Below are 57,671 nucleotides of genomic sequence, written 5' to 3' on the forward strand. Positions count from 1 at the left end.
ATGTCATCACCTGCCCAGCCCGACGTCCCCATCTGGACCACGGTGCAGGAGCTTCTGGTCGACGACGATCGGGTCACACCTCAGCTGCAGGGCTTCCTCAGTCTCGCCGTCCCGGCAGGGGTGATGTCAGCGACGCTGTATCTGGAAGTGCCGAACGATCTCACCGCGGCGCAGATCAACAAGCGCCTGCGCCTGCCGATCATGGAGGCCCTCTCGCACATCGGCGAAGAGGTCACGTCCTACCGCGTCGTCGTCAACCACGAGCTGGCAGAGCAGCAGACGGCGCCGATCGCGGTCGGCGACTTCGGGCGCCACGAGCAGGTGCGTGTCGAATCCCCCATGGAACAGCCGACCCAGCTGCGCCACGAATCGCGGCTGAATCCGAAGTACACCTTCGACAACTTCGTGATCGGACAGTCCAACCGCTTCGCGCACGCCGCGGCCGTCGCGGTCGCCGAAGCGCCGGCCAAGGCCTACAACCCCCTCTTCATCTATGGAGACTCCGGTCTCGGGAAGACCCACCTCCTTCACGCCATCGGCGACTACGCGCAATCCCTCTACGCAGGGGTCAAGGTCCGCTACGTCTCGAGCGAGGAGTTCACGAACGACTTCATCAACTCGATCGCGAACAACCGCGGCGCCGCGTTCCAGGCGCGCTACCGCGACGTCGACATCCTCCTGATCGACGACATCCAGTTCCTGCAGGGACGCGCCGAGACGCAGGAAGCCTTCTTCCACACCTTCAACACGCTGCACGATCACAACAAGCAGGTCGTGATCACCAGCGACGTGGCCCCGAAGCACCTGACCGGGTTCGAGGACCGTATGCGCAGCCGCTTCGAGTGGGGTCTGATCACCGACGTGCAGGCGCCCGACCTCGAGACGCGTATCGCGATCCTCCGGAAGAAGGCGCAGAGCGAGGCCCTCCATATTCCCGACGAGGTACTCGAGTACATCGCGACCGTGGTGTCATCGAACATCCGGGAACTGGAGGGCGCACTCATCCGGGTGTCGGCCTTCGCGAGCCTGAACCGCTCCGCTCTCGACATCTCCCTGGCGCAGACCGTGCTCCGCGACATCATCGACACGGCCGAGGACAACATCATCTCGCCGACCGACATCATCACGGCGACTGCACAGTACTTCAAGCTCACGGTCGACGACCTCTACGGCTCCAGCCGGTCGCAGCAGATCGCGACCGCCCGCCAGATCGCGATGTACCTGTGTCGCGAGCGGACCAGTCTCTCCCTGCCGAAGATCGGACAGCTGTTCGGCAACCGCGACCACACCACGGTCATGTACGCGTACAAGAAGATCAGCGAGCTCATGAAGGAGCGCCGCTCCATCTACAACCAGGTCACCGAGATCACCACGCAGCTCGGACGACGCTGACACGCCGCGTCTCCGAGAAAAGGGGAGGACAGCACCTGAACCGGTGCCGTCCTCCCCTTTTTTGTGAGCCCGACAGGGATTCTGATCGTCCGATAGATGCCTCTATGCACATGTGGATAACTTGTGGATGACCGTGGATTCCATCGGGACGAATGTGGGCTGATCACCCAAACCTGTGGATAACTCGGGGAGGGCCATCACCGACCGGAAAGCCCGGAACCCGCGGATTCCTCAGGGTTTCCACAACTGACAACTGTGTAGTTCCCTACTCGCCACTGCTATCCACCGAGTTATCCACAGTATCCACAGCTGTTAACACCGTTAAGGAGTTAAGTCATTCAAGGCGCGATCCGATCACCAGACGGTGGGGACAACCGGTCGACCGAATGACAGGAACCTCGGCGTAGGGATACGCCGGACTGTGGGGCTAGCATGGGAAGCCCTGCACCGGCAGGGCCGACGACAACGCGTCACAGTTCGACGACAAGGGAGCACCCGTGAGGTTTCAGGTCAACCGCGATGTCTTCAGCGAGGCTGTCTCGTTCGTCGTCAAGCTTCTGCCGCAGCGCAATCCTCAGCCGATCCTCGCCGGCGTCCTGATCGAAGCCGATGGTTCCGATCTGACGCTCTCGGCATTCGACTACGAGGCTTCCGCCCGCACCACCATCGAGGCGACGGTCGAGACCCCGGGAACGATCCTGGTGCACGGCCGGCTCCTCTCGGACATCGCCAGCCGACTTCCGAACGCTCCGATCGAGATCGCCGTCGAGGAAGACGGGGGCATCGCGGTCACCTGCGGCTCCGCACGATTCACCCTCGCAGCCATGCCCGTCGAGGAATACCCCTCGATCCCCGAGGTGACCGGTTCGTCCGGTGTGGTCCCGGCCGACGACTTCGGCACGGCGATCGCCCAGGTCGGATTCGCCGCGTCGCGTGACGACGTGACTCCTGTGCTCACGGGTGTGCAGCTCGAGGTCTCGGGACACACGCTGAGCCTCGTCGCGACCGACCGTTACCGCGTCTCGCTGCGGGATGTGCCGTGGGACGGCGAGGCCGTCGAAGCCACCGCCCTGGTCCCTGCCCGCACTCTGCTCGAGGTCGGCAAGACCTTCGGACACGCCGGCACGATCCAGGTGGCGTTCTCCGGAGCGGGCGACCGAGAGATCATCGCCTTCACCGCGGGCAACAAGACCGTCACTTCTCTCCTGATCAAGGGCAACTTCCCGCCTGTACGCCGACTGTTCCCCGAGCAGACGGACCACTACGCGGTCGTGAACACCGCAGACCTCGTCGAGGCCGTTCGCCGAGTCTCGCTGGTGCTCGATCGTGCTGCTCCCCTGCGTTTCACGTTCTCGAACGACAGTGTGACGATGGACGCCTCCGGCGGAGACCATGCACGCGCATCCGAGTCGGTCGACGCGATCCTCTCCGGTGGCGATGAGGTCACGCTGGGCCTGAACCCGCAGTACCTGATCGAGGCTCTCGGCGCCGTCAAGAGCGAGTTCGTGCGCGTCACGTTCACGTCGAGCGACAACGCCAACAAGTTGAGCCCCGTGCTCATCACGAGCCAGACCTCGGTCGACCAGGCGGGTCTCGACTCGTTCAAGTACCTGCTCCAGCCGAACCTCCTCCTGCGCTGATCTTCTCCGCTTCCTCCATACCCGGAACGTTCCCCGGGAAGTACGGACTGTCAGACCCCGAAGGTAGGCTGACTCCGTGATTGTGGAGCACCTGAGTCTGGTCGATTTCCGCAATTACGCGACCGCTGAACTCACCCTCCACCGCGGACCCAACGTGCTCGTCGGGCGCAACGGTCAGGGAAAGACGAATCTGGCAGAAGCCGTGGTGTTCCTCGCCACGCTCGGGTCGCACCGGGTGTCATCTGATGCGCCGATGGTCCGCGATGGCCAGGAGTTCGCGGTGATCCGTGCCCGACTGTCGCACGGAGAGCGTCGCGTGCTCGCCGAGATCCAGGTGAACAGGCAGGGATCGAACAAGGCTCGCATCAACGGATCGCCGTCGAAGCCGAACGAACTCCCCCGCTACGCGCACGTCGTGCTGTTCGCTCCGGAAGACCTGCAGATCGTGAGGGGGGACCCCTCAGCTCGGCGCCGCTTCACTGATCAGCTCCTCATCCAGCGCACGCCGAGGCTCGCCGCAGTGCTCGCCGACTACGACCGCGTCCTGAAGCAGCGCAATGCGCTGCTGAAGTCGGCGCGCGCCCGCGGCGTTCGCGGCGAAGGTCTGAGCACTCTGGACGTCTGGGACGACAAGCTGGTCTCCCTCGGATCGGAGATCATCACCGCCCGTCAGCGCCTGGCGGCGGATCTGCAGCAGCCCGTGGCCGATGCCTACGAGGCGATCGCTGGTGCAGATCATCGTCCCCAGCTGGAATGGGCGCTCTCGGTGGGCGGCGGAGACCCCGAAGAGGGGGAAGAGGGAGCGGAAGGTGCCGAGACGGGGCCGTCCGCAGATAGACTCACCGATCCGATTCGTATCGCCGAGGTTTTCCGCGCATCCCTCGCGGCGAAGCGATCGAAAGAACTCGATCGAGGACTGACCCTCACCGGGCCGCACCGAGACGACCTGGTGCTGCGGGTCCGCGACCTCCCGGTCAAGGGATACGCCTCCCACGGGGAGTCGTGGTCGGTGGCTCTCGCCCTGCGGCTCGCGTCGGCCGAGCTGCTCCGCAGCGAATCTCCCGCCGGCGATCCGGTGCTCATCCTCGACGACGTCTTCGCAGAACTCGACGCCGATCGGCGTCAGCGGCTGGCGACCTTGACGGCGGGCTATGAGCAAGTGGTGGTCACGGCAGCGGTGGAGGAGGATATCCCCGAGGTGCTGCACGCCCACGTGGTGCGGATCAGCGCCGGAACCATCAGCGACGAGCGGGAGGCGGCAGATGACTGACGCGGCACGCCATCCGTCCGCTTCGAGCCTCTCGGCAGGGACTCCGGGCACTCCCCCTCCGGTGGCGGATGTTCCCGAGACGATCGGCACCTATCTGCGGCTGCGCGGGCTGCAGCCGAGTTCCAAGAGCTGGAAACGCAAGCGACGCATCGCGACCGACGACGACAACGCACCCTTCACGCCCGGGCGAGACCCCGGCGCGCTCGGTGCGGTGCTCGACAAGCTGAGTCGTGACTCGGGCTGGCAGATCACCCTCGCGCGAGAAGATCTCGTGCGCCAATGGGCTGATCTCGCCGGCGCAGACACCGCGAAGCACTCCGAACCCGTCTCCCTGGAGCGCGGCCTGCTCACCGTGAAGTGCGACTCGACCGCATGGGCGAAGAACCTGCAGTTCATGCGGGCGACGATTCTCACCGAGATCGGCCGACGGTATCCCGATGCGGGCGTCGAGAACCTCCGCTTCATCGGACCGGACGTTCCCTCGTGGAAATGGGGTCCCAGAGCCGTTCCAGGACGGGGCCCGCGCGATACCTACGGGTAGGGCACCACGCGAGGGGGTCGAAAGGCTCAGAGGCCCACACACGGCCGTTGAGCGGCATTTCCCGATGAAACTCCGCTAGAATGGGAGTTCGTGATATCGATGTGGAGAATGCCCTCTGATGACGCCTGAATCCCCTGCTGACGAGACGGAATCGAACACCGGGGGAACCCCCGCAACCGAGGGCACCATCGCACCCAAGGCGAAGCAGCCGGGTGAGTACGGTGCGGATTCGATCCAGATCCTCGAAGGCCTCGAAGCCGTGCGCAAGCGCCCCGGTATGTACATCGGGTCCACCGGGCCTCGAGGACTCCACCACCTGGTCTACGAGATCGTCGACAACTCCGTCGATGAGGCACTGGCCGGTTACGCCGACACGATCTTCGTGACGATGCTCGCCGACGGCGGTGTGCGAGTCGTCGACAACGGTCGCGGCATCCCGGTCGACCCGCACTCGTCCGACCCCAACAAGTCGACGGTCGAGGTCGTGCTCACCATCCTGCACGCCGGTGGAAAGTTCGGCGGTGGCGCCTACGCCGTCTCCGGTGGTCTGCACGGTGTCGGCTCCTCCGTCGTGAACGCGCTGTCGACGCGCTTCGACGTCGAGGTCAAGCAGAAGGGCTTCGTCTGGCGGCACAGCTTCGCCGACGGCGGTATCCCCCAGCAGAAGCTCGAGAAGGGCGAAGCGACCGAAGAGACCGGAACGAGCATCACGTTCTGGCCGGACGCCTCGATCTTCACCGAGACGATCGAGTTCGAGTACGACACCCTGCGCACGCGGTTCCAGCAGATGGCATTCCTCAACAAGGGCCTTCGCATCGAGCTGCGCGACGAGCGGGAGTCCTCCGCCTACGAAGTGGAGGAAGACGGGGCCACCGTCACCAAGCAGCCCGGCGACGTGTTCTTCTACGAACGGGGTCTCGTCGACTACGTCGAATACCTCAACAAGGTGCGTCACGCCGAAGTCGTCAACGACGAGATCATCGCGTTCGAATCGGAGGACACCGAGCGCAAGATCTCGCTCGAGGTCGCGATGCAGTGGACCACGTCGTACACCGAGAACGTCTTCACCTATGCGAACACGATCAACACCCACGAGGGTGGAACGCATGAGGAGGGCTTCCGCGCGGCGCTGACCACCCTGGTCAACAAGTACGCCCGCGCGAACAACCTGCTCAAGGAGAAGGACGACAACCTCTCCGGCGACGACGTGCGCGAGGGCCTGACGGCGGTCATCTCGATCAAGCTCGGCGAACCGCAGTTCGAGGGCCAGACGAAGACCAAGCTCGGCAACACCGAGGCGAAGGCGTTCGTGCAGAAGGTCGTCGGCGATCAGCTCGGGGACTGGTTCGAGCGCAACCCGAACCAGGCGAAGAACGTCATCCGCAAGGCGATCGACGCCGCGACCGCTCGCCTCGCCGCCCGCAAGGCGCGCGAGACCGCCCGCCGCAAGAGCGTCTTCGAGTCGGCCGCCATGCCGGACAAGCTCAAGGACTGCACGAGCAAGGACCCGTCCATCAGCGAGATCTTCCTGGTGGAGGGTGACTCGGCCGGTGGCTCCGCGGTGCAGGGTCGCGACCCGCACACGCAGGCGATCCTGGCGCTGCGAGGGAAGATCCTCAACGTCGAGCGTGCGCGTCTCGACAAGGCCCTGGGCAACAAGGAAGTCCAGGCGATGATCCAGGCCTTCGGCACGGGCATCGGCGAAGAGTTCGACATCGAGAAGGCGCGCTATCACAAGATCGTGCTGATGGCCGATGCCGACGTCGATGGCCAGCACATCACGACGCTGCTGCTGACGCTGCTCTTCCGCTACATGCGCGGTCTGATCGAGGCCGGCTTCGTGTACCTCGCGATGCCGCCGCTGTACCGCCTGAAGTGGTCCAACTCCGCGCACGAGTACGTGTTCAGCGACGCCGAGCGCGATGCCCTGCTCAAGCACGGCATCGACAACGGCAAGCGGATCCCGAAGGACGCCGGCATCCAGCGGTACAAGGGTCTCGGTGAGATGAACCCGAAGGAGCTGTGGGAGACGACGATGGATCACACCACGCGCACCCTGCAGCAGATCACCATCGAGGATGCCGCCGCGGCCGACGAGATCTTCAGCGTGCTGATGGGCGAGGACGTCGAGTCCCGACGCAGCTTCATCCAGCGCAACGCCAAGGACGTCCGCTTCCTCGACATCTGATGCCCGCGGGCTCAGACCAGATGTGTGACAGAGAGATTGATTCATGACTGACGAAGAACGCACCGAGCCGGAACACGATCACGGCAAGATCGATCAGGTCGACCTGCAGTCGGAGATGCAGCGCAGCTACCTCGACTACGCGATGGCCGTCATCGTGGGGCGCGCGCTCCCCGACGTGCGCGACGGGCTCAAGCCCGTGCACCGCCGTGTGATCTACGGCATGTACGACGGCGGCTTCCGCCCCGACAAGTCGTTCTCGAAGTGCGCCCGTGTGGTGGGCGAGGTCATGGGCCAGTACCACCCGCACGGCGACTCGGCGATCTACGACGCCCTCGTGCGACTGGTGCAGCCGTGGTCGCTGCGGTATCCGCTGGCTCTCGGCCAGGGCAACTTCGGGTCCCCGGGCAACATGGGCGCGGCAGCCCCGCGATACACCGAGACCAAGATGGCCCCGCTCGCGCTCGAGATGGTGCGCGACATCGAAGAAGACACCGTCGACTTCACCGACAACTACGACGGCCAGACGCAGGAGCCGACGGTCCTCCCGGCCCGCTTCCCGAACCTGCTCGTCAACGGCTCGGTCGGTATCGCGGTCGGCATGGCCACGAACATCCCCCCGCACAACCTGCGCGAGGTGTCCGATGCGGCGCTCTGGGCACTCGACAACCCCGGCATCTCCCGTGAGGAGCTGCTCGAAGGTCTCATCCAGCGCGTTCCCGGTCCCGACTTCCCGACCGGTGCGCAGATCCTCGGCACCAAGGGCATCCACGAGGCGTACCGCACGGGTCGCGGCTCGATCACGATGCGCGCGGTCGTCAACGTCGAGGAGATCCAGGGCCGCACCTGCCTCGTCATCACCGAGCTGCCGTACCAGGTGAACCCCGACAACGTGGCGGTGAAGATCGGCGACCTCGCCCGTGACGGCAAGATCACCGGTATCGCCGACATCCGCGATGAGTCCTCGGACCGCACGGGTCAGCGTCTGGTCGTCGTGCTCAAGCGCGACGCGGTCGCGAAGGTCGTGCTGAACAACCTCTACAAGCACACGCAGCTGCAGGAGAACTTCGGCGCGAACATGCTCGCGATCGTCGACGGCGTGCCGCGCACCCTCGCGATCGACGGTTTCATCACGCACTGGATCTCCCACCAGATCGACGTGATCGTCCGCCGCACCGAGTTCCGTCTGCGCGAGGCCGAGAAGCGCATGCACATCCTGCGCGGGTATCTGAAGGCGCTCGACGCCCTCGACGAGGTCATCGCGCTCATCCGCCGCTCGCAGACCACGGCGGATGCGAACGAGGGACTCCAGAAGCTCCTCGACATCGACGAGATCCAGGCCGACGCGATCCTGCAGATGCAGCTGCGTCGTCTTGCGGCTCTCGAGCGTCAGAAGATCATCGATCAGGCGAACGAGCTCGAAGCGCAGATCACCGATTACAAGGCGATCCTGGCCGACGAGGGTCGTCAGCGCACGATCATCCGCGAAGAACTGACGGGCATCGTCGACCGCTTCGGCGACGAGCGTCGCACGCACATCCTGCACGGCTTCGACGGCGATGTCTCGATGGAAGACCTCATCGCCGAAGAGGAGATGGTCGTCACCGTCACGCGCGAGGGGTACATCAAGCGCACGCGCAGCGACAACTACCGTTCTCAGCACCGTGGCGGCAAGGGCGTCAAGGGTGCGCAGCTGCGCGCGAACGACATCGTCGAGCACTTCTTCGTGACGACCACGCACCACTGGCTGCTGTTCTTCACCGACAAGGGGCGCGTCTACCGCGCGAAGACCTACGAGGTGCCCGAGGCCGGACGCGACGCGAAGGGCATGCACGTCGCGAACCTGCTCGCCCTGCAGCCGGACGAGAACATCGCCCAGGTGCTCGACATCCGCGACTACCAGGTGGCCGACTACCTGGTGCTGGCCACCCGTGAGGGCCTCGTCAAGAAGACGCGACTCGAGGCGTACGACACCAACCGTCAGGGCGGCGTCATCGCGATCCGTCTGAACGACGAGGACGAGCTCGTCAGCGCATTGCTCGTGAACGCCGAGGACGACATCCTCCTCATCAGCCGCCGCGGCATGTCGGTGCGCTTCGAGGCGACCGATGAGGCCCTGCGGCCGATGGGTCGGGCGACGGCCGGCGTCCGCGGCATGAAGTTCAAGATCGACGAGGACTGCCTGCTCTCGGCATCCGTCGCAGCGCCGGGCAAGTTCGTCTTCGTCGTGACCGACGGAGGCTACGCGAAGCGCACCGCGGTGGAGGAATATCGGGTGCAGGGACGCGGCGGAACAGGCATCAAGGTCGCCAAGCTCAACGACGATCGGGGCACTCTCGCGGGTGGTCTGATCGTCTCCGAGGACGACGAGGTCTTGGTGGTTCTCTCCAGCGGCAAGGTGGTACGCTCTGCCGTGGCCGAGGTCCCCGCCAAGGGTCGAGACACCATGGGAGTGGTGTTCGCCCGGACGACGGAGGCCGATCGCATCCTCGCCATCGCCCGTAACGGTGAGCGTGGCCTCGCCGAAGACGAGGCGGATGCGGAGGATGCCGAGACCCAGGCCCCCGAGACGACACCGACCCCCGAGGATACAGACGCATGAGCACAGTGGCCGACAAGCTGGCGAAGAAGTCGACCCGCAAGACCAGCGGCAAGCAGGTACGCCTCCGACTGGTCTACGTGGACTTCTGGTCGGCCGTGAAGCTCTCGTTCCTCGGAGCGGTGGCCCTCGCGGTCGTCACGATGGTCTCGTTCTTCCTCATCTTCCTGGTGTTCCAGGCGACGGGGATCATGACCACGGCGGAGAGCTTCCTGCTCGGCATCACCGACAACACGTTCGTGCTCTCCGAGGTCGTCGGACTTCCGCAGGTGATGGCGTTCGCGGCGGTTGTCGCGATCCTGAACCTCATCGTCTTCACGGTGCTCGGCGCCGTCGTCGCGGGAATCTACAACCTCGCAGTGAAGGTCACGGGCGGACTGCTCGTCGGCTTCATGTCGAACTGATCATCGGAACGTTTCACGAAGGGCGGGTGCTTCGGCATCCGCCCTTCGCTGTTTCTCTTCGCGCTTTCTCTAGACGACGCCCGTCGTGCCGAGAAGCGTGCCGATGAGCCAGGTCGCCGCCAGGGCGAGCCCACCACCGATCACCAGTCGGACCGATGCTCGCACGGGCGCCGAACCTCCGATCTTCGCGGACAGTGTTCCCGTGACGGCCAGGGCGAGGAGGACGGCGACGAAGGTCACCGGAACCCGCCACTCCGGCGGCGGAAGGAGGATGGCGAGCAAGGGCAATAGCGCGCCGAGGGTGAAAGCGATCGCCGACGACATGGCCGCATGCCAGGGATTGACGAGGTCGTCCTGGTCGATGCCGAGTTCGACCTCCAGGTGCGCGGCGAGGGCATCGTGCGCGGTGAGCTCTTCGGCCACCTGTCGCGCCGTCTCGTCCGAGAGCCCCCTCTCGCGATAGAGCTGCGTGAGTTCGTCGAGCTCCACAGCGGGCATCGTGCGCAGTTCCTCGCGCTCTTTCGCGATGAGGGCGCGTTCGCTGTCTCGCTGACTGCTCACCGAGACGTACTCCCCGAGGGCCATGGAGATCGCTCCGCCGACCAGGCCGGCGATACCCGCCGTGAGGAGCGCGGCGTTGTCGGTCGTGGCACCGGCGACCCCGACCACGAGGGAGGCGACCGAGACGACGCCGTCGTTCGCTCCGAGAACTCCCGCACGCAGCCAGTTCAGTCGCTGACCGAGACCGGCACCGTGCGGTTCACCTTCATGCGCTGTCATGCCCCCAGTGAAGCAGACAGGAGGCGGCGGCGTGACGAGGATGCCAGTTCATCGCGGGAAGCGTCAAGAAGACCAAAGATCTGCATAGATTTGGCTTCATTAGCTCTCCTGGTCTCCCAACTGAGCAAGGCGGGACGGTAGATCGCTGGCCGGATGCCATACGATCGGGTGTTTGGCTACTCCGCGGGTGAGCAGCCCGAACGACTCGATATATGAGAGATCGTTTCTGGCTGTTTGGCTGGAAACTCGATAGCGGTTGGCGATCTCGACAGCAGTGATTCCTGAGGGAGATTCTCGCGTGAGCCATTCGAGGATCTGAGTCTGACGCATGTTGAAGTCCCGGACTGCGCCGCGAAGCGCCGACTGCACCCGCTGTGACTCCCGCTGGCGGCCTTCGATGTAGAGGTCGAGTTCGTCGAGAGCCCGTGCGATCACATGGAGCTGGTGGAGGATGAAGTACGTGAGGTCATTGCCATCGTCCTCGGTGTACTGGTAGCTGTCGCCATACTTCCCCGGAGCGGCGCGAAGGATCTTTGATATCGCGAGGTACTCGGCCAGCCAGTAGCCGTTGTGGAGCATGGACCAGTAGAAGGAGGTTCGCGCGATCCTGCCATTTCCATCAGCAAAGTAGTGGTCATAGCCGAACATGAAATGGGTGATGATCGCGCGGACGATGGGTGGGATGTAGGGCGAATCGGACGAGGAGCCGTTCGCGAAGGCGCTGAGTTCTCCCAGACGATCGGGAAGCTCCTCTGCTGGCGGTGGTATGTGAACTTGGACTTCCCCTGCCCAAACGCTTACTCGCTCGTGCTCCGGGGTTTCGATGCGTCCGGCATCCGCTGGGTCGTTCAGGGTACCTTCGGTGAGGACGCGGTGCAGTTCAAGAACCCACCCGGGCGTGAGCGGGTCATTCGAGAGTTCGGTGACCTGGCGCATAGCGCGGTAGTTGTTGAGGATCATTCGTTCGGACTTGGTTCGTGGGTCCCGTCCGGTACTCAGGAGCTCCACGGCAACCCGCCGGGTGGTAGAAGCGCCCTCGAGCTGACTCGATGTGATCGCTTCTTCAACAAGGGATCGAACAATGAACTGATCGCGACCGCCCGGGGTCATCGCCGTGCCGCCTCCGGCTACGCTGCCCCCAGCTCGCCGTCCGATCTCCTCGGTTAGCTGCAGAACTTCGTCCGTCATCGCAAAGGTGAAGGACGATCCATCTTTCGCTCGCAACGGCACCGTTCGCATCTGGGCACTGCGTTGGAGTTTGAGCCGAAACCACCACTCATCATGAGTAAGGCCGTCGGGCGGAGTCCGGCGGATCAACTGCTCCCAATGGAGGTAGCGCGAGTCATCGAGTGGCGGGGCGAACAGAAGGCCACTCACGTTGTCGGCGTCCTTGCTGAGCACACGCGACTGAAGCTCAACCAGATCTGGAGACGGATGACGTAGCGGCATGAGTCGATGTCCTCCTGTTCGAGAAACGAGACAAAACAAAATACAAGGCTTTCTTTTGCTATCTCACTGTACTGCCGAAAGACGTCAACGAAGCAGCAAGACGCGGTCAGGCATATTACGGAAAACCCGAAGTCGAGTGTCCGGTTGACTCGGTATCGAGCCCATCCGGCCCGCCGTACCTTGGAACCATGACCACTCAGACTGCGACTCCGACTCCCGCAACGGCGGTGAAGCCGCCGTTGCGCATCTTCCTCACGATCCTGCATCTGGCAGGTGTCGGCATCCTCGGTGGTGCCATCTTCGGCATGCTCGGCGGGCTCCTCGGCACGGGCCTCGGACTTCTCTTCGCCGCCGGTATCGGGCTCATCATGCTGGTGGGACTGGTCTACGCGCTCTACGGTGTGGGCTGGTTCGAGGTCGCTCGTGTCGGTGCGCTGTACCGCACGCCGATCGCACCGCTGCGTCTGCAGCCGCGCGACCGTCCCGGCTTCGTCGGTTGGTTGCGAGCTCTCGGCCGCCAGGCCATCGACGGGCGCATGTGGCGCGCGGTCGCGAACTTCGCCATCTCGGCGCTTCTCGGCTGGGTGGTGCTCCGCCTGTTCTGGGGTCTGGTGTGGTCGATCATCATCTCGTTCGCTCCCCTCACCGCGGCGGATTCGGTCATGGGACCGTTCGGTGGGGGAGGCATCCCCGTCGCATGGGCGCCGCTGATCGGCATCTTGGGAATCGCGGCCTGCGTCGTCGGGACGATCGGCTTGGCGCTGCTGCACCGCACGCTCTCGCTCGCGATCGTGATCCGCAGCAAGGAGACCGAGCTCACCGAGCGCGTGCGCACCTCGACCGCGCAGCGGGAGGGCGCCGTGCGCGCAGCCGACGTGGAGCGCACCCGCATCGAGCGCGACCTGCACGACGGTGTCCAGCCCCGACTCGTGTCGGTCGGCATGACGCTCGGCCTCGCGCAGCAGAAGATCGACAACGATCCCGAGGCCGCGAAGGAGCTCATCAACGAGGCGCACACCTCGACCAAGGCGGCCATCACCGAGCTGCGTCAGCTGGCTCGGGGCATCCACGCCTCGGTGCTCGATGACAGAGGCCTCGACGCTGCACTGTCGGCACTCGCCGGACGCTCGCACATTCCCGTGCACCTGGATGTGCGCATGGACGGGCGATGCAGTCGCGAGGCCGAGGCTGCCGTGTACTTCTCGATCGCCGAGTCGCTGACCAACGCGGCGAAGCACTCGAGAGCCAGCGAAGCCCGCGTGATCGTGCGGATTCGAGAGGGCAACACGCTCTGGGCACGCGTCGAGGACAACGGCATCGGCGGCGCTCAGGTGCAGCCCGGCGGCGGGCTCGACGGCATCGCGAATCGCATCCTGGCCGCAGGGGGAACCTTCCGCCTCGACAGTCCGCAGGGCGGACCGACCAGCCTGGAGGTGAACGTACCGTGCGCATCCTGATCTGCGAGGACTCGGTCCTCCTGCGCGAGGGCCTGGTCCGTCTGCTCGAAGACGCCGGCCATGAGGTGGTCGCCGCCCTCCCCGACATCGAGGGTCTCGACCAGGCCGTCGCCACCACGACCCCCGACCTGTGCATCCTGGACGTGCGTCTCCCCCCGACGTTCACCGATGAAGGCATCCGGGCCGCTCTCGGTCTGCGCTCGACGCATCCGTCTCTCGCGATCCTGGTGCTCTCGCAGTACGTCGAAGAGCGGTATGCGTCGGATCTGATCGCGGCGCAGGGTGGGCCCCTCGGCTACCTGCTCAAGGATCGGGTCGCCGACGTCTCCGAGTTCCTCGCCTCGGTGCAGCGGATCTCCGAGGGCGCCACCGTGCTCGACCCCGAGGTCGTCGCCCAGCTGCTGACCCGCCGCAACCGCGACGATCGAATGCTGCGGCTCACGGAACGCGAGCGCACCGTGCTCGCACTGATCGCCGAGGGCAAGTCGAACCAGGCGATCGCGGGGCTGCTGTTCCTCTCCGAGGCGAGTGTCGAGAAGCACATCACCTCCATCTTCCAGAAGTTGGGCTTCGAGCAGGACGAGGCGGGAAACCGTCGCGTGCTCGCCGCCCTCGCACACATCGAGAACACCGGCGGCCCGACGCCGCCGACAGGCCAGACAGGAGTGGCACGATGACCACCGACAACAACGGCACCCCGGGCGAGCACGCCCCACTCACCCCGCCGCCGCCCTCCCCGCCCCAAGGAACGGCCCCGCAGGCGGGTCCGTCCTCTCCTGCCGCGCCTTCTACAGGCGCGTCCACTCCTTCCGCGCCGACCAACGGGCGCACCCCAGGGGCGACCGCGGTCATGGTGGTGACCGCGGTGGTCGGGGGATCGCGCTTCTCGGGGCCGGCGGCACGGCTGCTGCCGCGGCGGCCGGGACCATCGTGTCGTCGAGTCGTCCGGACTCCGTGCAGAGCGTGGACGTCGACGGGCTGGACAGCATCGACCTCGCCGCCGATGCCAGCAGCATGCGGGTCGAGTTCGGCGACGTCGACGAGGCCACACTCGCCATCACGAACGGGCGCGGTACACCGTGGACGTTCGAGCGCGATGGCGACGAGCTGGTCGTCCGGAGTCCACAAGGAGTCTTCGGGTGGTGGCTCGGCGGCTGGTTCGGTGATGAGGAGATCGCCGTGCTCACGCTCCCGGAAAGTCTTCGCGACGCAGGACTCGACGCCGACCTGAACCTCGATGCGGGCAGCCTCGACGTGAACGGCGACTTCGGTGTGCTCGACGTCAGCGTCAACGCCGGAGCGCTCGACGTCGAAGGGGCCGCGAAGGAACTCGATGTGCAGATGAGCGCCGGCCGCGCCGACATCCTCCTCGACGGCGTCTCCCAGGCGGACCTCGGCGTCTCCGCCGGCGATCTCACGGTCGAGCTCACGGGTACTCCCCCGACCCGGACGGCGATCGACGTGAGCGCCGGCACCCTCGATCTGACCGTTCCCGACGTGGAGTACGCGATCTCTCAGGAGATCAGCGCGGGCACGCTGAATGCCGAGGTCGACGAGGCTTCGAGCGCGCGGAGGACGATCGAGGTCTCGCTGTCGGCCGGCACCGCGACCATCCGACCGGGCCGCTGAACACGCTCGAGGGGGAGGACACTCCCGGGTGCTCCCCCTCGATTCGGATTTTCCGTATTTCTCCGGTAAAGTCTTGGAGGTTGACGGGGCTATAGCTCAGGCGGTTAGAGCGCTTCACTGATAATGAAGAGGTCCCAGGTTCAAGTCCTGGTAGCCCCACTCCTTAACTCAAGAAAATCCCTCACGGGGCCTTAGCTCAGTTGGTAGAGCGCCTGCTTTGCAAGCAGGATGTCAGGAGTTCGAATCTCCTAGGCTCCACAGGATCGAGAAGCCCCCGGCCCCCGGCCGGGGGCTTCTTCTGTTGAGGCGGGTGTCGACCCATCGCGTCTGCCTGGTTGTGCATCTCCGCCCACGGGGGGACGCGAATCGTCCCGGTGGACGACGCGAGGGAGTGAATACTTCACGTAGCGTGTTACCCATGTAGAGCTTGCCTCGTGCTGAGCTGCTTCAGATCAATGTCGCCCCCGCACATGGCAGGGCCGGCTCCAGCTCGCAAGACTCAGGAGACACATGGACATCCTCGAATGGGTGAGGACGACCGCATCAGCCCTTCCCGACCCTCTGGTCTGGGCCCTCGGCGGATTGTTCGCCTTCCTCGAGAACGGCTTGGGCCTCGGCTTCTTCCTGCCCGGTGAGACGATCGTCGTCTTCCTCTCCGCTTCGCTCTCCGACGTCTGGGCGGTGGTGGTGATGTTCCTCGTGGTCGTCGTCGCGGGAAGCGCGGGAGACCACGTCGGCTATCTCCTCGGGCGACACTTCGGCGTCGGCATGCGTGACCTCAAACTGGTCAAGCGACTCGGGATCGATCGATGGGATCGGGCCGTCGAGATCCTCCACCGGCGCGGTGCGATCGCCGTCTTCCTCACACGACTCGTCCCTGTCGTTCGCACGTTGACCCCGGCTGCTGCGGGCGTTGCGAAGGTGAGGTACCCGTCGTTCCTGCTCGCCTCGCTCGCCGGAGCAGCGACCTGGGCTGCGATCTACGTCAGCGTCGGGTTCCTGTTGAGGGCATCCCTCGACGCCGTCACCAAGGCGCTGGGACCGATCAGCAACGTGCTGCTCCTCGTCGTGGTCGCCGGCGTCGTCGTCTTCTTCGCGGTGCGATTCATCCGCACCCGGTCGCTCGCACGCGCCGTCGATGCGACCGATGATGCTGCGCCCATCCAGCCCACCGTCGTCGACCGTCTCTTCCGTGAAGACGAATGGCGCACGTGGCCCAACCTCATCACCGGGATCCGCCTGCTCCTGCTGCCGGTGTTCCTCTGGCTGATCACCGCCAGGATGCTGTGGGCCGCGCTGGTCGTCATCGGCCTGGTCTTCCTGACGGATTGGCTCGACGGTTGGCTCGCGCGGCGGACGAACAGCGTCTCCGCCCTCGGCACCTGGCTCGATCCGGTCGCCGACCGGATCACGGTGGTCGTCACGGCCGTCGCCTTCACGCTCGGGCATCTCATCCCGTGGGAGACGCTCGTGCTGCTGCTCATCCCCGACGTCCTGCTCGGATCGGCCGCCCTGCTCTTCTTCCGAGGAAACCCGGCAGTCCCGGTCACGATGGTCGGGAAGGTCCGGACGGCTCTGATCTTCGTCGGACTCCTCGGCGTCCTCCTCGGCAGTGCGCTGAGTGAGTCGGGTCTGGTGTCGCTGAGCTGGATCGTCGGGATGTCGTTCCTGCTGTTCCTGATCGGGATCGTCGGTCACTACATCGCGGCGTCCCAGTACGCCCGTGCCATGATCACGCAGAAACTGAGTGTGCGCGAAGGCTGAGGCTTCTCAGGCCTCGGTGCGCGTCTCGAGGTCGATCTCGTAGTGGATCATCCCCGAGCGGGTGGCGAGGCGGTCGTATAGTCCGCGCGCGGTGGTGTTCGTCTCGGCCGTGAGCCAGTAGACCTTCGCCGCGCCCTGCTGCTCAGCCCATGCGCGGACGTGCGCGATCAGAGCCCGGCCGACCCCGCCACCGCGCACGCCGGGTGCGACGAACAGGTCTTCGAGGTAGCAGTAGTCCGTCGTCGCCCACGTCGAGGGGTGCGTCAACCAGTGGACGATCCCCACTGCGGTGCCGCTCTCGTCGCGGGCGAGCGCGCCATGGACGCCGGAATCGGCGTCGATGAGGCGTTCGAAGGTGGCATCCGTGGTCGCGGGGTCGAGGGCTTCCTCATAGAAGGACAGATAGCCGCTCCACAGGTCGTCCCACTCGGCACGGTCCTCGGTCGTGATCGGTGCGATCGTCGTCATGACTCGAGAGTAACGAAGTGGTGCGGAGGTTCACTCGACGGGTCGAAGGCTCCGCAGGATCGTGGCGTGACGAACCAGGAACGTGCGTTCGTCGAGCTTCTTGCGCCGCAGCCAGCCGGTGACCTCGTCGTTGTGCTTGCTCGCGTTGCACGAGGCGCACGCCGGGACGACGTTCTCGAGCGTGTAGCGGCCGCCGCGCGACACGGGTTGGATGCAGTCGCGTTGCAGGGCGGCACCGTCCCCACCGCAGTACGCGCACCCGCCCCAGGCATCCATCAAGTCGTACCACTGCTCGTCGGTGAGGTCGTTGTCGACGCGGGCGAGCCGGTTCTGTCGGCGCTTGGCATAGCGGGCACGGGTCGCCGGCGACGCAGTGGCGGAAGAGACCTTGCGGCGGCGGCGCATGGGCCGATGCTATCGCGGTGAGCGCTCGACGCGCCTCAGCCCTGGCCTACCGAGGTCAGCTCATGTGGCGCGAGATTCAACCGCTCGCCGCCGACCGCGGTCACGACCACGATGTCCTCGATGCGGGCACCCCAGGAGCCGGCGAAATAGATACCCGGCTCGATGCTGAATGCCATGCCCTCGCGAAGCACCAGGTCGTTGCCCGGAGCGATGTACGGCTCCTCGTGCACCGAGACGCCGATGCCATGGCCGGTGCGGTGCAGGAACGCCTCACCCAGCCCGGCGTCGGCGAGAACGTTTCGCGCCGCAGCATCCACCTCCGCCGCGGTGGCGCCAGGACGCACGGCGTCCACTGCTGCCTGCTGAGCGCGTACGAGCACCGCGATGCGCTCGGCGGTAGCGGGGTCGGGAGTGCCGACGACGTAGGTCCTGGTGCTGTCGGAGTTGTAGCCGCTCGGCACTGCCCCTCCGATGTCGACCACCACGATGTCGCCGTCCTCGATCACGCGGTCCGAGACCTCGTGGTGCGGATCGGCGCCGTTCGGGCCGGATCCTACGATGACGAACTCCACCGTGCGGTGTCCTTCGGCGACGATGGCATCGGCGATGTCGGCGGCGACCGCGCGCTCGGTGCGTCCGGCCCGAAGCCACTCGTGCACGCGGCGGTGCACCGCATCGATCGCCTCTCCGGCGCGGCGAAGCTCGGTGATCTCCTCGGCGTCCTTGACCATGCGGCCCTCGCGGAGCACGGGCGTCGCGAGTTCGAGACGCACACCCAGTCGCTCACCGATCGGGATCACGTGCAGGGCGGGGAGGGCATCGGAGACGCCGACGCGCGACACGGTGCCGACGGATGCGGTGATCAGTGCGTACGGGTCTTCGCCGTCGACCCAGTCCGCGACGGCGAGTGCGAGCTCTCCGACCGCCGTGGTGCGCACCTTCGCGAGCTCCATCCGCGGGACCACGATCGTCGGCGCGACGTCGGGGCCGATGACCAGCGCAGTGAGTCGTTCGATGGTGTCGCCTTCGACGCCCACCAGATACTGCAGATCGGGACCCGGGCCCACGATGATGGCGTCGAGCCCGGCCTCGGCGGCGAGGGATGCGGCACGGCTGAGGCGGGCGGCGTACACGGAAGCGGGGAAGGGCAATGTGCTCACGGGCTCCACGCTACTGCGCGCGTGCTCGCAGGGCATCCGATTCGCGGTTCGATCCGCTCCGCGCGCACGGTCGGGGCTGAGCGACTCGCCCCGGTCGCAATGCCGCAGATCATCGACGGCTGAACGGAGGGGGCGCGGTCGTTCAGCCGCTCCCCCTCCGCGGTGGTCAGCTGATGGCGACGCGGATGCGCTCGGCGAGGAACTCCAGATCGGCCTTCGTGAGGTCGGTCACCGCGTAGGCAGTAGGCCAGACGGTGCCGTCGTCGAGGTTCGAGATGGGCTCGAACCCGAACGTGCCGTAGCGCACCTTGAATTTACTGGCCGGCTGGAAGAAGCAGAGCACCTTGCCGTCGCGGCCCCATGCCGGCATTCCGTAGTAGGTGCGCGGTACGAGCTCCGGGGCGACCTCCGAGACCAGGGCGTGCAGCTTCTTCGACAGCGCCTGGTCTTCGGGAGTGAGCTTCTCGATCGCCTCCTTGATGTCGGCCTCTCCCGCCGCTCGAAGCTCTTCCGGGGACTTCTTCGCGCGGGAGCGCCGGGTGCGGGCCTCCTTCGCGGCGGCCTGCATGGCCTCGCGTTCCTCAGCGCTGAAGTTCTTCTCTTTCTCGGCCATGATCGGTCCTCTCGACGTGCGTCCGGTGTGCAGATCACACTACGGACGCCGGGTGGCGATGCGCTTCTCGATTCGTGATCGATCTCGGCAGGACGCACGGTCATCGACTGTCGTCGCCGACGGATAGTGTGTGATCCATGGACCTGCGTGTGGCGGCGTACGCGGTCGTCACCGATGACGACGGGCGGTTGCTGCTGGCGCGCTGGACCGAGGGTCGCCGGGTGGCATGGACGATGCCGGGCGGCGGACTCGAAGCGGGAGAGTCTCCGGAGGATGCCGTGCGTCGTGAGCTGCGCGAGGAGACCGGTTACACGGTCAAGGTCGGTGAACTCCTCGGCATCCACTCGCGGGTGATCCCCGCCGGTCGACGCGTGCAGAAGGCTGCAGATCCGCTGCATACCCTGCGGATCCTGTATCGGGCCGAGGTCACGGGCGGCAAACTGCGCTTCGAGACCGGCGGCTCGACCGACATGGCGGAGTGGTTCCCCCTGAAGGCGGTTGCCGAGCTGCAGCGCGTCAAGCTGGTCGACATCGCCTTGCGGATGGCCGGCATCCTCTGACAGGAGCTGCGCCGCCGCCCGGGATCAGCGCTCTTCGGGGACGGAGATGTCGGCGACGGTGGCGCCGTAGGCCGCGAGCAGGTCGTCGGCGTCGACGAACAGGCTGTATCCGTGGGCTCCTGCGCCCATGGCGATGCGCTGACCGACGATCGACTCGTCGGCGTAGATCGGCCAGTCCGTGGTGCTGCCGATCGGCACGATGGTTCCGCGTTCGTAACCGGTGGCCGCGAGCGCCAATTCGGGCTCCGGCAATCGCAACTTGTTCACCCCGACCAGCGCGCGCAGCTTCGGCCAGGAGATCGAGCGGCCGCCGGGTACCAGGGCGAACAGGAAGGTGTCATCGGACCGCTTCACCACGAGGGTCTTCACGATGCCCGACGGAGGGATGCCGAGGAGCTCGGCCGCCTCGAACAGGCTGCCGGCGGCGGGACGTTCACGGATCTCGATGTCGAGCCCTCGAGCGGCCGCCGCGTCCCGCACCCGTGCATGCTGATCGCCTCCGTCACCGGAGGCGACGGAGGCGGGATCAGACGGGGTCACGCGTCGGGTGCGGCGAGCGGGTCGTCCGCGACCCAGAGCTCATCGTCGGCGCGCAGAGTCTGCCACGCGGCGTAGAGCACACCGACGGCCGCAGCAGCGCCGAGGATGATCGCGATGACGGAGCCGAGGCCCGGTCCCGACTTCTGCGGCTTGGTCGCCTTGCGCACCTGCACGGCGACGCCGTGGCGCTTGGCGTTGGCGACGTCCCACGCGCTGAGTGCCGAACCGACAACTCCGCCCACGATCGGGACGAACTTGTCGTCGACGACGTGCTTGCCGATCTTCACGCCACGGTCGACGACCGGGGCGACACGGCGGTTGTACGTGTCCTGGATGACCGGCACGACCTGCTCACGATTGAGGTTGCCGAGCTGACGGCCGGCCTCACGGGCGACATCGGCGGCGTGACCGACGAGCACCTGCTGGTTCTCCCAGAGCTGGTTCGCGTCGTTCTGAAGACGACGCAGTTCCTTCTTCCGCTTGCGGCTGAGGCTCACGATGCTCTCCTGTCCATTGGAGTACGGGTTCCCCATCTTGCCACGAGAGGCTGGAAGCCGGGCGGGAATCGCCCGGCCCTTGCTTCTTCGCCTCATCAGGGGTAGATACCACGGCCAACTCACCGGAAGCTCTGCGAGAATGAGGACATGGCTCACGCTTCTCATGTCGCAACCCTGCACACCAACCACGGTGACATCGTCATCAACCTCTTCGGTGACCACGCCCCGAAGACGGTCAAGAACTTCGTCGGCCTCGCCGACGGCACCCAGGAGTGGACCGATCCCGCCACCGGCAAGCCCGGCGAGGGACCCCTCTACAAGGACGTCATCTTCCACCGCATCATCCCGAACTTCATGATCCAGGGCGGCGACCCGCTCGGACAGGGCGTCGGCGGCCCCGGCTACAACTTCGACGACGAGATCAACATGGAGCTCAACTTCAACGAGCCCTACATCCTCGCCATGGCCAACGCCGGTCTCCGCCGCAACGCCATCACCGGCAAGCCCGAGGGCACCAACGGTTCGCAGTTCTTCATCACCACCGACCCGACGCCGTGGCTGCAGGGCAAGCACACGATCTTCGGCGAGGTCGCCGATGACGCTTCCAAGGCCGTCGTCGACGCGATCGGCGCCGTGCAGACCGGTGCGGGCGACCGTCCCGTCGAGCCGGTCGTGCTGCAGTCGATCGACATCGTCGCGGCCTGACGACAGCTGCGGCCGATCCGGATGACCACGCCTGAGTTCACGAGCAATCGCGACAACTTCTGCTACCGGCATCCGGATCGGCAGAGCTTCGTGCTCTGCCAACGGTGCATGCGCACCATCTGCCCCGAGTGCCAGACGCAGGCGCCCGTCGGCGTCATCTGCCCGGAATGCATGAACGCCGACCGCAAGAACCGCACCCCGGCCCAGAAGAAGGCGGCCCGTCGTTGGGGCGGCAGCGGTGGAGCGAGCATGGCGATGGCTCGCAGCGGCAAGCCGCTGGTGACCTACGCGCTGCTCGCGGTCACGTCGTTCATCGGACTGCTGCAGCTGATCCCTGGTATCGGCGAGCAGATCACCGGCCAACTGCTCTTCGCGGCGCCGTATCTGTATCCGAACCTGTCGCCGCTGCCCTTCGAGCCCTGGCGATTGCTGACCGCGATCTTCGCCCATGGCGGCTTCATCCACCTCGCGCTCAACATGCTGGCCCTGTGGATGCTCGGACAGAGCCTCGAGCCCATGCTCGGTCGCGTTCGCTTCCTCGCTCTCTACCTCATCAGTGGTCTCGGCGGCTCGGTCATGGTGGCGGTGCTCGCGCCGCTGACCTCGACCGTCGGTGCCTCCGGCGCGATCTTCGGCATGATGGCCGCTCTACTCATCGTCGGTCGACACCTCGGTGCCAACGTCACGGGTCTTCTCGTGATCCTCGGCATCAACTTCGTCTACGGCCTGGTATTCGGCGGCGGACGGATCTCCTGGCAGGCACATCTCGGCGGCCTGCTCATCGGAGCCCTGGTGGCGTTCATCTACGTCAAGACGAAGCGACGAGACCAGCGCACCCTGCAAATCGTGCTGCTCTCCGCTCTGGTCGTCCTGTTGATCGTTGTGGTGGCGTTCGTGCCGCCGCTCATCCTTTTGTCCTGATCCAGAGTTGTTAACAGGGTTGTTAACCCCTGTGAATAACAACGGTGTAATTCTCCCCAGGCTGTGGAGAGGGCTGTGGATAACTTTCGCTCTGGGTGGCTTGTGGGGCGGGAACGGGGCCGTTCCCTTACGTGAGTCGTACTTCGCTGCTGACATGAGAAAGGCCCTCTCGCATCGCGAGAGGGCCTTTCTGGAAGAAGGAGTGAGGCGTCAGCGCCAGCGGGTGGTCATCAGGAATCCGATCAGCGCGATACCGAGTCCGATCGCCAGGTTCCAATTGGAGAGACCCGGGATCGGGTACTGCATGCCGGAGATGTAGAACACCAGGATCCAGGCGAGACCCAGGAGCATGAACCCGATCATCACCGGCTTGAACCACACGGCGTTGGGAGCGGCGTCGCCTTCAGCGCGCTCGACGGCGGGTTCTTCAGTCTTGCGGTCACGTGCCATTCCGTCATTGTACCCATGAGACCTGTCTCGGACGAGGTCGAGCAGGCCCTGGGACAGAGGGCGAGACGGTGACGCCACGGCATCCGCCCAGCGTTCCCGGATATGATCACCGCATGACTGCATCCGTCGCGCCTGGGGGGCGACGTCCGCGCCGGCAGCGACCACGCTCCCGTGCGACGTTCGCGAGCGTACTCGGCGAGCTCCTTCTGACGGCAGGCGTGGTCGTTCTCCTCTTCGTGGCCTGGCAGATGTGGATCGGCGACATCATCATCAGTGCACAGAAGAACGACGAGGGTGCCGCCGTCTCCCAAGCCCTCGCGCAGGCGGAGGCACCCGCGCTCCCCCCGGTCGTCGAGGGCGAAGACGGCACCTCCACCTACATCCCACCCGTGCCCGCAGCCCCGGCCGACGCGCAGTGGTTCGGCCAGATGCACATCCCCCGTTTCGGAGCCGAGTACAACTTCGGGATCTTCGGGGGCACGAGCCGTGCGCGCACGCTCGATCAGCAGGGCATCGGAATCTATACGAACTCCAAGATGCCCGGCGAGGTCGGAAACTTTTCCCTGGCCGGGCACCGCACGACGTGGGGCAAGCCGTTCAACCAACTCGACAAGCTGCAGCTGAACGACGCGATCGTCGTCGAGACGCCCGACGGCTGGTACACCTACCGCTTCCGTACGCTCGAGTACGTGAAGCCCTCGCAGACCGATGTGCTCGCCGATGTGCCGCAGATGCCGGAGCAGCAGACCGGCGAGCAGTACATCACCCTCACCGCCTGCTCGCCTCTGTACTCGCTGGCGGAGCGCATCGTCGCCTACGGGGTGTTCGAGAGCTTCCAGCCGCGGGCCGAGGGACCGCCGACCGCGCTGACCGACCCGCCGCCCCCGCCGGCCGCACCATCCGTGTGATCGTGGACCGTCATAAGGGAGAAGACTGATGTACGCCGCACTCTGGCGCCTGCTGCCCGGACCGTGGTGGCTGCGTGTGCTCATCCTCGTGGTCGTCATCGCCGCCGTGCTCTATGGCCTGTTCTGGTACGTGTTCCCCTGGGTGAGCCCGATCATCGCCCCCGGTGAGGTCGACGTCGAATGACGCGAGTTCTCGTGGTTGACAACCACGACAGCTTCGTGCACACACTGGTCGGATACCTGAGCGAGCTCGGCGCGCACACGGTGATGATCGAATCCGATGCCACGGATGCGGCTCAGCTGGAGCGGATCCTTCCCGAGTACGACGCGTTGATGCTCTCTCCGGGCCCCGGTGCACCCGTCGACGCGGGGGCGTCGCTCGACGCGGTGCGCATCGCCGCCCGCCTGCGGGTGCCGACGCTCGGGGTGTGCCTCGGGCATCAGACGATCGGCGAGGCGTTCGGGGCTCCGGTCGCCGCAGCGCCCGAGCTCATGCACGGCATGGTCTCGGCGGTGACGCACGACGGCTCCGCGTTGTTCACCGGGATCCCTTCGCCGTTCGACGCCGGGCGCTACCACTCCCTCGCGCTGGCGGCCTCCGATCTGCCCTCCGAAGTCGTCGTGACCGCCTGGACCGAGAACGGAACCGTGATGGCTCTGGCTCACCGCGATCAGCCCCTCTGGGGCGTGCAGTTCCATCCGGAGAGCGTGCTGACCGAGGGAGGCTACCGGCTCCTGGCGAACTGGCTGGAGCTGTGCGGCGACGAGAACGCCGTCGGGCGCGCTGAGGAACTTCACCCGCTGGCTCGCTGAACAGCGTCGGGCGGGGGCATACGCCCGACGGTGCTATCCGGTGCAGAAGAAGATCTGGACCGAGGAGCCCACCGGAACGTCACCCGGTGCCACCGACATCGAGTGGACCGTGGTCGGCTCCGTCGCGGGGCACTCCGCGGTCTCCGTCGGCACAGCGACCAGACCGAGGTCCGTGAGGTTTGTCGTGGCGGCATCGACGGTCCAGCCGACGAGGTCGGTCAGCGTGACCTTGCCGCTGGCCACGACGAGATTGACGACGGTTCCCGGATCCAACTCCGCATCGGCCTTCTCGCTGGCGGAGATGACCGTGTTCGTCGCCAGGGCCTTGTCGTTGCGCTGGATGACGGTCCCGAGTTCGAGGCCGGCCGCCGTGAGGGCCTTCGTGGCATCGTCGAGGGCCATCCCCTCGATCTTCGGCATCACCACGGTCTCCTCGCCCTTGGAGACGTACAGGGTGATCGTGGAACCCTCTTCCACCGACACTCCCGCTTCGGGGTCGGTGCGGATCACGTTCCCCTCCGTCACCTCGGAGCTCGTCTCGATCACGATCTTCGATGAGAGGTCGAGTGCGGCGAGGTCGTCCTGCGCCCGTTCCGAAGACACGTTGACGAGGTTGGGGATGGTGCGCGACGTGCTCGACACCTCAGTGGGCCGCATGCTAATCGTGACGACCCAGAACAGCACGGAGGCCAACAACACGGCGAGCAGCGCCACGCCCGCCCAGATCCAGGCGACCGGAGGACCGGACTGGGTTCTGGTCATGGTCGTGTCCGTGCTCAACTGGCGAAGCGATCGCGCGGTCTCCTGCGCCTGCCGCGGGCTCGCCCCGTACAGCTCGCTGGTCAGCGCACCGAGCTCCTTGCGGGTCGGAGCGTTTCCCGTCATCGCGGAATCGAGCGCCGCGCGGAAGTGCGCGGCATCCGGATAGCGCTGGTACGGGTCCTTGGCGAGCGCGCGGAGCACGATCGGGTCGAGATTCCGCGGGGCGTCCTCGTTGACCTCGGTGGGAGGAACGGGAGTCTCGCTGACGTGCTGATAGGCGACCGCTACCGGCGACTCGCCACGGAACGGCTGCCGCCCCGTGAGCAGCTCGTACAGCACGACACCGGTGGAGTAGAGGTCGGCACGAGCATCGACGGGTTCGCCCTTCGCCTGCTCCGGTGAGAAGTAGGCGGCGGTCCCGATGATCTGGGTGGTCTCGGCGACGGTCGACGACGAGTCGGAGACGGCTCGGGCGATGCCGAAGTCCATCACCTTGACCTGACCCTTGTCGGTGACCATCACGTTGCCGGGCTTGATGTCGCGATGCACGACACCGGCGCGGTGCGAGTAGTCGAGCGCCTCGAGGATTCCGTCGACGTAGCGGACCGCATCGGTGGCCGGCACCGGGCCGGCGGCGATGATGTCCTTGAGGAGGGTGCCCTTGACGAGCTCCATCACGATGTACGGCGGTTCCGTGGAGCCGATCTCGCTCGTCGAAGGGTCGCCGGCGTCGAACACGCGGACGATCGACGGATGCGACATGCGCGACGCCGCCTGGGCCTCGAGGCGGAACCGGTTACGGAAGGTGGTGTCGCGCGCAAGGTCGGCATCGAGGATCTTGATCGCGACCTCGCGCCCGAGCGTCAGGTCGTACCCGCGGTACACCTTCGCCATTCCGCCATGCCCGATGAGCTCGTCGACGCGGTACCGACCCGCGATGACTTGTGGCTCTGTGGACACGGAAGACCCCCCTGGAAACTACGCTTGCTGAACTGGAACTACAGATTACCCGTCGGTGCCGCTGTTCCCATCGCCGGGGTCGGTGGCCGCCGTGATCGTCACCGAGAGCGGCGGAGACGCGGCGGAGGTGCGCTGGTCGCCGCCGGAGCACATGCCCTGGTAGCTGACGATGAGCTGCTGTCCCGCGGCGTCGGCGATCTTCACCTGCGTGTTGCGCTGCGTCGGCTGGAAGTTCGGGCCGCCCGAGACGAAGGTGCCGTTCTGGACCGACACGACGTAGCCGGAGAGAGTGGTTCCGCTGGGGCAGGTGAATCCGGTGCCCCAGGAGATGGTCACCGTCGAGCCGGCGACAGGGTTGCCCGTGATGGTCGGGGCGTCGGTCGGGGTCGGCAGACCGGCACGAGCGGCGTAGACCGTGAGGGTCATCGCCTGGGTGGTCTCCACGTTGCCGGTGGGAGCCACGCGGTAGACCTTTCCGACCTCTTCATCGCTGGGTGCCGGGTCTCCGTCGACACAGGTGATCTCGCTGTTGAAGCCGGCGCCCTTGAGCGTGGAGGTGGCCGCGCCGCAGTCCATGCCGTTCAGGTTCAGGGCGGTCACATCCACTCGCGTCACCTCCGGCGTCGGGGTGTTCGGCGGTGGAGTCGTCTGCGTCTGGGTCGGCTTGCTGCTCGGCGACCCCGTGGGGTCGGCGTCGCCGCCCTGGTTCGCGAGCATCGCCCACACCGTGCCGCCGAGCACGATCACCAGCAGCGCGATCAGAGCGATCAGCGGCCAGGTCCAGGGGCTGCGCTTCTTCTTCTTCTTCTCCTCTTCCACGGCTTCCTCCGTGGGAAGCTGAGCGGTGGTGGGAAGGATGCGCGTGGTGCCGTCGTCGCCGGAGGCATTCAGGAGTCGGGTCGCGTCGTCGCCGCCGGCGATACCACCGGTCGCGATCGCCGGCACAGCGATGGCCGCGGAGTTCAGATCGCCCCGGCGAAGGGCCTGGGCCGCTCGTGCCACCGTCGCGGACGACGAGGGACGATCGCTGGGCTTCTTGGCGATCATCGCCATGACCAGGTTCTGCACCGGGATCGGGACGGTCGGAGGCAGGGGCGGCGGCTGCTCGTTGATCTGCGCCATCGCGATGGCCACCTGCGACTCGCCCGTGAAAGGACGCTTGCCCGCCAGGCACTCGTACGCGACGATGCCGAGCGAGTAGGTGTCGGTCGCTGGCGATGCCGGGTGACCTGACGCCTGCTCGGGCGAGAGGTACTGCACCGTGCCCATGACCTGGCCGGTCGCGGTGAGAGGCACCTGGTCGGCGATGCGGGCGATGCCGAAGTCGGTGATCTTGACGCGGCCGTCGGGCGTGATCAGCAGGTTTCCCGGCTTGATGTCGCGGTGCACGAGACCGGCCGCGTGGGCTGCCTGCAGCGCGGAAGCCGTCTGGGCGACGATGTCGAGAGTCTTGTCGGCGCTGAGCGCACCATCGCGCTCGAGCACGGTCGAGAGTGCCTCGCCCGGCACCAGTTCCATGACGAGGTAGGCGCTGCCGTTCTCCTCGCCGTAGTCGAACACGCTGGCGATGCCCTCATGGTTGACGAGAGCAGCGTGCCGCGCCTCGGCACGGAAACGCTCGAGGAACCCGGGGTCCCCCATGTACTCGTCCTTGAGGATCTTGATGGCGACGGTACGTCCGATGACGTGATCCGTCGCCTCCCATACCTCGCCCATGCCACCGATCGCGATACGCGACTGCAGCTCGTAACGACCACCGAACGACACACCCTGCGTCGGCCTCATCTGCCCAGCACCGCCTCTATGACCTTCTTCGCAATCGGAGCCGCGATGGTGTCGCCGCTCCCTGATTGTCCCTGTCCGCCGCCGTCTTCGACGACGACCGCTACTGCGACCGCGGGGTCGTTCGCCGGCGCGAAGCCGGTGAACCACAACGTGTGCGGTCTGTTTCCGTTCTCTGCGGTGCCCGTCTTACCGGCCACGTCGATCCCGTCTATTCTTGCACCCTGGGCCGCGCCCGTTGCGACGCTCGCGACCATCGCCGCGGTCACGTTGTTCGCCACGTCGGCATCCATCGCACGTCCGAACTCACTGTCCTGGAAAGCCTTGATGACCGAGAGGTCGTTGCCGATGACGGCGTCGACCATCCGCGGATTCATCACGATGCCGTCGTTCGCCAATCCGGACGAGACCATGGCCATCTGCAGCGGGGTCGCCGTGACCTTTCCCTGACCGAATCCGGTCAGCGCGGTCTGGGCGTCGTCGAGGCCGCGCGGGTAGCTCGACGGCGTCGACGTGAGCGGCGTGTCGAACGACTGGTTGAAGCCCAGCTTGTCCGCCATCTCGCGGATGGTGTCATCACCGAGCTCTACGGCCAGCTCGGCCATCGGGATGTTGCAGCTCAGACGGATCGCCTCGGCGATCGTGACGGTCTCACCCGGACCGCACGTGCCCCCCCAGGCGTTAGAGACGCGGTTGCTCGAACCGGGAAGGGTATACGCGATCGGGTTGGGCAGCGTGGAATCCGGAGTCCATTTGCCAGTTGCATAGGCCGCAGCCGCGACCACGACCTTGAACGTCGAGCCGGGAGGGTTCAAGTCACCGGCGATCGCCCGGTTGGACAACGGCTTGTTCGCGTCGGCGACCAGCTGATCGTAGGTCGCGTTCGCAGCGTTCGCATCATGCGTCGCCATCAAGTTGGTGTCGAAGCCGGGAGTCGAGACCATCGCGAGGATGCGTCCGGTTTTCGGGTCCATGGCCACGACCGCGCCCTTGAGGTCGCCGAGGGCTTCGTAGGCAGCCCGCTGCGCCGCGGTGTTCAGAGAGAGCTCGACGCTGTATCCGCGCTGCGGCTGGCCGGAGAGGATGCGCTCGACCTCGCCGAGGAACGCGTTCGACCCCGTGCCGGAGAGCTCGGCGTTCATGGCCTTCTCGATGCCGGTGCTCGAGCCCAAGGCGGGGTTGAAGTAACCGGTGACCGGTTCCCACAGCGCCGCATCCGTGTAGACGCGCTGGAACTGGTACCGGTCGTCGCTCGGCACCGAGTTGGCGATCGCGACCCCGTCGACGATGATCGATCCGCGTTGGATCTCGTAGCTGTCGAGGCGCGTGCGCTTGTTGTTGCTGTTCTGGGCCAGCGCATCCGCCTCGACGACCTGGATCCAGCTGGTCGCGGCGAACAGTGCGATGAACATGAACAGCATGATGATGCTGAGGCGACGGAGTTCCTTGGTCATGTCAGCCGATCACCACCCGGGGCTGACGGCGCACACCGTCGGAGATGCGCAGCAACAGCGCCACGATGAGCCAGTTGGCCACGAGGGAGGAGCCACCCGCGGCGAGGAAAGGAGTGGTCAGACCGGTCAGCGGGATGAGGCGGGTCACGCCGCCGACCATGATGAACACCTGCAGAGCGATCGTGAACGAGAGTCCGGTGGCGAGCAGCTTTCCGAAATCGTCCTGACCCGCGAGACCGATGCGCATGCCGCGGCTGACGAACACCATGTAGAGGCAGAGGATCGCGAACAGCCCGATCAGGCCGAGCTCTTCGCCGAGGCTGGTGATGATGTAGTCGCTGTGGGCCAGCGGGGTGACCTCGGGACGGCCCTGGCCCCAGCCGGTGCCCATGAGTCCGCCGCGTGCGAGGCCGAAGAGTCCCTGCATGGGCTGGTAGCCGGCGCCGTCGGGATCGACCTGGTCGGCGTCGAAGAGGAAGAGCCAGTTGATGAAGCGTCCCTGCACGTAGCTGAGGATCTGCGTCGCGAGTGCCACGCCGGCGACCACGAGGGCCAGGCCGATGAGCACCCAGCTGGTCTTCCCCGTCGCGACATAGAGCATCGCGACGAACATCCCGAAGATCAGGGTTCCGGTTCCGAGGTCGCGCTGGAACACGATGATCCCCAGCGAGATGAGCCAGACGACGAGCACAGGTCCGAGCTCGCGCATGCGGGGCCAGGTGATGCCCAGCACCCGCTTGCCGACCGACGTCAGACTCTCGCGGGTGCGCACCAGATAGCCGGCGAAGAAGATCGCCAGGCAGATCTTGGCGAGCTCGCCCGGCTGGAAGGCGAAGGCACCGCCGAGCGACACCCAGACCGCCGCATTCGCATCGGGGATGCGCAGCCCGGGGACGAACGGCAGCAGCAGGAGCAGGATTCCGGCGAGGCCGAAGATGTAGGTGTACCGGAACAGCACGCGGTAGTTGCGCAACAGGATGACGACCGCGATCGCACCCGCGAGCGAGATCGCGGTCCACGCGAGCTGCTTGGTCGAGTAGGCGTTCCAGCCGGTGTTCTCGAAGGCGATGTCGATCCGATAGATCATCGCGATGCCGAGGCCGGTGAGGAGGGTCGCGATGGGCACGACGAACGGGTCGGCGTCGGACGCGACGAAGCGGAGCACGATATGCAGGGCGAATGCGAGGGCGGCGAGACCGCCGCCGATCGCCAGGATCATCGGGTCGATCACGCCCAGTGCGCCCAGCTGCACGAGCGTGAGGGCGGCTCCGCTGATCGCGCAGGCGAACAGCAGCAGCCAGAACTCGCGATTGCGCTGGTTCTGCGGCATCCGGATGCGCTTGAGCGCCTTGATGACGCTGGTGTCGGCGGCGACGTCGGTGCTCATCCCTCACCCCCGGCCGGCGTGTCGACAGGAGTCGGCATGGGGGTGGGCAGCGGGGTCTCGATCGTGTTCGCGTCGGCCCCGGCGCGGAGTCGGTCGACGATCGCCATCGCGTCGGACAGAGATCGTGCGGTGATGGTGCGCTCGACCGATGCCCGCTGATACGGAGGCAGATTTGCGAGGAGGATGTCAGTGTCTTCGACCGGAGTCGACAACGTGATCGGCCCGATGTTCTGCTGCACGCCTTGGAAGATCACGACGCTGTCCTCGTCGGCGCCGATGAAGTAGCGCGTCTGGGTCCAGCTGTAGGCGGCGAAGGCGGCGACGCCGAGCATCACGATCACCACGAGGGCACCGGCGATCCAGCCGAGACGACGGCGCTTGGCGCGACGGCGATCTTCCTCGATCAGCTCCTCGAGGTACTCGGGAGCCGGCTCGAAGTGGCTCGGCTCGTTCGCGGCCTGGCGCACCGGGTGCAGCCAGTTGCCGCGCGGAGGTCGGACCGGAGGCACGTAGACGCCGTCGGGGTTCGATGCCGAGCCGACGATCGTGGGGGTGCCCGAGTGGATCGGATGCTGCCCGCCCACGTCGACGAGGACGATCGTGACGTTGTCGGGCGCGCCGCCGTCGAGAGCCTGCTTGAGGAGGTTGTCGGCGGTGCGGCCGGGCGCGAGGCCGAGCTGCATGGCCTTGAGGATGTGCGGTTCGTCGACCACGCCCGAGAGGCCGTCGGAGCAGAGCAGCCACCGGTCGCCTGGTTGCGTGTGCATCACGAACATGTCGAGCTCGGGATCGGAGTCCATGTCGCTGAGCACGCGCATGAGCACGGAACGGCGGGGGTGGTAGCGCGCCTCCTCCGGCGTGATGCGGCCCGAATCGACCAGACGCTGCACGAAGGTGTGGTCGGCGGTGATCTGCGTCAGTGCGTCGTCGCGGTACAGGTAGATGCGCGAGTCGCCGATGTGGCCGATGACCGCGTATTCGTCGACCATGATGATCGCGCTGACCGTGGTGCCGAGGCCGGCGAGTTCCGGGCGGTCCTTCGCGGCGCGGATCAGGTCGCCCGCTGCGGTGGTCGCGGCGGCCTGCAGCGAGGCCTGCGCGTCTTCGGTCGACGCATAGGGCTGGTCGAGGGGCTCCAGACGCTGGATCGCGATGCTGGAGGCGACGTCTCCGCCGGCGTGCCCGCCCATGCCGTCGGCGACGACGAAGAGATTCGCCCCGGAGTATCCGGAATCCTGGTTGTTGGAGCGGACCTTCCCGGTGTGGGAGATCGCGACGCTCGAGCCCTCGAAGACCATGCCGGCGTCAGGCTCGCAGCTCGAAGGTCGTGGCGCCCACCTTGATCGGGGTGCCGAGCGAGAGGGCGACGGGCGAGCCGGAGACGCGCTGGCCCGCGACGAAGGTGCCGTTGGTGGAGTCGAGATCCTGGATCGCCCAGCTGTCGCCGCGCAGCATCAGGCGCGCGTGGTGACTGGACGTGTAGTCGTCGCGAATCACGAGAGCGGACTCGCTGGAGCGGCCGATCGTGAGGGAGTCGGCGCTGAGCGGCAGCTCGAGGCCCGCTTTGGGGCCGGAGGTGATCACGAGCCGCTTGGCGGTCGCGACCGTGGCCGGACCGGTGGAAGGGCGAGCGGATGCCGGTTTCGCCACCGGTGCTGCGGGGGCTGCGACCGGCGCGGCGGCCGACCCTGCCGCCGCCTCTGCGGGGAGCTTGCGCACTCGCACGCCGAACAGGTCGGCACGCAACGAATACACGACCCCGAACACGAAGAACCACATCAGGATGAGGAACCCGATGCGGAGCAGAAGGAGGATCAGTTCACTCACCCGAGGGCTCCGAACGCTCGGGTGGCGTCGTCGCCGCGGGGTGCAGGACGTGAGGGTGACGCGACCGGCACGATGCGGAACACCAGATCGGTGCGTCCGATCGTGATGGTGGTGTCGCTCGGGAGCGCGGCTTCGCGCAGCTTCTGGCCGTTGACCTTCGTGCCGTTGGTGGAGCCGAGGTCGCGCATCATGGCGCGCTCGCCATCCCACAGGATCTCGGCGTGCTTCCGACTCGAACCGGCGTCGGCGATCGTGATGTCGGCATCCGAGCCGCGGCCGATCACCGTGCGGGCGCGGGAGATCGAGTGACGACGGCCGTCGACGTCGACCACGGCCTGCCAGGACACACGACCTTCGACCGTTCCCGAGCTCACACGCACCGTGCCGGTGGCGACCTTCTCATCGGCCTCGAGAGTGATGGAGAGCGGTCCGGAGAAGCTGTATCCCTGGGACTTGGCGTGCGCGGTGAGAAGAGCGTGCAGCTCGTCCGTGAGGGCGCCACCGAGCCCGCGCATCCGTTCGGCGTCGTCGGCGCTGAGGCGCACGACGAAGCTGTTGGGGGCGATGATGCGGTCGCGGCTGACGACCGCAGCCTTCGTGTCGGCTTCGCGCCGCAGCGCCGAAGCGATCTCCACTGGCTGGATGCCGCTGCGGAAGGTCTTGGCGAACGCGCTGTTAACTGCGCGTTCGAGACCCTTCTCAAAGCTGTCAAGTAGTCCCACTGGGCTCCTCTGGCATGCCGACTGGTAGACACATCGTAGCCAGGTGTCCTGGGGGAACGCCGCCGATGACCCTCCAGGCATGTGCAACGAGGCCGAAAACGCATGATATCTTTGGGAAGTTGAGTTCTTCGGAACGAGACACACGCGCGAGTGGCGGAATGGTAGACGCGCTGGCTTCAGGTGCCAGTGTCCGTAAGGACGTGGGGGTTCAAGTCCCCCCTCGCGCACAGGGGTGGTTCATGAAAATCCGTGAATCACTTCATGAAATTCGTAAGCGGCGGCTGACTTCGATGGAAATCGAGGCGGCCGCCGCTTCATTTTGTCTTTGAGTCGCGTTCATGGGCCCAGGTCCGCGCTCGCCGAGGGGTCAGGGCACGACAATTAGCCCCGTGATGGGGCTGATGGTCCGTCTGTTCGGTTCGGGGGCGTTCCCTACCTACGCGGGCGGGGCGAGCGCTTCTGTGGTCGCTGGGCGCACGTTCGGAAGGTTCGCCGCCGAGAATTTCTTCTTCGATTTTCGGCGTCGTTTTCCTGGCGGTGTGCATTCTTGGATGAGGGCGCGCACGAGGGCGCGCAGGTTGTATGCGACTGCCATGAGCGCGGTGGCAATGCTGTGATACGTCTCGCCTCGGCCGGGTCGCTTCGCAGCGGATTCCAGGTCAGTGAACCGGGTGTGCTTGATGGACTTGTTGACGGATTCAACCTGGTTGCGCTGGCCGTAGGCTTGCTTCCACTCGGCTGTGCCCCAGGGGTAGCGCTGGAGGTGCCGGACAACTTCGCCGTGGGGGTCTAGCTGAAATCCTCCGCGCAGGGGGTTCTTGGCCGCGGAGACCCGCTTTCCGGTCGCGGGGTCAAACGCCATGTAGGTGCGCGGGTCAGGGTAGGTGAAGCGCTGTTTTCCGCGGTGTGCTTCTTCTGTTCGGATATTGCCGTGGCGCTTCATCGCATATGCCTTCCGGGCCTCGATGGCTTCTTCGATGTCGCGCCAGGTGACGGGCATTCCGGTGTCCGGGTCGGGCTTGTTGTTGTGGAACCAGTAGGTGATGTACTGCAGGCGCTTGGGCATGTAGGCCACGTACAGCGCTCCATCGACGACGATGACGGCGTGTCCGGGCACTGTCGCTTGGACGCCGAACTGGTCCTTTTTGTAGTCGAACGCGAACTCCCATCCGTCCACGCGTAGTGGCTGTTGGAAGTTCTCCGGCTTCTGCCCGTTGAACGCGCGGTCGGCGGCAGCGATGCCACGCTGTTCGAAGTTGCGGGAGTGCTGATGCATCGCCTCGCGGGGCTCGTGCTTGATGTTGCCGGGTCGGTGGAAGCCAACACCGGTGATGAGTCGAGCGAATGCGGGATGGCGTTTCTGGTCGTACCCCTCCGTGTCCATCATGGTGACGATGTCCATCTCGAAGGCGGGGATTGGTGGATCTTTCGGTTTGTCGTCGCGGTGGGAGTGGTCGTAGGTGCCGGCGGAGAAGTCGACGTTGGTGAGCAGGCCGCCGGGACCGAGGCGGGTACTGGCGTCGATGACTTCTTGGGAGTGAATGGGGATGCCTCTGCGGACGAGGGTCGTGGCGCGGCTGTGCACTTTGCCCAGGATGGGGACGTTGGTCGAGTCGACGGAGACATCTCCGGTGTACCGGTCGCGGTAGCGCTGGGGGAGAAGCGCGACGGACGCATCGACGAGTGCTTGCCGCATCCAGCGGCTGCGGTCGGCTCGACTCTCGTCGCGAGCGGCGTCGGCGATGACCTGCTCTACGAGGGTGAGTCGCCGCCTCTTCTGGGTGCGGTAGTACGGGTCGACGAGTGTGCTGAGCCGCTTCTTCGCTCGCCAGTGTCGGTGGTACCAGGTTTCTTCGTCGGCTTCCTCCCACCGGATACCGAGTGATTCGAACTGTTCCGGGGTGAGACGGTGCGCGAGCGTGTCGGCGAACTCGGCGTACTGCGCTCCCTTGTTCCACACCGCGCTGATCAGCTCCACGACCAGGACGGCCCTGAAAGGAATGAGCGCTTTTCGACCTGATGCCTTCTTGCGCTCCTGGCCTGCCCACTTCTGCAGTGCCTGGGGGACGCCGGAGCGGTCGACGATGTCGACGAAGCTGTTGAACAGGTCCATGGGCATCTCACCGGTCACGGCCATCGCCCGTTTGTAGGCGAAGTGGCCGACACCGATGACGTTGCGCAGTTCCGCGTCGAGGTTCAATTCGGAGGTCACCGCTCGACCTCCCCGCGCAGGAAGGCGATGTAGTCGGTGTCGGGAACGTCTGCGATGTAGTGCAGGAGCCGGCCGAGGTGTTCGAACTTCTCGAAACCCCCAGCGATGAACACTGACTTAATGTGGGCGATGGCGCGGAGGTGGGTGACGAGCCATGTGGCGCGCAGGCGCGCGCCGACGGGAAAGTTGCCATCAGTGCGTTGAGTGAATGCTGACAGGGCGGCGGATGGGCGGACGCGGTCCGGCGTTCCCCATAGTGTGGTGTGCCCGGCAGGAATCTGCTCGAGGACGGCGGCCATCCACTCGTCCCATTCGCTGAGCAGCGGGACGCTGCGCTCGAGGTCCCCTCGAGCATGGATGATGTAGCCGCCGGTGGCTGTGAGCTCGACGTCCTCCTGTCGAACGGAGACGAGTTCGCCGGGGCGGAGTCCTGCGCCCGCACAGAAGATGAGTGTCAGCATGGCGCGGTACACCTTGAGAGGCGTGCGCTGCGCGACAGCCCAGTGACGGAAGTCAGACATCTCTTCCGGCGTGTACGGGGGAGCGGTGGTCTTGCGGTTGAGAGCGGTCATCTTCTCGCCGTGCTCCTCGGGGAGGAGGACCTCGGAGATGCGCATGAGGTAGCCGCGGTAGTTACGGCGGGTGCCGTCGGCCAGTCTGAGGCGCTTGTCGTTGACGTAGAGGTCGATAGCCTGCCTCGACCAGACCGTTTCCGCGTCGAGTGGCCAGCCACGCCGCATGCACCACGCGACGAAATGCGCCGCAGCTCGAATGAGGACCTCTGACGAGTACGGGGTCATGGGGGCAGCAACAGAGACGGCGTCTCGGACGAACGGCCCGATACGTTCCCAGGTTTCCCGGTCGATGTTCGGCGTGTAGTCGTTCATGACTACAACCACCGATATGGGCAGGACAGGCCAGGATGCTCGCCGGAGGGCTTCCGCCAGCGCAGAGTCGGCGAATGGTGGGTCCTGTAGAGAACCGAGGTTCTCGCGGAGAGCGACGTGGTGGCGCTGAGCCCATGTGATGTCGTTGTAGTGGAGCTGCTTGGATTGGCGGGTGAGCGTGATCTGAGTTCTTTGCACGCTCTCCCATGCACGAACCCGCTGCCACCAGGAGTGCTTCTGCTGGTAATCTGGCCCACGAAACGGATATTCAGCACAGCAATGCAGCAAAAGCCGACCATGCGGTGCAAAATCAGCGAGAGGGCGTCTTGATGGTGCGCTTCGTTGACGGTCGGGGGTTTGCTTTCATCCCCCGGGATGTTGTCGCGCAACCAAAAGCGTTTGGCTTGGCGGCCGGCCTTCTCGAACCCGCTCATGATGTCGACTCAGAAGACGAGCGATACCGTGCAGCCATGCTGCAGCACCTCATGGTCGTGGCTGCTCGGGGAGCGCTGCTGAAATCGCAGGGGATATCTCCCACGGCCTTCGTCGAGCAGTTTGAGGGGCGCGGTCTCGGAGTGGATCGAGTTCGACGCGTCTTCCGCGGCGAGACCATGGCGCAGCTCACTGATTTGATGTTCTGGGCGCACCACTTCCCCGACGTCGCCGATGCCGTGTCCGCACTTTTTGCGCCTCGGTCCGTCGCGCCCCAGCCCACCAGCCTGTTGTCGGACGCTTTCCCTGCCCCCGAGGAATCACGCGTGCTCAGGGAGCCTCGCCGCGAGGACCCATCGCTGCGTGAGCGGCAGCTCGCGGTCCTCCGAGCAGAGGTGGCGGCGCACAAGGGTAAGCCCGACGCGCCCGCGGCCCGTCGGACCCCACCACATCCATTCTCGTAATCTCCGCGCCACATGCGACGACCCCCGCGTCATCGCGCAGGACAGTCGAAGAATAGACCTATTAAGCAAGGCATTTCAAGACAGGCCCTAGCTACAGGGTGTTTTGTTGTGGGCCTTATGGCTCAGGATTTATCGGGTGTGGGATCTTGAAAGTGCGAAGCGGTTCGGTGCCGGGCTGAGGACACTACGTCAGTCGCACCACTTCACTCAAGAACAGTTCGCGTATCGCGCGGGCATCACGAAGAATCAGGTGCAGCTGTTGGAGGCGGGTCGCGGGTCAGGAAAGGCCGGAAGTGACAGCCCCGCTAACCCCACGCTGGCGACGGTTGTCGGCCTTGCGACGGGACTGCAGATGAGTGTCGCCGAGTTGTTCAGCGCTCTCGAAATGTAGTGATGAGCCATTGCCTGACGATCAGCGACGAGATGGGCGGCTGCGACGGGCCGTGTGACGGGAACGAGCGTCGCATCGGCCATCTCCAGAGTGTTGTGAACCCGGCCCCCGCTTCAGGCTTTCACATCTCGTCTGCGGTGCTGAAACGGTGGGTGTGCGGCGTCCCGGCGCTGGGCGCGGTGACCACTCGTCGAGCAGGAAGGATCGGAGTGCACGCTCGTGAGCTCGACCGGCGAGTCAGGGCGTCGGCCCTGGGAGAGGCGTTGGGCTTCTGCTGGGAATTGGGTACAGCCCGGAAGCGCGGCGTAGGCTGCCTCGACTGCCGGGGCGGACCCTGCGGCCGGCCGGAGAGTCTCTAGGTCGCGCTCGATTCCGTCGCTCGTCAGCACCACGAGCGGCAACCGCACGGCGTTTCCGAGCGTGAAGACTCTGACCGCGATAGCCTGGCCAACTCCAAGTTCGACCGTCGTGTCCGTCCCCACAGAAGAGCGCTCGTCGAGTTGCATCCACGAGAAGCTCTCCGCGCGTCCGCCGTCCCAGACGCGGATCACTGTGATTGGTAGCCGACCCGTGCTGGCCAATGTCGGTGCCGCTGGAGTGAGAATAGGTACCGATGAAGTGCCTTCAGTGCGTCTGAGGTGTCGAGGGGCGAAGGTTCCCCGTGCACGGGCAGGACACCGCAGAAGGCCGGACACCGACACCGACATGCCCCGCGTTCGCTCAGGACGGGATGGTCGCTGCCACAGGCGTCGCGTAGACAACGAACGCCGCACCGACGCCGCCGATCAGGCGACCAGAGCCCCACCGAGGGGCGGGCGAGGAGGCCTACTCCGGACGCGGAGGTCTTGGGGTTTGGGCGCGCGATGCGAGGTCGAGCGTCTCGAGGATTTCAACGAGTTGTGCGTTCAATGCTTGCGCGAGGGGGTCCCCAGGCGCGGTACTGGTGCGGGGGCGGACGGTGTCGTTGAGGAGTTGTTTCAGGGTCACTGTGGCCGCGCCGACGCGGTACCAATCGCTGTCTGCCCAGACCCACGATTGACCGTTGCGCTCGCTCACTCCCGTATTGTCCTCTCTGGGATGGAGGCTGGGCAAGGTGGCAGAAGCCGCACGTCTTCACGCTTCGGTCTGAGGTTCGCCGTGCTCGCGATCCTCGTTGTCGCCGAGTTTGCGGCCGATGTGGCATGGAGGCATTTCGCCTCTCGTGGGGGCCGCGATAGGGGGATGTTCACTCGACCGCGGAGTGATGGCGGTACAGCTGACGCCGTCGGCTGCTCGCCCCCGAGGGATTGCCTTGACGGTAGTGGTCATTTTTCCGCTGGGCTCAGGGTGCTTCGGCTCCCCAGTGTGAAGCGCCCTGGCGGGGCTGAGTATCGGTGGGGAGGGGATATACGGGAGTGCCTCTCGCGGGAACCACCAAAAGCTCAGGTTCTCCCCGACCGGGGTCATCAGCAGTTGCGCGGGCGGGGCGGGTCAGGAAGGGCTGGAAGTGCCAGCCCCGCAAACCACTCCGGCGGCTGTCGTCCTCAAGAGGTCGTGGTGACACAGTTCGGGCGACCGGCCGCGCATGTCGACTGCATGACGAACTATTGGGAACCCACCGCACACCTGTTGCACCGCCCGGAGGACACCTTCACTGCCGACGAGCAGGCGTCGGTCGCGTGCCTGCTCGCCTTCTTTGAGGAGATGGATGGCGTCGGTCCGCTCACGGAGGACCATCTCTGGTGCCGCAATGCGCGGGACGTGGAGGTGTTCGCGCGTCGGCTGCAGCGACTCCCAATAGCACGGGATGACGCACCCGAAACCCTTCTCTCATGGCTCAATGTCCAACAGAGCGCGGACCTGAATAGCTTTCAGCGCGCGCGCCTGGAAGCGATCCCGGGTTGGAGTGGGTGACGACCGGCCCCTGTCTGTCGCCGCGGTGAAGCGAACATCCGTGTGTCCTGCCGGCAGCAATATGCCTATCTCTGCCGACAGGACTCGGCGTGGGGGCGGGCGACCGCGCATGGGGGATGCAACGGTGCGAGCGGGGCCGCGCCACCCGGCCTGCCGCAGGGTACCCAGCAGAGAGTGAGTGGCAGTGACAAGGTCGGAGGCTGGCTGTATCGTCAGACGGAACCTCACCGACATCACGCCGGGTATAGGAGAGAATGAGGTTATGGTGCAGCAAGTAGTGATGCGCCTCACGGGCGCGACTCCCACGTTCGAGACGCAAGAGAACCCTGACGGTCTGCCCCCGCTGTCGTTCGAAGACAACGGTCGAGGTGTACGTATCCCGCGCCTGGGCACCCAGGACATCCTGGCTATCGCGGAGTACGCCGCACGGTCCGGGTATCGGATCGACAGCTTCCAGCTTGCCGACCACACGCTCACGAACCTGCAGGACCCGCTGGCCGCCACCGTTTCCGCCAAGCTGAAGAAAATGTTGGAGTCGGGCAAGGACGCCCGCGCGGCGGAGAACCTGCTGTTGGAGCGGTGGCCGAGCCTGAACGTCACGGGGTTGTCGCTGACGACACCGGACTTGCGCACCGTGCGCATCCAACGTCAGGGGATCCTGTCGGCATCCGCCGACTGGGCATCCACCCGCTTCCTGGCGGATGCGTGGCAGGCAGTGCACTTTTGGTAGGCCACCGCATCGGTAACGCCGTCGAGCTCGGGTTCATCGTCGCCGCAACGCTGTACATCGTGCCGCGACTGAAGGCCGTGTACCCGGAGGCCCCCGACTTGTTGTGGGAGGCCGGGGTCCCGCTCATCGTGGCTCTGCTGGTCGCCGTTGTCTCGCTGCTGTGGTGGCAGCGACCCGTCATCATCGCAGAGTGGCGGGAAGATAGCGGACCTGTGCTCGACGACCTCAGGACGGAACTGGTTGGTGCGGAGCGAGTAAGTCCGCCCTATCAAGTCACGTTCGGCGGTGTCCCGAAAGGTCTCCTCACGCAAGCCCTCGTGTGGTGGCTGCGGACGCGTCGGGACTTGCGCGTCGTGACCTTTGTGCCGAGCGCACCGATTTCGACCACGGTGCGCCATTCCAGCCCCGACAGGGATGGCCGTCCCCTGGGCGCCCCCGATTACGACAATGGGTTCTCGATGCGGGTGGGGCACCCGCCGCAGCCGGACACCTGGTTGTGGGCCAGCGTGTTCTTCCAGGCCGCGACGGCGATCAATCAGGTGCCGTTCACTGTTCGGCACGCGATGACAGCCCAAGGATCTATCGCCAACGCACTCGCCAAGTTCGTCGTCGTTCGCTCGCGGACGAAGCGGGTCACCTTCTACTGATTCTGTGACCGGGGACTCTGCCGTCACCGTGTCCAGCACGGAAGATCCATGCTCGCGCCGGTCGATCCGATATGTTCAGGTGAATCGAAGGTGAGGGTCGAGAGTGTCCACGTTCTCTAATAGTCGTTCCAGCGCGATTGCCGTAACTTTGAAAGGCGATTTCTCCCTTGATCAATTGCGGGAGGTGTTTGCCCAGAATCCTCCGGACCATGACACCCTCACCGGCGGGTGGGCGAGCACGGACGACACGGCGTCGAACATCAACGCCCGCAACGTCGCTCCGCCACGATCTGAGCCGGAGATCCTTCCCGCCGACGGTGCCTATCCTTCCCGCCTCGCTGCCCGGTACTACTTCTTCAAATCGAACAAGCAGCTGCGGGAGTCGTTCCCGAACAGCCCGCAAGAACACCACTACATCGCCGCGTTCGATGTACTGATCAGCGCGACAGGCGCTGGAGACCATATGGCCCTGCTCTCCAGCCGTAGCGCCGTCGCGGCAGGCAAACTCATCAAGGCGCTTCGTGAAGTCATGCTGAGCATCGACCCGAACGCGAAGATCATCTTCGATGGCAGTCAGATCGCGTTCAGCGCCGACCTGTTCTTCTGGCTCATCGTCCGCAGCCGCAACGAACCTGTCCTCGACGGGCACCTCACTATCGACGCGGTGCTCCGTGTGAATGGCCAGGACAACGCCAACCGCGCCACCACTTTGTCCGACGGCGTGGACTTCAATCGTCCGGCACTGCTGGTCGCCGTCGCTGAGATCGACCAGTTGGGTCCGGTGCGGGTGGTGCTGCGGGCATCGGATCTCGAGGCGAAGGTCACCGTCGACGTCTGGTCCGGTGGGGTGTTCAGCGTTCTGAAAGGAGAAACGCACTATACCGACGAGATCGACAGCCCCGAGCTGCGCGTGACCTCTATCGAGGATTTCGCGTACGACCTGCTGCCGCGCATCATCCGGGCGTACGCGACCGATGACGCGTGGGACGACAGTCGTCGAGAAGAAGAGATCCTCGCGGCAGCGCAGACGATTGTGGATCGGTACCTTCGCCGGTACCCGCAGCTCGGGCAGCATCCCCCCACGTCCTAGCCTGGGGTCGCCGCCGTCCGGGCAGCGCCTGTCGGGCGCGCCATCCGGCGACAGATGAGGCGTCGCTGGTGTGGCGGGTTCGAGGAGGTGCGGCGCCTCCGAAGCGTTGGATGCACGGACGGGCGCACGCGCGTGGCTCGAGCGGGCTCTCGCTCGAGAGGAAGCTCTGGCGGCCGCTGTCGCTCGGTGCCGATCACGGGACGGTGGGATTCACGCGGCGTCCGCCGTGGCCTCACCTAACCTTTCCTCACGCACACTGCTCCCTGCACGTTTCGCGCGGAAGAGGCTGCCGGAACCACAAGAATGATAATCATTCTCATTAGTGGTTGTGGAGAGGTTCCGTAATGAAACTGGTTTCTATGTTGACCCCGGTCGTGCTCGCCTTGGGTGGGGTGAGCGTGGCCGCCGTTCCCGTCTCGGCAGCGCCACCGCCGGACTCCGCCTACCAGGTGACGTACCTGGACGCGCCGTCCGGGTTCGATTCGACGTTCGCCGTCAGCATCGGAGAAGCCGGGGTGGTCGTGGGTGGGGCGGTGGCCACGAGTACACGGGACAGGGCGGCGGTGCGGTGGGGGGACGCGACTGCTCCGGAGGTGCTGCTGGTCGAGGGTTCGCACCGCGGTGGGGTCGCACTGGATGCGAACGCACGTGGCGTGGCTGTAGGCACCGCAGACGGTGGTGCTGTCGGGGTGGTGTGGGATGAGTCGGGGGCGGGTGCTCTTCTGCCTCGGTTGGAAGCTGGTCCGTCCACGCCCGCGGGAGTGAGCGACGCGGGCGTCGTGGTCGCGAACGGGTTCCTTCAGAGCTGGCGCAAGCAACCTTTCCTTGTGACCCACGACGGTATCGAGCGGCTGCCGCTTCCGCATTCCGCCCATGGACAGGCCGTTGAGGCTGAGGTCAGCGATATCGCGGACGACGACACGGTCGTGGGGTGGGCTGAGATCGAGCACGACGATCATGACGACGCCGCGCCCGCCGCGCAGACCTTCCATGCCGAACCGGTCCTACAGGCGTCGCTGTGGAGACACGGGGAAGCAACGACCTTGGAGTCACCGGGTGGGATCGAGTCCGACTCGATTGCCAACGCCGTCAACCCATCGGGGGCCTCTATCGGCGGGATGGCGGTTGTCGATGGTGTCGAGTGTCCCGTGTTGTGGGACAGCGGGAAGCCCCGTGTCCTTCCCCTGCCGGAGGGGCGATTCAGTGGGTGGGTCACGGCGGTGAACGACACCGGACTGGCCGTGGGCAGCATCGTGGAGACCGTCGCCGCTCGGAACGTGGAATCAGCGGCGCTGTGGCGTGGAAGCGAACTTGTGCGGCTTGATGATGCTGTCGTTCTTCCTGAGGGGCACCGCATGATCGCTGCCAACGACGTCAACAGTCGTGGGCAGGTGGCCGGCGTCGTGGCGACACCGGAGGGTGAACGAGGCGTTGTCCTGACGCCGAGGCCCGCGCCCCGGCTCACACAGCCGCTGTCGGATGAGACCCGCATCGTGTACGGCGACCCGCTCGCTGTTCGACCCGTCATGTCTGACCACGAATCTGCGCAGGTGTTGTGGGAAGCGGGGGACGACCTGGCAGGGCCGTGGGTGGCTCTGAAAGAGCACACCGCGGCGGCGTTGGAGGTGACCGCCGCCGGAGCCGTCGCGCTCGATGGCCAGTGGGTGCGGGCGACGTTCTCGAACGGGGCAGGACAGGTCACCACGAACGCCACCCGGGTTCGTGTCGACCCCGCAGCGACTGCGTTTCGCCTGGACACGGAGTCGGTGTCGACCAAGCGGGGAAGCCCGGCTGTCATCGAGGGGGTTGTCAGCGGTCGGGGGTTGGCCGGCCCCACAGGACTTGTTACGGCGACACATGACGGAGCGGTGCTGGCTGAAGGCAACCTCGTGGACGGGCGGTTCACGCTCCGTGTGGTCCTGGACTCGTCCTCCGCCTCGCGGGACTACGACGTCGATCTTCACTACGCGGGGGACCAGCATCATCAGCCGGCCCACGCGCACCAACGCATCACCGTCGACGCGGCGCACACGCACCCAGGCAATGCGAAATCGACCGGCACGGGTGAGCATCTCGCCGCGACCGGCGCGGATGCGCGGATGCTCATCATTCTTGTGTTCGGGGCCGGGGCGGCGGTGATGATCGGGGCGGTGCTGCGCCGTCGCGCGCGAACACCAGGGGGTGAAGAGGTCAGCTAGAAACGAACGGAGCTTGGAGTGACCGTGGCTGCGCCGCTTCTTGGGAGGCGCGGCCACGGTCGTGTCATCGCTGTCAGAGGCGGGGGCGGTACTCGTTGGGAGCACAGTGAGAAGGAAACGATCCGCCGTGCCCGGGCGCCGGGTGGCGACGCGCGATATTCAGCGGCTACGGACCGCCGCGAAGAGCTGCGTGGTCGCAACTTCGGTCGCTGCCCTGTCCCCATCGTTCAGGGCGGAGGCAAGCTGCAAACACGCAGCGGACAGGGGAACGGGGGACGGAGGCTCGTCCGGACCGAAGCGGACGCTGCATTCAGCGGCGAGGCGAACATCGATGAGATGTGCGCGGTGCAGGTGCGTCTGTATGAGACCCACCGCTGTGTCCATGAGGGCGCCAAGCGCTCCAGCGCGGGCGTCGATGGAGGCGGCCGAGGCGATACGGTCGATGTTGTGAATGAGGAGCTCGCGGACGTGCGTGTCGAGATTCTGGACTAGGTCGCCAAACGCGAACCCGACTAGACGTCCGGCATAGGGAAGCACATCGGGCCGGTTCGGGGCTGAGAAGTCTGTGACACGCGTGTACCGCGACGGTGCGGTCTCCACTAGTCCCGCGTGCTGGAGTCGGAGGAGCGCTTCACGCACGGGGCTTCGAGAGACGCCGAGACGACCGGTGAGTTCATCGTCCCGGAGACGTTCTCCGGGAGAGTAGTCGCCGCGAAGGATGGATGCGCTGATGAACTCGAATGCCTGCTCTGAGAGCGTGGGCTGAGGGGACGAGTGGGTGTAGCTCGTGTGTGCGGGCATTGTGACTCCGATGGAAGCTGCGCCGGGCCATCCGGCGGGGGGTGGGTGAAGCTCGGCCCGCGGGAGTAGCGACGCGTTGGGACCCCTGATGCTACTGACGGCATCGACGCCGTCGGGGCCGGATCGGTGCCATACAGTGCACGCGGCACGAATAACAGTGGGAACCCTTGCTTCTTCTCACAGCGGCGCTTCGAGCCTGGGTGCCATGACCTTCGTTTGCGCAAATCGCTGAGCGGCGTGTGAACGGCGACAGTGAGAGCCGAGGGCGTGAGCCGGGGTGAGATGCTCGAACTGAGGAATGGTTGCGTGTCTGGCGTTCTGAGCGGATGATGCTCATAAGGAGTAATCCTTCATCGAGATCATCTGGGGATGGATCCCGACGAGTGGTGGCTGTCCCTGACCAGTGTCTCCCCTCCTCACGCGGGGACAGCCACGCACCGCCGCTCGGCCACCCGGTCTTTCTCGGTGTCATGGCGCGGCGTCTGCTGAGCGCCCGAACGGCGAGGCGCGACTGGTGGGGGTTCCGGGCGGTACCGGCGTGCGTGGCCGGCCGTAACGGGTCGCGGCCATGGTGGCTCAGTGGGTGGTGAGGAGTGCGCTCAGTACCGAGGTGTAAGGGGAGGGGAGTGCGCGTGCGGGGCCGCGGGCGTGCTGCAACTGGCTCGTTTCGGTATCCCATCGCACGGCACCACCCTCCGTAAGGAGGACGCGTGCAAGAGTCAGCTCAACGAGTTCGAACCGTTCACCTCGAGCAGCTCGAGGGGCAACGGTGTGGCACCATTCCAACGCAGACACGCGGACGGAGAAGGTTCCGAAAGGGCGCGGGACGACCGCAGACAGAGCGAGGGTGTTCTCCCCGCGCGGTGCACGACAGACACCGCACACCCACTCGGCGTTGTGGAGGGACGCCCATTGAGGGGCGGGAGCGTCGGAGGGGAATCGTCACTCGCACCCCAGCGTGCCGCAGGAGCCGGTGCTCCGCATGAGGAGGAAGCATCGAGGGCAGACAACCGGGTGAAGCGCAGTCGTCAACGCAAGGTCTGCGGGGCCTGTGTCTGCGAGCAGTAGCTGATCTTTCATGCCGCGGTCCTTTCGCCCAATGGCGCTGTGCCGGGTAAGGAGACGGCGCTGCCACCGGGGTGTCGGTGGCAGCGCCGGAGCGTCAGCATGGGGTACCGACGCTCGGTTGGGGAGCCAGGGGGGTGGCTCCCGGGGGAGTACCGGCGGAGGGCCGGCGCTATGTCAACTGTGGGGGACGAGGTTGTGGCAGGGTGCGCGGAGCCTGGCAATTGCGTGCTCCACGGGGAGGGATAGGTGGGCGCGGCGCTCTTTGCGTGGTTCGAGCGGATGACCTACGAGCGGCACTGTCCGGGTGTCAGTAGGGAGAGGGCGACCACGGGGTGATGGTGGCTCGCGACACGCTCTCTGCTCCCCAGGTACACGCAAGACGAGGCCGTGCGCACTGAACATGACGTGCGCGATACGCAGCGGCCCGTTGAATCGCTGAGTGGGCTGCGTGCGTTCGCCACGCTGACGGTGACGCCGGCTTCGAGGTGGATGGCAGCGCGCCGTTACACCAGAGGCTCCTCGTGAAAGGACACCGTGAGGAAGAAGTCCCCCGTTGTGGGTCGAGATCGAGACCTGGCCGTCGCGGTGAACGTGATCCAGGATGGTGACGGCAGCGTTGAGGTTGTCGGGAGTAGAGGGAGCGGACGCAGCTCGTTCCTTGAAGCGCTCAGCGCGCGGCTGCAGAGCACGGGGTGGACGGTCCTTCGACTCCGCGGGGTGGCGTCGCTGCGACAGCACCCGCTTTCGGCAATCCAGCTGGCGGGTTTTGTTCAAGCGAGCGACTCACGCCCGTTGACGATACAGAGCACTGTTGGAGCGTTGGAGGCGCACCTTCGTGACGCCCGCTCGGTCATCGTCGTAGACGACTGGGATGATCTCGACGAAGCATCATGGGGCATCGTGGAAGGAACGCGACGTTCTCTCGGGGTCCCCGTCGCTCTCACCCGTCTTCATGGTCGAAGCGCGAGGCATACCCCTGGCGGGCTTACAGCATCGACACGCGAACCAGGGTTCGTTATCGACATGGCACCTTTACGATTCGATGAGCTTCAGTGTGCCATCGAACACAGGTTCGCCGCGCCGATGGAAGCAAGCACCATGCGACGGGTGTTCGCCAAATCGGGTGGCAACGTCGGCCTGGCCTTGAGCATCATGAGCGTCGCGATCCGCGAGGGGCGGGTGCGCCGCTTGGAGGGTACGTGGGCCGCCGTGCAGGACTTGTGGAGCGCAGGGCTGCGTGGATCGATGGAAGCCCAGCTGGAGGACATCAGCGCACCGGCCCGGGACGCGTTGGAGGTCATCACGATGCTCGACGACGCGGGTGTGGATACGGTCATCGAGCTTGTTGACTGGCCGACCCTGGAAATGTTGGAAAACCGGGGGATGATCCGGATGGTCATGGCGGGCGAGAGGCAGCTCGTGACCGTCGTTCCCCCGCTGTTGACGGAGTTCTTCCAGCACGAGGGGCTCCTCTCACGGCGCCTCAGGCTATCTCGCCACATCAGTGACCGTGTGGGAACAGAACGCCCCGAACAGCCTTTTCGCGAGCTCTCCCCCTCAAGGATCGAACCAGATGCCGCCCTGGTGCGGCTCATCCATAAACGGACGCACGCCCGTACGTTGGCTGCTCGCGCTCGATGGGAAGTCTGCGGGCAGGCTCGCTCCGTGTGGGAGTACGCGACGGCGCTGATCAACGCTGGTGCAGACCCGTCTGCAGTGGACGCCGTACTTGAGCGTCCCATTCCCTTCGACAGCGATGCGCTCAGCGTGGTGCGACTCGCTGTCCTGCAAGCTCGATGGTGGGCAAGCGCAGGAGACGTAGAGAAAGCGGCATCCATCTTGACGGGCGCACGCACCAGTGCTGGCTGCTTTGCCGGGATCATCGCGGCTGCGCAGGTTCGGCTCTCATGCGAGCAGGGGCACGTGCCCGAGGACTTCGCGTCATCATTGGAAGTCGGCGAACTCATGCCGGACCCGGTACGCGCCGCTGTGTGGGACACTCAGATACTGGTGCTGAACACGCTCGGGCGGTTCACAGACGCCGCGCGGGTGTACGCCGCTTACGAGGCCGACAGGCGTGCCGCCGCACACATGACGGGGGACACCCGTGCGCAGTCCCACTTGACCCTTCTCGGGTTGGGGCGAGGCAGGGAAGCGCTCGCCTTGTCGTTGCGGGCAGTGGATGAGTCGTTCGGTCTTCTGGACGTTGATGCGGCGCGAGCCCACGGTGTTGTTGCCGTGGTGTGTTTGATGATGTCGGGAGATAACGATCCGGTAGAGGATCTCGTCTCTGTGCTTACCGCAGCCGGGCCCTTTCCTCGGTGCGCGGCCGCGCAGCAACGTGTTCTTCTCACGCTCGCGGCCGTTGTTGCCATCCGCAAAGGCAAGACCTCTGTCGGGGAGCGGTACCTGGACCAGCTCGGCCAGCTGCCAGGACAGGACGGCCTGCTTCCCGGTCAGAGCCCTTCATGGGCGAGAGCGCAGCGGTTGGCTTTCGAAGGGGGCCTCCGGGATGCAGCCGCATTGCTGTGGAACGCAGGGGACGACCTGTGGGGACGCGGGGGGAGGGCTGCGGGTCTGGCAAGCATGCTCAACGCCTGTGAGATTCGCCCCGATCCGAAATGGATGGCCGTGGTCGCTGAGCGAGCGCCGCAGGTTCACGGCGGGTTGTTCGCCGCGCAGCATGCTTTCGTGAAGGCCGTCTCGGCGGAGAACGGGGACCAGCTGGTGAGTGCCTTCGAGTGCCTCGACGACACCGGTCGTCGGGGACTGGCGGTGTCAGCCCTACGGCGTGCGACACTTGCCTACCGCGCTGCTGGCGCTGAGGCACGCGCCCGGGCAGTGGAGGCGCGCAGCGCCGAGTACCTCGACGTGCTGGCGCATCAAGCCGTTGATGCCGACCGGTTCGCCACGACCACGGTGAAACTCACGGACCGTGAAGTGGAAATCGCACGACTGGTCGCGGAGGGCATGTCCAACCCCGCCATCGCCTCTCACCTTGTTCTCAGTATCCGGACGGTGGAAAGCCACATGCACCGCATTATGCGGAAGTTGGCGTTGCCGAATCGACAGTCTGTCGGTGACTACATCCTCAATCAACACCGCTCATGAACGACGCTTTTCGGACAACGCCGTCTAGCGCGCGCGGGATTTTGCCAGTCTTTGGAGGACGAATGCTCAACACGGGACATCCCGGGCGCCCCACTCACCGCCTGGTGTCCCCGTGGGGGTTCGTGCATCACTCGCTCAGAGAGGTGTGAGATGCCCGAGAGGACAGCCGCGAGAGCACACTCTCGCCTTGCGCTGGAGAGCGAAGCGCTCCTGGTCGCCGCCATCGTCGGTGCCGGCGTCGCGCTCACGCTCGGTCTGGTCGTTCTTGTGTGGGGGGCAACGGTTTCAGACGCCATGACCGTGGGAACAGTCGGTGCAGGGTCGGCGCTGGTCAGCGGTATCGTCGTTGCGGTCGCGGCGTATGTTCGGTCCTTGCACGTGCCGGGGCGCGAGTGGATGCTCCGCAAGGCTGCATGGAAAGTTGCGCTCGACATCAGTGTGATTGCGATCCTTCACGCCGCGGTCGCGGCGACGCTCGTCGTTCTGATGTTCGCGTTGTTGTTCCATGGCGGCGTGCTGCGACTTCGGCCCTTTGCCGCGGTAGGCGCTGTCGGGATCAGCGCCGGGATGTCCGCGTACTGGATCTACCTCTCCACGGTGTCAACCTCGGTGCGACGGGCGGCAACGCTGTTGATGGTGTACACCGTCGCCATGGTGGTGCTGATCCTGACCGTCCCGACAGCCGCCGACGATGATCCGGACGGCGTCGGCAGCGTACTCGCCGCTGGCATCGTCTCATTCCCACGACCGTTGTTCGACTTCTCCTTCATCACCGCAGGAGCATTCGCGGCGGCGTTCGCGCACTATGTGGCGCCCACTTTGGAGCAGTTGCACCGGCGAGGTGAACTGAAGCGCGAATGGGCACCAGCGGCGAGCATCGCTTCGCTCGTGTTCATGGGATTCTTGATGGTGGGCGTGGGTGTGATCCCCGCGGCGATGAACGCCACACTCCACGGGATTCTCGTCGCTGGCACAGCCTCAGTTTTCGTGTTCGTTCTGCTGATGGCACCATTCGCACTGCACGGACTACCCCGACGGTTCTTCCTCGTCGGATGGGCGCACCTCACCGTCATCGCGGCCGCCATCGCGATGTATCTGCTGCGGGGTGGCCTAACCCCCGACGCCCTGGCGCTCGTGATGCAGGTGACGGTCCTGGGGTGGGTAGCGCTCCTCACGTGCTTCGCGGATGCGCTCGCAGAGACACCGAGAGGACGCCACGGGGATGATTCGCTGTACCGCCGGGTCAGCGTCCACCGCTCGAAGCACATGCCCGCCGCGACCTGAGGGATCGATGCGATTCGGACCCCCGTCCGCGCGAGAACTGTGCAGTCTCCGACACTCGACGAACAGTCGAAGCCGAGCATCAGGGCAGAGGAATTGACATGCCGCTCGTCCGCGATTCCCACGACTGCACCACGAATGTCGATGCCGCGAAAGCCGGGAGAAGACGCACAGGACGACGATTCCGACGATCAAGGCAGTCTTTCCGTGCGTCGCGGACGGTGGACTAGCCGAGAGGGAGCAAAGCGACGTGCACTATGACCGCCCAGGGGGCGAGAAGCGCCGGAGCACCCAGGCACGCCAGCCCCCAGGGCCCATCGTGTGTCGGAGGACCGTGCTGGCGTCGGTGCGAACAGGAGAACTCGCTTCAGATGGTGCGGATCGTCGCCACGTCAGAGCAACCGGGCGGTGTTGACGCCGAACTTGCACCCGCGGACAGGGTCACCACCGCGAACGCGATGGTGAAAGCAGCTGCGCAGGTGATCAGAGTACGAAGTTGGATAGCTAAACCACCATTGGTGTTGTTGTGGGGAACGCAGGATGTCGGAGAGGCCAATCGCGGTCGCGGGCGAGCAGCGGTCGGATGCACGAATGGCGTAGCGGTGAGTAAGCCCTTGCGTGTGCGGGCGTGTGAAGTGCCGCTTCTTCGTCACATGGAGCTGGTGCCTCGGAAGTACGGTCTTTCCGTCGGCGACTACGGGTTTGGCGGATTGGTGAGCGCTTCGGGGCCTGTCCGCATGGAACGGTAGGTGACGGCCGGAACGGTTGGGTTCCGTCAGGCTATCCGGAAACATTCGGGTTGTTTTCGAAGGTGCCCGTGGTCGCGACCACGGGCACCTGCCATTTCCGGCAGCAATTCGGGGCTACTACTGCGAACGCGGGTGAGCCCTATGACGACCGAGGGTGATCGTCTGGTCAGCGCGACGGACCACGGCGGCCTCGTTCAGGCACGTGGACAGCGCGAGCGTGCCATCTTTCGCGCGTGCGTTCGTGCAGCACAGCGCGCTCGGAACGCTCGTGGGGACCACATGCGCGACACAGGTGTTGTCTACGGGTCTGGGAGCGTATGCATCGCGGTTGGCGTGTCCATAGCACAGAAGATGACGTTGTTTCTACCGGGATCTGTTCGGGGCGCAGGGGAGCGGGGCCCCGGCTTCCTACCGTGGTGAACAACCCCAGTGCGGGGTTGCGTTGGACCTTACCCACCCGAAGGGAACTTCCATGACCGCGTCCACCCGAATCGCTATTGTCCTCGGTACCCGACCGGAGATCATCAAGCTCGCCCCGCTCATCCGTGAGCTCGGTGATGACGCCTTCGTCATTCACACCGGCCAACACTATGACCAGGAGCTCGCCGGTCAGCTCTTCGAAAGTCTCGGCTTGCCCGCCCCTGATGTCGTGCTCACAGGCATTGGCGGACATGCTCGCTGGACGCAGGTTGCGCGAGCGATTGAGGCGCTGGCGGAGGAGTTCGTTCGCGCCCGTCCGGATGTCGTGGTGGTTCAGGGAGACACGAACACGGTGTCTGCGGGCGCTCAGGCCGCCAACTATGTCGGCATTCCGGTCGTTCATGTGGAGGCGGGGCTGCGTTCGGATGATCGAGCGATGCCGGAAGAGATCAACCGGCTCGTCGCGGGCGTGCTGGCTGATGTGCACTGTGCGGCCACGTCGACAAACGCTCGCCGTTTGGCGGCGGAGGGCGTCCCCGCGGAACGAGTCGTCGTCACGGGCAATACCATCGTCGAGGCGACCGAGGCCATCCTTGCCCGTCCCGCAGCCCTACCCGAGGGGCTGTCACCTGACGCGTACGTGCTGGCGACCGTGCACCGCCCCGAGAACACGGACACCGCTGCCGCTCTCGAAAGGATCCTTCGCGACCTGGCCGAGTTGCCCTTGCCGGTGGTTTTTGTCGCTCATCCCCGGACACGCTCAGCCATGGTCCGTTTTGGGCTCACCGGCTACGCCGACAGGCTGCGCATCATGTCGTCCGTCACCCATGACGAGTTCGTGCACCTCGCGCACACGGCAGCTCTTCTCGTGTCGGACTCCGGTGGGGTGCAGGAGGAATGCACGGTGATGAAGCGCCCGTTGCTCGTTCCCCGCCGCAGTACTGAGCGCCCCGAAGCTATCGAGGCTGGGTTTGCGCGGTTGGTTTTGCCGGAGGAATCTCTCGCGGAGGCTGCCCGTGAATGGTTGGCTGATGAGACACTGCCTGCGCGGCTGAAGGTCATCCCCTCCCCGTATGGAGACGGGACGGCCGGCAGCCAGATCGCTCGAGTGTGCCGCGACCTCGCGGGCCCCCGCTAGCGCGACACCCGCGGAGGGCTCGTTGGAGAGAAGCCTGGGGGACTCGTCTACCGATTTTTCCCCTCCGACTACGGGTTAAGGTCACGACGCCAACAGTGGAGCGGCACCCGGCGCGACACTGGTTTCAGGCCATCGCGACACTCTCCGGCGGCTGAGGCAGACAGGCTGACCTCCTTCGAACATTCTGTCTGCAACGTGCGGGCATGGGGATGTCCGCTCACATGCCCCGCGGCTACTCCGGTCCCCTCCGAATAGTCGCGGGGCATTCCCCTGTCCCCGGCCCGAGAGTGTCGATCTTCAGCTCGAATGCATGAACCGCGAGCCGCCTGACATCGCCCCCGGCGGCGCGCGACGCGTGCGGCACAGAGCCCGGTGCACCGCGCTGCGGCGATGACGGGTGGGTGGGTGAGATCTGCACGCTGTGCTCGGATCCCCGTGTGCGACGCGGCTGGGCTGGTGGGGAATATTGGGCTGTCTCGGAGTACGCCGCGTGACGGCGCTGCCCCGATGGCACCCGGCACGCGTGGCTGGTCGCGACTACGCACCTTCGACCAGCTCGCATCCCCGACAGGCCGCGATACACGGGGATTGGGCCCCTCAACACCGGTATCGGCCCGGGGGTGCGGATGCGGTAGTCGCACGACCGTACCGTGAAATGACCGACTCAAGTGAGACGCGCAGAACCCGAATCTGTACAGCAGGCCCGAACCTGTGTCTCGTAGCCCAACTTCTGGAGGATCCCATGCTTGGAATCTTTGCCGCAGTCGCCCTCGTCGTCATCAGCATCTCGTTCGCCTACCTGTGGGTGATGTTCTTTGCCGGGATGCGCACCATCCGTCGACAAGGCGCGACAATGTCCACCCTCAGTGACACCAAGTATGAGGACCCGTACATCGACGAACCGGGGACCTTCCACACGTACTTTCTGATTCCGTGCCTGGATGAGGAGAAGGTCATCGGTGCAACCACGAAAGCACTGGCCGGTTCGCCGCACTCCACGACCATCGTCATCGACGATGCCTCGGACGACCGGACCAGGGAGGTGGCATACGAGAACGGCGGCGACAACGTCATCGTGCTCAGCAGAACCCTCCCCAATGCGCGGCTCGGCAAGGGCGAAGCACTCAATGACGCCGTACGCCTGGTGCGCGAGCTTGTTGCCGAGCGCGGGCAGGACACCGAAGAGGTGCTGGTGGTCGTCATGGATGCGGACGGACGTCTGTCCGATGGCGCCATGTCGCAGGTGTTGCCCCTGTTCGATGATCCCACCGTGGGCGGCGTGCAGCTCGCGGTGAGGATCCGCAACCGCCACAGTTTCCTCACCCGCTACCAGGACTTTCACTTCTGGTCCAGCACCTCGGTCACTCAATTCGGACGAGCGCAGACCGGAACGGTATCCCTGGGAGGCAACGGACAGTTCAGCCGACTGTCCGCGCTGAACGAGGCCGGCGAGAAGCCGTGGTCAGAGTCTCTGACCGAGGACCTCGATCTGTGCGTCACGCTTGCACTGCGCGGGTGGAAGCTGACCACCACGCCGAATGCGGCAGTGGAACAGCAGGGGGTGGAGACGATCTCCACTCTGTTCCGTCAGCGTCGACGCTGGTTCCAGGGCCACATGGCGATGGCGAAACGGATCCCGGAGATCTGGAAGACGCCGTCCCTGCCCAACATTCGTGCGCTGGAACTTTCCGCGTACATCCTGACCCCCTGGGTCACAATCCTTCCCTGGTCGATTCTGTTCCACTGGGCGGTCCTCGGGATGATCTTCGACGGCGGAGTGTTCTTCGCCTTCGTCACCAGCTCCGCGACGCTTCTCGCCGGGCTCGTGTTTTGGTACCTGCTCACGCTGGGACCCGTGTTCGTCAATGCATGGGTGTACTACAAACGCGACGACAAGCACGAGTTCTGGATCTCGATGCTCCATTCCCACTGTTTCCCGCTGATCAACTACCTGGCATTCGCGGCGGTGTGGAGTGCGCTCGCGCGTCTCCTTAAAGGCCAGAACGGGTGGGAGAAGACCCGCCGTGTTGACGAGGCCGTCCCCGCACCGGGCGCCGAGACGGCGGTGCCGGCATGACGCTCACCGCCGAGGACACCCGCACGTCAGGGAACACTCTCCCGTTCTCCTCTTCCGAACTCGACGCCACACCCTCGCGTGCACAAGCCACGGGTCGACGCCGCTCCCGGCATACGCGGCGTCGGACCCACCGCGCCGTGAACGGGTCGAGTGAAGCGCTCCAGCTGCCCCAGTCCTATTTCCCGGCCGTGGATGGTATGCGTGCCCTCGCCATCCTCAGCGTCTTGGTGTTCCACACCGGCATCTACCAGAACGGCCTGTTCGGGGTAGACGTGTTCTTCGTCCTCTCCGGCTACCTGATCACGCTGACCTTGCTCCGCGAGTACTTCCGGTACGGGATGGTGCGACTGCGACAGTTCTACGCACGGCGGATCAAGCGCCTGCTCCCCCTGCTGCTGGTGGTGTTGGTTCTCACGCTTGGAGCGGTCACTGCGTGGGGGACGGCCGCTGATCTGGAACGTTTCTCCAAGCAGGCCGTCGCGTCGCTGCTGTATGTGACGAACTGGGAGCAGATCCTCGCCGGTCAGGACTATTGGGGTGGCTTCGACGCGATCAACCCGCTGGGACACATGTGGTCGCTTGCGATCACGGAACAGTTCTACCTCGTGTGGCCGGTGCTGCTTGTCGCGACGCTCGCCGTGGGCCGCGCGTGGTCACGACGCAAGGGCGGACAGAACGCCTGGCAGCACTCTCGCCTGGCTGCCCTGCTGGTGCTGGTTCTCAGTGGGGTTGGTGTCGTGGCCGGGGCCATCCTCCCGAACCTCATGTTCACCGGTGATAACGCCGACCGGGTGTACCTCGGCACCGACACCCATTTCGTGGGGCTGGTCGCAGGAGCGGCAGCGGCGTCCGTGAGCTTCCTGGTACTGCAGTCACGTGCCCGCCGAGGCGTCAGCGGGCACGTCAGCAGGAACCAGTGGAGTGGAGCGCTTCGCACCGCGCTGATCACCGCCGTATCGGCGGGCAGCGTCATCGGCATCGTGATGCTCAGCGTCAACGCTTCCACCTATGAGGAGGCCTGGCTGTACGAGTACGGCTTTACCGCGGTGGCGTTGCTGTCCGCGCTGCTGATCCTCACGCTCACATCGCCGAGCAACCTGTTGGGGCGGGTGTTTGCCTTCACGCCTTTCGTGGAGCTCGGCAAAGTGTCATACACGCTGTTCCTCGTTCACCTTCCGCTGTACTGGGTCATTCTCAGCGTCGGCAGCTGGACATCCGCGAAGGACCTCCTCATCCTCGGTGTGCCGCTGTCCATCGTGATCGCCTCCGGACTGCACCACCTGGTCGCCGAGCCCGTCCGGTTGCGGCAATGGCAGACCAAGGGGAGGTCGTGGTTCACCGTGGCGTTGGCTGCGACCGTCGCATCTGTCATCGTGGTGCCTGGCGTGGTTGCCGAGCTTCCTCGAGGAAGCGGTGACGTGCGGGTGCTCACGCTCGGAGATTCGTTGGCGAACGACTTCGCGTCGGCACTGTCCACCAACGCAGCCGACAGCTTCACTGTCGTCGATGGCGGGTTGCCGGGGTGTGGAATCGCCGGGAGCACGGGGCAGAAGACCGCCGTCGGCATCACTCAGATGGCTGCGAAGCAGTGTAACCCGTGGCAGGAACGCTGGCAGGAAGCGCTGTCCACCGGTACGCCAGATGTGATCGTGGTGAACATCGCGTGGGATGCGGTCACCCAGATCTTTGGTGACACCGAAGTGGATCTGACGGACCCGGTCTACGCGGCCGAGTACCGGCAGCAGCTGACGACGATGGCCGATCTCCTCGACGGCACCGACGCGACGGTCCTGATTGCGAACTCACGTCTCTACAACGCCGTCGTCACCCCTGCCCAGGCGTTGGCGTTCAATGCCCTCCTCGAAGATGTCCTCGCGGACTATCCCGAGATTGTCCTCGTCGACCTGCAGGAAGCGGTATGCACACCGGATGATTGCCCTAGCCGAGGCGAGGACGGTTCGGACTGGTACCTCGATGACCGGGTCCATTTCTCTCCGGCGGGTAAGCAGGTCGTGTCCAGCTGGCTGACCGAAGAGAT

48 protein-coding genes and 3 tRNA genes (1 of these 51 running past the window's edge) are annotated in these 57,671 nt (G+C 65.5%); 32 read left to right on the top strand and 19 right to left on the bottom strand.

Annotated features, from left to right (window positions below; translation table 11 throughout):
• Nucleotides 1-123 precede the first annotated feature (123 nt).
• From dnaA to MST3598_RS00035, 7 genes are all read left to right on the top strand, one after another.
• Entirely contained in the window at nucleotides 124-1,392 is a 1,269-nt protein-coding gene (gene dnaA / locus MST3598_RS00005; protein ID WP_372446043.1) for a chromosomal replication initiator protein DnaA, read from the top strand.
• 497 nt (nucleotides 1,393-1,889) lie between these two features.
• Complete coding sequence (gene dnaN, locus MST3598_RS00010) at nucleotides 1,890-3,032, top strand: DNA polymerase III subunit beta (protein ID WP_029259464.1); 1,143 nt, start codon at nucleotides 1,890-1,892, stop codon at nucleotides 3,030-3,032.
• Between the two features lie 76 nt (nucleotides 3,033-3,108).
• Nucleotides 3,109-4,302, top strand: a complete 1,194-nt coding sequence (gene recF, locus MST3598_RS00015) for a DNA replication/repair protein RecF (protein ID WP_029259465.1) — start codon at nucleotides 3,109-3,111, stop codon at nucleotides 4,300-4,302.
• Nucleotides 4,295-4,843, top strand: a complete 549-nt coding sequence (locus MST3598_RS00020; RefSeq protein ID WP_172889108.1) for a DUF721 domain-containing protein — start codon at nucleotides 4,295-4,297, stop codon at nucleotides 4,841-4,843. Before recF ends, MST3598_RS00020 begins: the two co-directional genes overlap by 8 nt.
• A 118-nt stretch (nucleotides 4,844-4,961) precedes the next feature.
• Entirely contained in the window at nucleotides 4,962-7,031 is a 2,070-nt protein-coding gene (gene gyrB / locus MST3598_RS00025; protein WP_021201381.1) for a DNA topoisomerase (ATP-hydrolyzing) subunit B, read from the top strand.
• Nucleotides 7,032-7,074: 43 nt separating this feature from the next.
• Nucleotides 7,075-9,630 carry a DNA gyrase subunit A gene (gyrA, locus tag MST3598_RS00030; RefSeq protein ID WP_021201380.1) on the top strand — a complete coding sequence of 852 codons (2,556 nt, stop codon included), beginning with the start codon at nucleotides 7,075-7,077 and terminating at the stop codon, nucleotides 9,628-9,630.
• Nucleotides 9,627-10,031 carry a DUF3566 domain-containing protein gene (locus tag MST3598_RS00035; RefSeq protein ID WP_017829919.1) on the top strand — a complete coding sequence of 135 codons (405 nt, stop codon included), beginning with the start codon at nucleotides 9,627-9,629 and terminating at the stop codon, nucleotides 10,029-10,031. Before gyrA ends, MST3598_RS00035 begins: the two co-directional genes overlap by 4 nt.
• Before the next feature lie 69 nt (nucleotides 10,032-10,100).
• Here MST3598_RS00035 and MST3598_RS00040 read toward each other — a convergent pair whose 3' ends face one another.
• Both MST3598_RS00040 and MST3598_RS00045 read right to left on the bottom strand, forming a co-directional pair.
• Nucleotides 10,101-10,811: a VIT1/CCC1 transporter family protein gene (locus MST3598_RS00040; protein ID WP_029259466.1), complete on the bottom strand. Its 711-nt coding sequence runs from the start codon at nucleotides 10,809-10,811 to the stop codon at nucleotides 10,101-10,103.
• 99 nt (nucleotides 10,812-10,910) lie between these two features.
• The gene (locus MST3598_RS00045) at nucleotides 10,911-12,212 is read right to left on the bottom strand and encodes a Fic family protein (protein ID WP_231924899.1); all 1,302 of its coding nucleotides are present in this window, start codon (nucleotides 12,210-12,212) and stop codon (nucleotides 10,911-10,913) included.
• 236 nt (nucleotides 12,213-12,448) lie between these two features.
• Between MST3598_RS00045 and MST3598_RS00050 the strand changes: the two genes are divergently transcribed.
• The 6 genes from MST3598_RS00050 to MST3598_RS00075 all read left to right on the top strand — a co-directional run bounded on the left by MST3598_RS00050 (nucleotide 12,449) and on the right by MST3598_RS00075 (nucleotide 17,110).
• The gene (locus MST3598_RS00050; RefSeq protein WP_029259468.1) at nucleotides 12,449-13,717 is read left to right on the top strand and encodes a sensor histidine kinase; all 1,269 of its coding nucleotides are present in this window, start codon (nucleotides 12,449-12,451) and stop codon (nucleotides 13,715-13,717) included.
• Nucleotides 13,705-14,394, top strand: a complete 690-nt coding sequence (locus MST3598_RS00055) for a LuxR C-terminal-related transcriptional regulator (protein WP_029259469.1) — start codon at nucleotides 13,705-13,707, stop codon at nucleotides 14,392-14,394. The genes MST3598_RS00050 and MST3598_RS00055 overlap by 13 nt, the downstream gene beginning before the upstream one ends.
• A 253-nt stretch (nucleotides 14,395-14,647) precedes the next feature.
• The gene (locus MST3598_RS00060) at nucleotides 14,648-15,346 is read left to right on the top strand and encodes a hypothetical protein (RefSeq protein ID WP_231924900.1); all 699 of its coding nucleotides are present in this window, start codon (nucleotides 14,648-14,650) and stop codon (nucleotides 15,344-15,346) included.
• A gap of 85 nt (nucleotides 15,347-15,431) precedes the next feature.
• Nucleotides 15,432-15,505, top strand: a tRNA-Ile gene (locus MST3598_RS00065).
• Between the two features lie 26 nt (nucleotides 15,506-15,531).
• A tRNA-Ala gene (locus tag MST3598_RS00070) sits at nucleotides 15,532-15,604 on the top strand.
• A 252-nt stretch (nucleotides 15,605-15,856) separates the two neighbouring features.
• A complete protein-coding gene (locus MST3598_RS00075; protein ID WP_096359257.1) occupies nucleotides 15,857-17,110 on the top strand; it encodes a CDP-alcohol phosphatidyltransferase family protein in 1,254 nt (417 codons plus the stop codon).
• A 6-nt stretch (nucleotides 17,111-17,116) separates the two neighbouring features.
• Here the strand turns inward: MST3598_RS00075 and MST3598_RS00080 are convergent, their stop codons facing one another.
• The 4 genes from MST3598_RS00080 to MST3598_RS00095 form a co-directional block, all read right to left on the bottom strand.
• Nucleotides 17,117-17,578, bottom strand: a complete 462-nt coding sequence (locus tag MST3598_RS00080; RefSeq protein WP_029259472.1) for a GNAT family N-acetyltransferase — start codon at nucleotides 17,576-17,578, stop codon at nucleotides 17,117-17,119.
• A 30-nt stretch (nucleotides 17,579-17,608) separates the two neighbouring features.
• Entirely contained in the window at nucleotides 17,609-17,983 is a 375-nt protein-coding gene (locus MST3598_RS00085) for an HNH endonuclease (protein ID WP_021201373.1), read from the bottom strand.
• Between the two features lie 35 nt (nucleotides 17,984-18,018).
• On the bottom strand, nucleotides 18,019-19,143 hold the full coding sequence (locus MST3598_RS00090) for a M24 family metallopeptidase (protein ID WP_029259473.1): 1,125 nt from the start codon (nucleotides 19,141-19,143) through the stop codon (nucleotides 18,019-18,021).
• 166 nt (nucleotides 19,144-19,309) lie between these two features.
• On the bottom strand, nucleotides 19,310-19,756 hold the full coding sequence (locus tag MST3598_RS00095) for a hypothetical protein (RefSeq protein ID WP_021201371.1): 447 nt from the start codon (nucleotides 19,754-19,756) through the stop codon (nucleotides 19,310-19,312).
• 137 nt (nucleotides 19,757-19,893) lie between these two features.
• Here MST3598_RS00095 and MST3598_RS00100 point away from each other — a divergent pair, with 137 nt between their 5' ends.
• Nucleotides 19,894-20,316: an NUDIX hydrolase gene (locus tag MST3598_RS00100; RefSeq protein WP_021201370.1), complete on the top strand. Its 423-nt coding sequence runs from the start codon at nucleotides 19,894-19,896 to the stop codon at nucleotides 20,314-20,316.
• Nucleotides 20,317-20,340: 24 nt separating this feature from the next.
• On the opposite strand, the gene MST3598_RS00105 is transcribed toward MST3598_RS00100, so the two are convergent.
• Nucleotides 20,341-20,796: an aminoacyl-tRNA deacylase gene (locus MST3598_RS00105; RefSeq protein ID WP_029259474.1), complete on the bottom strand. Its 456-nt coding sequence runs from the start codon at nucleotides 20,794-20,796 to the stop codon at nucleotides 20,341-20,343.
• Between the two features lie 56 nt (nucleotides 20,797-20,852).
• Nucleotides 20,853-21,353, bottom strand: a complete 501-nt coding sequence (locus tag MST3598_RS00110; protein WP_029259475.1) for a hypothetical protein — start codon at nucleotides 21,351-21,353, stop codon at nucleotides 20,853-20,855.
• A gap of 147 nt (nucleotides 21,354-21,500) precedes the next feature.
• Here MST3598_RS00110 and MST3598_RS00115 point away from each other — a divergent pair, with 147 nt between their 5' ends.
• Together MST3598_RS00115 and MST3598_RS00120 are read left to right on the top strand one after the other, a co-directional pair.
• Nucleotides 21,501-22,058, top strand: coding sequence for a peptidylprolyl isomerase (locus MST3598_RS00115; protein WP_021201367.1), 558 nt, complete (start codon nucleotides 21,501-21,503; stop codon nucleotides 22,056-22,058).
• Nucleotides 22,059-22,079: 21 nt separating this feature from the next.
• Nucleotides 22,080-22,979, top strand: a complete 900-nt coding sequence (locus MST3598_RS00120; protein WP_029259476.1) for a rhomboid family intramembrane serine protease — start codon at nucleotides 22,080-22,082, stop codon at nucleotides 22,977-22,979.
• A 210-nt stretch (nucleotides 22,980-23,189) separates the two neighbouring features.
• Here the strand turns inward: MST3598_RS00120 and MST3598_RS00125 are convergent, their stop codons facing one another.
• Nucleotides 23,190-23,429, bottom strand: a complete 240-nt coding sequence (locus MST3598_RS00125) for a cell division protein CrgA (protein WP_021201365.1) — start codon at nucleotides 23,427-23,429, stop codon at nucleotides 23,190-23,192.
• Between the two features lie 113 nt (nucleotides 23,430-23,542).
• Here MST3598_RS00125 and MST3598_RS00130 point away from each other — a divergent pair, with 113 nt between their 5' ends.
• Genes MST3598_RS00130 through MST3598_RS00135 form a run of 3 tightly spaced genes read left to right on the top strand, consistent with a single transcriptional unit; the run spans nucleotide 23,543 to nucleotide 25,150 of the window.
• Nucleotides 23,543-24,337 carry a class E sortase gene (locus MST3598_RS00130; protein WP_029259477.1) on the top strand — a complete coding sequence of 265 codons (795 nt, stop codon included), beginning with the start codon at nucleotides 23,543-23,545 and terminating at the stop codon, nucleotides 24,335-24,337.
• A gap of 28 nt (nucleotides 24,338-24,365) precedes the next feature.
• Complete coding sequence (locus tag MST3598_RS18485; RefSeq protein WP_021201363.1) at nucleotides 24,366-24,521, top strand: hypothetical protein; 156 nt, start codon at nucleotides 24,366-24,368, stop codon at nucleotides 24,519-24,521.
• Nucleotides 24,518-25,150 carry an anthranilate synthase component II gene (locus MST3598_RS00135; protein ID WP_029259478.1) on the top strand — a complete coding sequence of 211 codons (633 nt, stop codon included), beginning with the start codon at nucleotides 24,518-24,520 and terminating at the stop codon, nucleotides 25,148-25,150. Before MST3598_RS18485 ends, MST3598_RS00135 begins: the two co-directional genes overlap by 4 nt.
• A 33-nt stretch (nucleotides 25,151-25,183) precedes the next feature.
• Here MST3598_RS00135 and pknB read toward each other — a convergent pair whose 3' ends face one another.
• From pknB to MST3598_RS00170, 7 genes are read right to left on the bottom strand one after another with little or no spacing between them, the layout of a single operon-like run.
• Entirely contained in the window at nucleotides 25,184-26,872 is a 1,689-nt protein-coding gene (gene pknB, locus MST3598_RS00140; RefSeq protein WP_029259479.1) for a Stk1 family PASTA domain-containing Ser/Thr kinase, read from the bottom strand.
• A 45-nt stretch (nucleotides 26,873-26,917) separates the two neighbouring features.
• Complete coding sequence (locus MST3598_RS00145) at nucleotides 26,918-28,657, bottom strand: protein kinase domain-containing protein (protein ID WP_036271635.1); 1,740 nt, start codon at nucleotides 28,655-28,657, stop codon at nucleotides 26,918-26,920.
• Entirely contained in the window at nucleotides 28,654-30,108 is a 1,455-nt protein-coding gene (locus MST3598_RS00150; protein WP_029259481.1) for a peptidoglycan D,D-transpeptidase FtsI family protein, read from the bottom strand. The genes MST3598_RS00145 and MST3598_RS00150 overlap by 4 nt, the downstream gene beginning before the upstream one ends.
• 1 nt (nucleotide 30,109) lies before the next feature.
• Entirely contained in the window at nucleotides 30,110-31,495 is a 1,386-nt protein-coding gene (locus MST3598_RS00155) for an FtsW/RodA/SpoVE family cell cycle protein (RefSeq protein WP_021201358.1), read from the bottom strand.
• Nucleotides 31,492-32,793, bottom strand: coding sequence for a PP2C family protein-serine/threonine phosphatase (locus tag MST3598_RS00160; protein ID WP_021201357.1), 1,302 nt, complete (start codon nucleotides 32,791-32,793; stop codon nucleotides 31,492-31,494). Before MST3598_RS00160 ends, MST3598_RS00155 begins: the two co-directional genes overlap by 4 nt.
• A gap of 7 nt (nucleotides 32,794-32,800) precedes the next feature.
• Nucleotides 32,801-33,322 carry an FHA domain-containing protein FhaB/FipA gene (locus tag MST3598_RS00165; protein ID WP_021201356.1) on the bottom strand — a complete coding sequence of 174 codons (522 nt, stop codon included), beginning with the start codon at nucleotides 33,320-33,322 and terminating at the stop codon, nucleotides 32,801-32,803.
• Nucleotides 33,319-34,044: an FhaA domain-containing protein gene (locus tag MST3598_RS00170; protein WP_029259482.1), complete on the bottom strand. Its 726-nt coding sequence runs from the start codon at nucleotides 34,042-34,044 to the stop codon at nucleotides 33,319-33,321. Before MST3598_RS00170 ends, MST3598_RS00165 begins: the two co-directional genes overlap by 4 nt.
• Nucleotides 34,045-34,188: 144 nt before the next feature.
• Here MST3598_RS00170 and MST3598_RS00175 point away from each other — a divergent pair.
• Nucleotides 34,189-34,271 (top strand) — tRNA-Leu (locus MST3598_RS00175).
• A gap of 209 nt (nucleotides 34,272-34,480) precedes the next feature.
• On the opposite strand, the gene MST3598_RS00180 is transcribed toward MST3598_RS00175, so the two are convergent.
• The gene (locus MST3598_RS00180; RefSeq protein ID WP_096359259.1) at nucleotides 34,481-36,256 is read right to left on the bottom strand and encodes a hypothetical protein; all 1,776 of its coding nucleotides are present in this window, start codon (nucleotides 36,254-36,256) and stop codon (nucleotides 34,481-34,483) included.
• Nucleotides 36,253-37,143, bottom strand: coding sequence for a hypothetical protein (locus tag MST3598_RS00185; RefSeq protein WP_157749829.1), 891 nt, complete (start codon nucleotides 37,141-37,143; stop codon nucleotides 36,253-36,255). The genes MST3598_RS00180 and MST3598_RS00185 overlap by 4 nt, the downstream gene beginning before the upstream one ends.
• A gap of 206 nt (nucleotides 37,144-37,349) precedes the next feature.
• On the opposite strand from MST3598_RS00185, the gene MST3598_RS18320 reads away from it, so the two are divergent.
• From MST3598_RS18320 to MST3598_RS00220, 7 genes are all read left to right on the top strand, one after another.
• Nucleotides 37,350-38,039, top strand: a complete 690-nt coding sequence (locus MST3598_RS18320; RefSeq protein ID WP_157749830.1) for a hypothetical protein — start codon at nucleotides 37,350-37,352, stop codon at nucleotides 38,037-38,039.
• Nucleotides 38,040-38,175: 136 nt separating this feature from the next.
• Nucleotides 38,176-38,430 carry a helix-turn-helix domain-containing protein gene (locus tag MST3598_RS18830; protein ID WP_096359265.1) on the top strand — a complete coding sequence of 85 codons (255 nt, stop codon included), beginning with the start codon at nucleotides 38,176-38,178 and terminating at the stop codon, nucleotides 38,428-38,430.
• A 1,575-nt stretch (nucleotides 38,431-40,005) separates the two neighbouring features.
• On the top strand, nucleotides 40,006-40,323 hold the full coding sequence (locus tag MST3598_RS00200) for a hypothetical protein (protein ID WP_231924901.1): 318 nt from the start codon (nucleotides 40,006-40,008) through the stop codon (nucleotides 40,321-40,323).
• Nucleotides 40,324-40,585: 262 nt separating this feature from the next.
• Nucleotides 40,586-41,053, top strand: coding sequence for a hypothetical protein (locus MST3598_RS00205; RefSeq protein WP_096359269.1), 468 nt, complete (start codon nucleotides 40,586-40,588; stop codon nucleotides 41,051-41,053).
• Nucleotides 41,029-41,700: a hypothetical protein gene (locus MST3598_RS00210; RefSeq protein WP_157749832.1), complete on the top strand. Its 672-nt coding sequence runs from the start codon at nucleotides 41,029-41,031 to the stop codon at nucleotides 41,698-41,700. Before MST3598_RS00205 ends, MST3598_RS00210 begins: the two co-directional genes overlap by 25 nt.
• A gap of 103 nt (nucleotides 41,701-41,803) precedes the next feature.
• Nucleotides 41,804-42,790 (top strand): hypothetical protein, encoded by a 987-nt coding sequence (locus tag MST3598_RS00215; protein ID WP_157749833.1) that lies wholly within the window; start codon nucleotides 41,804-41,806, stop codon nucleotides 42,788-42,790.
• A gap of 344 nt (nucleotides 42,791-43,134) precedes the next feature.
• Entirely contained in the window at nucleotides 43,135-44,988 is a 1,854-nt protein-coding gene (locus MST3598_RS00220) for a hypothetical protein (RefSeq protein WP_096359274.1), read from the top strand.
• A gap of 159 nt (nucleotides 44,989-45,147) precedes the next feature.
• On the opposite strand, the gene MST3598_RS00225 is transcribed toward MST3598_RS00220, so the two are convergent.
• Entirely contained in the window at nucleotides 45,148-45,789 is a 642-nt protein-coding gene (locus MST3598_RS00225) for a GntR family transcriptional regulator (protein ID WP_096359276.1), read from the bottom strand.
• Nucleotides 45,790-47,940: 2,151 nt separating this feature from the next.
• On the opposite strand from MST3598_RS00225, the gene MST3598_RS00230 reads away from it, so the two are divergent.
• The 5 genes from MST3598_RS00230 to MST3598_RS00250 all read left to right on the top strand — a co-directional run.
• On the top strand, nucleotides 47,941-49,968 hold the full coding sequence (locus MST3598_RS00230) for a helix-turn-helix transcriptional regulator (protein ID WP_157749834.1): 2,028 nt from the start codon (nucleotides 47,941-47,943) through the stop codon (nucleotides 49,966-49,968).
• A gap of 150 nt (nucleotides 49,969-50,118) precedes the next feature.
• Nucleotides 50,119-51,252 (top strand): hypothetical protein, encoded by a 1,134-nt coding sequence (locus MST3598_RS00235; RefSeq protein WP_096359280.1) that lies wholly within the window; start codon nucleotides 50,119-50,121, stop codon nucleotides 51,250-51,252.
• Between the two features lie 1,218 nt (nucleotides 51,253-52,470).
• Nucleotides 52,471-53,556: a non-hydrolyzing UDP-N-acetylglucosamine 2-epimerase gene (wecB, locus tag MST3598_RS00240; protein ID WP_096359282.1), complete on the top strand. Its 1,086-nt coding sequence runs from the start codon at nucleotides 52,471-52,473 to the stop codon at nucleotides 53,554-53,556.
• Between the two features lie 655 nt (nucleotides 53,557-54,211).
• The gene (locus MST3598_RS00245; protein WP_231924902.1) at nucleotides 54,212-55,633 is read left to right on the top strand and encodes a glycosyltransferase family 2 protein; all 1,422 of its coding nucleotides are present in this window, start codon (nucleotides 54,212-54,214) and stop codon (nucleotides 55,631-55,633) included.
• Nucleotides 55,630-57,671, top strand: partial view of an acyltransferase family protein gene (locus MST3598_RS00250; protein ID WP_096359285.1) — the 5' portion only. 55 nt of this gene lie beyond the right edge of the window; 2,042 of the gene's 2,097 nt are visible here — the first part of the coding sequence; it begins with the start codon at nucleotides 55,630-55,632; its stop codon lies beyond the right edge, outside the window. Before MST3598_RS00245 ends, MST3598_RS00250 begins: the two co-directional genes overlap by 4 nt.

Origin of the sequence: Microbacterium sp. TPU 3598, assembly GCF_002356155.1 — a bacterium.
GTDB classification, from domain to species: Bacteria; Actinomycetota; Actinomycetes; order Actinomycetales; family Microbacteriaceae; genus Microbacterium; species Microbacterium maritypicum_A.

What these genes read in the sequence shown, in the direction of transcription:
- dnaA (WP_372446043.1), top strand. Translation starts at nt 124, where the DNA reads ATGTCAGCGACGCTGTATCTGGAAGTGCCGAACGATCTCACCGCGGCG.
- MST3598_RS00020 (WP_172889108.1), top strand. Translation starts at nt 4,295, where the DNA reads ATGACTGACGCGGCACGCCATCCGTCCGCTTCGAGCCTCTCGGCAGGG.
- gyrB (WP_021201381.1), top strand. Translation starts at nt 4,962, where the DNA reads ATGACGCCTGAATCCCCTGCTGACGAGACGGAATCGAACACCGGGGGA.
- gyrA (WP_021201380.1), top strand. Translation starts at nt 7,075, where the DNA reads ATGACTGACGAAGAACGCACCGAGCCGGAACACGATCACGGCAAGATC.
- MST3598_RS00035 (WP_017829919.1), top strand. Translation starts at nt 9,627, where the DNA reads ATGAGCACAGTGGCCGACAAGCTGGCGAAGAAGTCGACCCGCAAGACC.
- MST3598_RS00040 (WP_029259466.1), bottom strand. Translation starts at nt 10,811, where the DNA reads ATGACAGCGCATGAAGGTGAACCGCACGGTGCCGGTCTCGGTCAGCGA.
- MST3598_RS00050 (WP_029259468.1), top strand. Translation starts at nt 12,449, where the DNA reads ATGACCACTCAGACTGCGACTCCGACTCCCGCAACGGCGGTGAAGCCG.
- MST3598_RS00075 (WP_096359257.1), top strand. Translation starts at nt 15,857, where the DNA reads ATGGACATCCTCGAATGGGTGAGGACGACCGCATCAGCCCTTCCCGAC.
- MST3598_RS00080 (WP_029259472.1), bottom strand. Translation starts at nt 17,578, where the DNA reads ATGACGACGATCGCACCGATCACGACCGAGGACCGTGCCGAGTGGGAC.
- MST3598_RS00085 (WP_021201373.1), bottom strand. Translation starts at nt 17,983, where the DNA reads ATGCGCCGCCGCCGCAAGGTCTCTTCCGCCACTGCGTCGCCGGCGACC.
- MST3598_RS00095 (WP_021201371.1), bottom strand. Translation starts at nt 19,756, where the DNA reads ATGGCCGAGAAAGAGAAGAACTTCAGCGCTGAGGAACGCGAGGCCATG.
- MST3598_RS00100 (WP_021201370.1), top strand. Translation starts at nt 19,894, where the DNA reads ATGGACCTGCGTGTGGCGGCGTACGCGGTCGTCACCGATGACGACGGG.
- MST3598_RS00115 (WP_021201367.1), top strand. Translation starts at nt 21,501, where the DNA reads ATGGCTCACGCTTCTCATGTCGCAACCCTGCACACCAACCACGGTGAC.
- MST3598_RS00120 (WP_029259476.1), top strand. Translation starts at nt 22,080, where the DNA reads ATGACCACGCCTGAGTTCACGAGCAATCGCGACAACTTCTGCTACCGG.
- MST3598_RS00125 (WP_021201365.1), bottom strand. Translation starts at nt 23,429, where the DNA reads ATGGCACGTGACCGCAAGACTGAAGAACCCGCCGTCGAGCGCGCTGAA.
- MST3598_RS00130 (WP_029259477.1), top strand. Translation starts at nt 23,543, where the DNA reads ATGACTGCATCCGTCGCGCCTGGGGGGCGACGTCCGCGCCGGCAGCGA.
- MST3598_RS18485 (WP_021201363.1), top strand. Translation starts at nt 24,366, where the DNA reads ATGTACGCCGCACTCTGGCGCCTGCTGCCCGGACCGTGGTGGCTGCGT.
- MST3598_RS00135 (WP_029259478.1), top strand. Translation starts at nt 24,518, where the DNA reads ATGACGCGAGTTCTCGTGGTTGACAACCACGACAGCTTCGTGCACACA.
- MST3598_RS00145 (WP_036271635.1), bottom strand. Translation starts at nt 28,657, where the DNA reads ATGAGGCCGACGCAGGGTGTGTCGTTCGGTGGTCGTTACGAGCTGCAG.
- MST3598_RS00150 (WP_029259481.1), bottom strand. Translation starts at nt 30,108, where the DNA reads ATGACCAAGGAACTCCGTCGCCTCAGCATCATCATGCTGTTCATGTTC.
- MST3598_RS00155 (WP_021201358.1), bottom strand. Translation starts at nt 31,495, where the DNA reads ATGAGCACCGACGTCGCCGCCGACACCAGCGTCATCAAGGCGCTCAAG.
- MST3598_RS00160 (WP_021201357.1), bottom strand. Translation starts at nt 32,793, where the DNA reads ATGGTCTTCGAGGGCTCGAGCGTCGCGATCTCCCACACCGGGAAGGTC.
- MST3598_RS00185 (WP_157749829.1), bottom strand. Translation starts at nt 37,143, where the DNA reads ATGAACGACTACACGCCGAACATCGACCGGGAAACCTGGGAACGTATC.
- MST3598_RS18320 (WP_157749830.1), top strand. Translation starts at nt 37,350, where the DNA reads ATGCACGAACCCGCTGCCACCAGGAGTGCTTCTGCTGGTAATCTGGCC.
- MST3598_RS00200 (WP_231924901.1), top strand. Translation starts at nt 40,006, where the DNA reads ATGACGAACTATTGGGAACCCACCGCACACCTGTTGCACCGCCCGGAG.
- MST3598_RS00205 (WP_096359269.1), top strand. Translation starts at nt 40,586, where the DNA reads ATGGTGCAGCAAGTAGTGATGCGCCTCACGGGCGCGACTCCCACGTTC.
- MST3598_RS00220 (WP_096359274.1), top strand. Translation starts at nt 43,135, where the DNA reads ATGAAACTGGTTTCTATGTTGACCCCGGTCGTGCTCGCCTTGGGTGGG.
- MST3598_RS00225 (WP_096359276.1), bottom strand. Translation starts at nt 45,789, where the DNA reads ATGCCCGCACACACGAGCTACACCCACTCGTCCCCTCAGCCCACGCTC.
- MST3598_RS00230 (WP_157749834.1), top strand. Translation starts at nt 47,941, where the DNA reads ATGGAAGCAAGCACCATGCGACGGGTGTTCGCCAAATCGGGTGGCAAC.
- MST3598_RS00235 (WP_096359280.1), top strand. Translation starts at nt 50,119, where the DNA reads ATGCCCGAGAGGACAGCCGCGAGAGCACACTCTCGCCTTGCGCTGGAG.
- wecB (WP_096359282.1), top strand. Translation starts at nt 52,471, where the DNA reads ATGACCGCGTCCACCCGAATCGCTATTGTCCTCGGTACCCGACCGGAG.
- MST3598_RS00245 (WP_231924902.1), top strand. Translation starts at nt 54,212, where the DNA reads ATGACCGACTCAAGTGAGACGCGCAGAACCCGAATCTGTACAGCAGGC.